Genomic DNA, 54795 nt, shown 5'->3' on the forward strand with positions numbered 1-54795 from the left:
CAGCGCCGGGCGAGGCCGCTAGAATGTCGCCACGAACGAATTTCCTTTCACCGGGGCGGCGGTTCGCCGCTCCGCTGCGAATGCCAAGAGGTCTAACGTGATCATCAAGCCCAAGGTCCGCGGTTTCATCTGCACCACCACCCACCCCGTCGGCTGCGAGCAGAACGTGCTCGAGCAGATCGAGGCGACTCGCGCCCGCAACCTGGACAAGAGCGTCGGACCGAAGAAGGTGCTGGTGATCGGCGCTTCCAGCGGCTACGGCCTCTCCGCGCGCATCACCGCCGCCTTCGGCTACGGCGCCGACACCCTGGGCGTGTTCTTCGAGAAGCCGGGCACCGAGAAGAAGCCGGGCACCGCCGGCTGGTACAACGCCGCGGCCTTCGACAAGTTCGCCAAGCAGGAAGGGCTGTACAGCAAGTCCATCAACGGCGACGCCTTCTCCCACGAGGCCCGCGAGAAGGCCATCGAGCTGATCAAGCAGGACATGGGCCAGGTCGATCTGGTGGTCTACTCGCTGGCCTCGCCGGTGCGCAAGCTGCCGGACAGCGGTGAAGTGAAGCGCTCCAGCCTCAAGCCGATCGGCGACACCTACCGTGCCACCGCCATCGACACCAACAAGGACGCCATCATCGAGGCCGAGGTGGAGCCGGCGACCCAGCAGGAGATCGACGACACCATCGCGGTGATGGGCGGCGAGGACTGGGAGCTGTGGATCGACGCCCTGGACAAGGCCGGCGTGCTGGCGGAAGGCGCCAAGTCCGTGGCCTTCAGCTACATCGGCACCGAGATCACCTGGCCGATCTACTGGCACGGCGCCCTGGGCAAGGCCAAGGAAGACCTCGATCGCGCCGCCGGCGAGATCGACCAGCGCCTGGCCCAGCAGGGCGGCAGCGCCAACGTGGCGGTGCTGAAGTCCGTGGTCACCCAGGCCAGCGCGGCCATCCCGGTCATGCCGCTCTACATCGCCATGGTCTACAAGGTGATGAAGGAGCAGGGCCTGCACGAGGGTACCATCGACCAGCTCAACCGTCTGTTCGGCGAGCGGCTGTACCTTGGTGAAGGTCAGGGCCGCGCCGAGACCGACGAGGCCGGCCGCCTGCGCCTCGACGACTGGGAGCTGCGCGACGACGTCCAGCAGGCCTGCAAGGACCTGTGGCCGCAGGTGACCACCGACAACCTGTTCGACATCACCGACTACGCCGGCTACAAGCACGAGTTCCTGAAGCTGTTCGGCTTCGAGCGCGACGACGTCGACTACGACGCCGACGTGGCCACCGAGCGCGACTTCGATGTCGTGAGCCTGTAACCCGGCGCGTCGTCGCCGAGGCCGCACCAGCGACGCCGGGCACATGCCCGGCGTCGTCGTGTCCGGACGCTGTTACGCTCGCCGCCTTCGGCCTAGAATGGGGCTTTTCCCGCCCGCGAGAGAGCCCCATGCCCGACGTTCCACCCGTGACATCCGCCGTGCCGCTGTCCCGGCACGTGGGCGTGGTGGTGCTGCCCGGCTTCTCGCTGCTGGCCCAGGCCTGTGCCACCGAGCCGCTGGTGGTGGCCAACCGCCTGGCGGAGCGCAGCCTCTATCGGCTCTCCACCTATGCGATCGACGAGCGCCCGGTGGCCAGCGCCGCCGGCCAGGCGCTGGTGCCCGAGGCGTCGGCCGGCGAGCCGGACCAGGGCCTCGACATGCTGCTGGTCTGCGCTCCCGGGCCGCTCTCCGGCAGCGTGCCCGAGGCGCTGCTCGAGTGGCTGCGTCGCCTGGCCGCCGCCCGGGTGGTGCTGGGCGGCATCGGCGGCGGCACCGAGGTGCTGGCCCGGGCCGGGGTGCTCGAAGGCTACCGGGCGACCCTGCCCTGGACGCGCTTCGAGGCCTTCGCCCGCGACTACCCGCGGGTGCGGCTCTCCCAGCAGCTGTTCGAGATCGACCGCGACCGCCTGACCTGCGGCGGCGGCACCGCGGCCATGGACATGATGATGACGCTGATCGGCAGCCAGCACGGCGCCGAGCTGGCCGAGCGCATCTCCGAACACTTCGTGCTCGAGCGCATCCGCATGGGCGACGAGCCGCAGCAGGTGCCGCTGCGCACCCGGCTGGGCAACGCCCCGCAGAGCCTGATCGACGCCGTGGCGCTGATGGAGTCCAACATCGAGGAACCGCTGACCACTCACGAGCTGGCCGAGCACCTCGGCATCTCGCGGCGCCAGCTGGAGCGACTGTTCAAGAAGCACCTGCAGGCGGTGCCCAGTCGCTACTACCTCAACCTGCGCCTGCAGCAGGCTCGCAAGCAGCTGCGCGAGAGCGACCGCCCGGCCGGCGAGATCGCGCTGCAGACCGGCTTCTCCTCGGCGGCACACTTCTCCACCGCCTATCGCAACCACTTCGGCATCACGCCCCGGGAAGAGCGCCTGGGCTGAGGGTTGCTCGGCGGCGGATCGATGATGGCCGGAAGTGTCCGCCCCGCGTCCGGTGGCGGCCGTTCGGGTCGCCTCTTCCGGCGCTATGGTGGTCTCTCCACATCGCATGAGAGACTCGACCCATGACCACCGCCCTGCTGCTGATCGACGTCCAGGCTTCCTTCCCCGCCCGTGATTACTGGGACGAGACCCTGGCCGGCCCCTGGCGCGAGCGCCAGCGCGAACTGCTGGACCTCGCCGCCGAGGCCGGCATTCCGCTGGTGCGCATCTACCACGAAGCGCCGAACAGCGGCACGCCCTTCGATCCCGAGCATGGCCTGATCCGTCCGCTCGATGGCTTCGAGGATGCCGCCGCGGCGACCTTCCACAAGCGCGCCCACAACGCCTTCACCGACACCGGCCTCGAGGCCTGGCTGCGCGAGAGAGGCATCGCGCGGCTCGTGATCAGCGGCATCCGCACCGAGCAGTGCTGCGAGACCACCGCGCGGGTCGCGTCCGATTTGGGGTTCGCGGTGGACTTCGTCGGCGAGGCGACCCTGACCTTCCCCATGACCCGCCTCGGGCGTATCTGGAGCGCCGAGGAGATCCGCGCGCGCACCGAGCTGGTGCTGGAGGGGCGCTTCGCGCGCATCGCCGACGTGGCGACCCTGCGAGAGGAGTGGTGCGGTGCCGTCGCCTGAGGGCGCACGCCTGACGGTCGGGGTGCTGATGCTCCCCGGCCAGGTGCCGCTGGACCTGGTCGGGCCGCTGCAGGTGCTGCACGCCGCCCAGAAGCAGCAGGACGGCATCGCGATCCGCTATTTCGGGCCTCGGGCGACGCTGGACTGGCTGGGGCCGCTGACCCTCGGCGGCATCGAGCCGTTGCCGGAGGCGCTCGAACCGCTGGATATGCTGCTGGTGCCCGGACAGTACCGCTGCGGCATCGACCCCGACCTTCAGCCGGGCTGCGTCGAGTGGCTGCGCCGCCAGGCCGGGCAGGCCACGACCCTGATGGGCATCTGCTCGGGCTCGCTGCTGATGGCCGAGGCGGGGCTGCTGAACGGGCGGCGCTGCACCACCCATCATACCCTGCTGGAGCGGCTCAGGACGCTGGCACCCGCGGCCCGGGTGCAGGGCGACTGCATCTTCATCGAGGACGGGCCCTGCCTGACCAGCGCCGGCATCTCCACCGGCATCGACACCATGCTGCACTGGCTGACCCGGCGGCTCGGGCATCGCCTGGCGCTGGCCGTGGCCCGAGAGATGGTGCTCTACCTGCGCCGCAGCGGCCACGAGCCCCAGCTGGCCGGCTGGCTCGCGGGACGCAATCACGTCGACGAGCGCATCCATCGCCTGCAGGATGCGCTCTGTGCCGGCCTCAAGGCGCGCTGGACTCTGGGGGAAATGGCGGACGCCGCGGCGCTGAGCGAACGCCAGCTGCGTCGCCGCTTCGTCGCCGTGGCGGGGATGTCGCCCGGCGATTACCTGACGCGGCTACGCCTTCAGCTGGCGCGACAGCTGATGGAGGAGACGCCCTGGACCCTGGCGCGTATCGCCGAGGAGGTCGGGCTGGGCGACGACCGCCAGCTGCGCCGCGCCTGGAAGCGCCTCGAGGCGGGCTCGCCCCAGGCGTGGCGGCGACGGCTCGCGGCGTCGGGCTGAGCTCGGGAATATTGTCAGGCGCCCTTGCGCGCCAGCAGGGCGCGGAACAAGGAGCCCATCATCACCGGCCGGTCGGCCTCGATGACGAAGCCGGCGTCTTCCAGCAGCGGCCGCGCCTGGCGGGTGATATCGGTGGCGATGGCCGTGGTGAGAAGGTTCAGCGCCCGGCGGCCGAGCCCGGCCGGGCGCGCATCGGCCTGGAACTTGTCCATCACGCACAGCTGGCCGTCGTCGGCCATTACGCGATGGGCCTCGGCGAGGCCGCGAGCCGGGTCGGGCATCACCGCCAGGATCAGGTGCATCACCACCACGTCGAAGTGGCCGTCGGGGAAAGTGAGCGCCTCGGCATCCATCACCTCGGCCTCGACGTCGCGATGCAGCACCTCGGCGCGCCGCCCGAGGCGCCGCACCATGGCCGGACTGAGGTCGGTGGCGTGCAGCTCGATGTCCCGCGGCAGCCAGGGCAGGTCGAGGCCGGTGCCGGCGCCCACCAGCAGCACGCGCAGGCCGGGGCGCCAGTGCACCTGCTTGAGCGCCGCCTGCCGGGCGCGGCGGAAGGCGCGCTCGGCCACGGCGTCGTAGATCGGAGCGTAGGCGTCGTAGCGCAGCCGGTTCCAGCCGGTGGTGTTGAACATGCCGCGTTTCTCCTCGCAGTCGCCGTCTCGTTGACGCTTCCTACCTTAGCCGATCGTGCCGGTGCGGCGTTCCTGCCTTTTTCACAAATCGCCGTCCCATTGCTGAAAGACCCTCGGCAGGGGGCTCCCTATACTCGAATGATCCCCGATTCATCCTGAACGAGTTCGACTCGAGACAACGGAGAACGACATGACCCACACCCCGACCCGCAGTGATTTCGACCAGTACATGGTGCCCAACTACTCGCCGCAGAAGGCCATTCCGGTGCGCGGCGAGGGCAGCCGACTGTGGGATCAGGAGGGCCGTGAGTACATCGACTTCGCCGGCGGTATCGCGGTGAACTCGCTGGGCCACTGCCATCCGGTGCTGGTGAATGCGCTCAAGGACCAGGCCGACAGGCTGTGGCACCTCTCCAACGTCTACACCAACGAGCCGGCGCTCGAGCTGGCGCGCTCGCTGGTCGAACGCACCTTCGCCGACAAGGTCTACCTCTGCTCTTCCGGCGGCGAGGCCAACGAGGCGGCGCTGAAGCTGGCGCGTCGCTGGGCCTACAACACCCACGGCGAGCAGAAGGACAAGATCATCTCCTTCCGCCAGTCGTTCCACGGTCGCACCTTCTTCACCGTCAGCGTCGGTGGCCAGCCCAAGTACTCCCAGGGCTTCGGTCCGGTGCCGGGCGGCATCGTCCACACCGAGTTCAACGACCTCGAGGCGGTACGCGAGCTGATGGGCGACGACACCTGCGCGGTGATGGTCGAGCCGATGCAGGGTGAGGGCGGCATCCTGCCCGCCAAGCCCGAGTTCCTGAAGGGCCTGCGCGCGCTGTGCGACGAGCATGACGCGCTGCTGATCTTCGACGAGGTGCAGACCGGCGTCGGCCGTACCGGTTCCCTCTACGCCTACATGGAGTACGGCGTGACCCCGGACATCCTGACCAGCGCCAAGTCGCTGGGCGGCGGCTTCCCGGTGGGCGCCATGCTGACCACCGATCGCATCGCCCCGGCCATGGCCATCGGCACCCACGGCTCCACCTACGGCGGCAACGCCCTGGCCTCTGCCGTGGCCCTGGCCGCCGTGGAGCATATCGACACCCCCGAGGTGCTCGAAGGCGTGAAGCGCCGCCACGAGCTGTTCCGCGAGCATCTCGAGACCATCAACCGCCAGCACGGCGTGTTCAAGGACATTCGCGGCATGGGCCTGCTGATCGGCGCCGAGATGAGCGACGCCTACGAGGGTCGCGCCAAGGACATCCTGCCGCTGGCCATCGAGGAGGGCCTGATGGCGCTGGTGGCCGGTCCCAACGTGCTGCGCATGGCGCCGTCGCTGGTGATCCCCGAGGCCGACATCGCCGAGGGCATGGCGCGCCTGGAGCGGGCCATCGCCCGCCTGGTGGCGTCCGAGTGAGCCGCGGCCACGCCATGGAAACGTCGGAATCATCCTCGGGAGGCCAAGCCATGCTGGTCGTACGTCCCACCCGGCCGGCGGATCTGCCGGCCCTGGAGCGGCTGGCGGGCAACGCCACGCCGCGCCTGACCAACCTGCCGGCCCATCGGGACCGCCTCGAGGAGCGCATCGCGCGCTCCCAGCGGGCCTTCGAGGCCGAGGTGGAGTTCCCCGGCGACGAGCACTACACCTTCGTGCTCGAGGACCTGGAGCGCGGCGAGGTGGTGGGCACCGCCACCGTGCGCGCCCAGGCCGGCGCCCGGGAAGCCTACTACACCTATCGCCAGGAAACCCTGATTCACGCCTCGCAGCAGCTCGACGTGCGCCGCGAGGTGCCGACCCTGTCGCTGTCCCACGAGGTCTCCGAGGCCAGCCTGCTGTGCGCCTATTCGCTGGACCCGCGCTATCGCGGCACCAGCGCCGAGAGCCTGTTGCGCCGGGCGCGGCTGATGTTCATCGCCCAGTACCCGGAGCGCTTCGCCGAGATCCTGGCCATGGCCTTCCCCGGCTTCCTGGACGACGACCAGCAGTCGCCGTTCTGGAACAGCGTGGGGCGCCACTTCTTCCAGCGCGACTACCAGGACATCAACTACGTGGCCGGGGTGCGTTCGAAGAGCTTCATCGCCGAGGTGATGCCGCAGTTCCCGCTCTACCTGGCGCTGCTCACGCCTCAGGCGCGGGCCGCCATCGGTCGCGAACACCCGGACCATGAGGCGGCGCTGGAGGAGATGCTGGGCGAGGGCTTCCTGCGTTCGCGCCACGTCGACATCTTCGACGCCGGTCCGGTGATCAAGGCCGAGCGCGAACGGCTCGAGAGCTTTCGCCGCGCCGCCTGGCACCCGGTGCGCATTCGTCCGGCGCACTCGCTGCCGGACGCCGAGCCGGCGATGGTCGCCAATCAGCGCCTCGGCGACTTCCGCTGCGTGGTGGCACGCTATGCGCTGTCGCCCACCGGCCAGCTGATGCTGTCGCCGGAGCACGCCGAACGGCTCGGCGTGGAGGAGGGGCGCGCCGTGCTGGCCGCGCCGCTGGCGCTGTCGGGCGACGCCCACGACCCGGGCTACGACGAGGGAGAGCTGTGATGCGCATTCGACCGATCGCCCCGTCCGATCTGGACGAGCTGCAGGCGGTGGCCCGGGAGACTGGGGTGGGCTTCACCTCGCTGCCCGACAACCGCGACTTCCTGGCCGCCAAGATCGACACCGCGGTCAGCGCCTTCGCCCAGCAGACGCCGGTGGACCAGCGGCTCTACTTCTTCGTGCTCGAGGACGAGGCCAGCGGCAAGCTGGCCGGCTGCTGCGCCATCGAGGGCCAGGTGGGCCGCGAGGTGCCGTTCTACCACTATCGGCTGGGCACCCTGGCGCACTCCTCGGTGCAGCTCGACCTGCACCGCACTATCGACACCCTGTTCCTGAGCTCGGACCACACCGGCGACGCCGAAGTGGCCTCGCTGTTCCTGCGTCCCGAGTATCGCGGTGGCGAGCATCGCCTCGAGCGCAACGGTGCGCTGCTGTCGATGGTGCGCTGGCTGTTCATGGCCGAGTTCCGCGACAGCTTCCCCGACAAGGTGCTGGCCGAGATGCGCGGCAAGTTCGACGCCGAGGGCAAGAGCCCGTTCTGGGAGTGCCTGGGCAGCAACTTCTTCCCCATGGACTTCAATGAAGCGGACAGACTCACTGGATTAGGCCAAAAGAGCTTTATCGGCGAGCTGATGCCCAAGTTCCCGATCTACACCCCCTTCCTCTCCGAGGAGGCCCGGGCCTGCATCGGCGAGGTCCACGAGCACACCCGCCCGGCGCTGGCGATGCTCAAGAAGCAGGGCCTGCGCTGGGAAGGGTTCATCGACATCTTCGATGGTGGCCCCACCGTGGAGGCCTATATCGACGACGTGCGCGGGGTGCGCCTGTCGCGGACCTGCCGCGTGGAGATCAAGGCCGGCGAGCTCGAACAGGCCGAGCGGCCGCGCTGGCTGGCCGCGACCACGTCCATGGCCGGGTTCCGCGCGGCCTGGCTGGGCCGCGGGCCCGATGACGACGGCGTGGTGACGCTGAGCGAGGCCGAAGCGGCACGCCTCGAGGTCGGCGCCGGCGACACCCTGCGCATTCTGGATAGCGACGAGGAGGCATGATGAAGGCGACGCGACAGCTGCTGATCGGCGGTGAGTGGCAGGACGGCGAGGCCGAGGGCTTCGCCAAGCAGGACCCGGTCTCGGGCGAGACGCTGTGGCGGGGCCACGCCGCCTCCGAGGCCCAGGTGGGCGCCGCCGTCGAGACCGCCCGCGCCGCCTTCCCGGCCTGGGCGCGGCAGACGTTCGAGGCGCGCCAGGCGCTGGTCGAGCGCTTCCGCGAGGTGCTCGAGAGCCACCGCGAGGACCTGGCCACGGCGATCGCCGGTGAGACCGGCAAGCCGCTGTGGGAGGCGCGCACCGAGGTCGGCGCGATGATCGGCAAGGTGGCGATCTCGATCCGTGCCTACCAGGAGCGCACCGGCGAGCGCGAGCGCGACCTGGGCGAGGCCCGGGCGGTGCTGCGCCACCGGCCCCACGGCGTGATGGCGGTGTTCGGCCCCTACAACTTCCCCGGCCACCTGCCCAACGGCCACATGGTGCCGGCGCTGCTGGCCGGCAACACCGTGGTCTTCAAGCCCAGCGAGCAGACCCCGCTGACCGCCGACCTGACGCTGCAGTGCTGGCGCGAGGCCGGCCTGCCCGAGGGCGTGATCAATCTGGTGCAGGGCGCGGCCCCGGTGGGCCAGGCGCTGTCCTCCCACACCGGCATCGACGGCCTGCTGTTCACCGGCAGCGCCAAGGTCGGCGGCCTGCTGCATCGGCAGTTCGCCGGCCAGATGGACAAGATCCTGGCCCTCGAGCTCGGCGGCAACAACCCGCTGGTGATCAAGGACGTGCCCGACCAGGACGCCGCCGTGCTGACCATCCTGCAGTCGGCGTTTCTGTCCGGCGGCCAGCGCTGTACCTGTGCGCGCCGGCTGATCGTGCCGGAAGGGCAGGTGGGCGATCACCTGCTGGACGCCCTGTCTGATGCCATCTCGCGGCTCCACGTGGCCGGCCAGTTCAGCGAGCAGGCGCCGTTCTACGGCGGCCTTGTCAGCGTGGCCGCCGCCGATGGCCTGCTGGCGGCCCAGGACGACCTCGAGGCCCGCGGCGGCAGCGTGCTCGCGCGCATGCAGCGCCTGGAAGAGAACACCAGCCTGCTGTCGCCGGCGCTGATCGACGTCACCGGCCTGGAGGTGCCCGACGAGGAGCACTTCGGCCCGCTGCTCAAGGTCCATCGCTACCGCGACTGGGACGAGGCGATGGCACTGGCCAACGACACCCGCTACGGCCTCTCCGCCGGGCTGATCGGCGGCGAGCGCGAGGACTGGGACGACTTCCTGCTGCGCATCCGCGCCGGCATCGTCAACTGGAACCGCCAGACCACCGGCGCCTCCGGCGACGCGCCCTTCGGCGGCGTGGGCGATAGCGGCAACCATCGCCCCAGTGCCTATTACGCGGCCGACTACTGCGCCTATCCGGTAGCCTCTATGGAAAGCGAGGCGCTGAGCCTGCCCGACAAGCTGCCGCCGGGGGTGACGCTGTGAGCCGGGAACCCGACATGAGCGTTCGCGAGGTCAACTTCGACGGCCTGGTGGGCCCGACCCACAACTACTCGGGCCTGGCCCACGGCAACGTGGCCTCGATGAGCCACGAGGGGCTGGTGGCCAATCCCCGCGAGGCCGCGCTGCAGGGCCTCGAGAAGATGAAGTCGCTGATGGACGCCGGCTACGCCCAGGGCGTGCTGCCGCCCCAGCAGCGCCCGGACCTGGGCGCGCTGCGCGATCTCGGCTTCGCCGGCAGCGATGCCGAGGTGCTGGCCCGGGCCGCCGACGAGGCGCCTCAGGTGCTGCGCGCGGTGTGCTCGGCCTCCAGCATGTGGACCGCCAACGCCGCCACGGTGACGCCGAGCGTCGACGCGCCGGACGGACGGGTGCACTTCACCCCGGCCAACCTGCAGTCGAGCTTCCACCGCTACCTGGAGCCGGCCACCACCGGCCGGGTGCTGGCGTCGATCTTCGCCGACGAGGCCCGCTTCGCCCACCATCCGGTGCTGCCGGCGACGCCGGCCTTCTCCGACGAGGGCGCGGCCAACCACACCCGGCTGGCCGGCGACCACGGGGAGCCGGGCGTGCACCTCTACGTCTATGGCCGCCAGGCGTTCGGCGGCGACGGCATCGCGCCGCGGCGCTATCCGGCCCGCCAGACGCTGGAGGCCAGTCAGGCGGTGGCCCGCCAGCACGGCCTCGGCGATGCCCAGACGGTGTTCGCCCAGCAGCATCCCGAGGCCATCGACGCCGGCGTCTTCCACAACGACGTCATCGCGGTGGGCAACGGCCCGGTGCTGCTCTACCACGAGTACGCCTTCCGCGACGAGCAGGGCACCCTGGACGCGCTGCGCGAACGCGTGGCCTCGCCGCTGATTCCGGTGCGGGTGCCGGTGGAGGCGGTGAGCCTGGACGACGCCGTGGCCTCGTACCTGTTCAACTCTCAGCTGCTCACGAATGCGGACGGCACCATGACCCTGGTGGTGCCCGGCGAGTGCCAGGAGCGCGAGGCGGTATGGCGCTGCCTGCAGGATCACCTGCTGGCGGGCCACAACCCCATCGCCGAGGTGGTGGTGAAGGACGTCAAGCAGTCGATGCGCAATGGCGGCGGCCCCGCCTGCCTGCGGCTGCGGGTGGCGCTCTCCGAGGCCGAGCGCGCCGCGCTCTCCGGCCGGGTGCTGCTCGACGACGCCCTGCACGGCGAGCTGACCGCCTGGGTGAAGCGCCACTACCGCGACCGCCTGGCCCCGGCCGATCTGGCCGACCCGGCGCTCGCCAGCGAGACCCTCGCCGCTCTGGACGAGCTCACCGGCATCCTCCAGCTGGGCAGCGTCTACCCCTTCCAGCGCTGAGCCATCGGCGCTGCCTCGTGCGGCCCTGCCGCCGAGGCGTCTCCGGCCCCGCCGATCGGCGGGGGCGGATCTCGTTCTGCGCCCTGCCGGGCGTCAGCGGTTGACGTCGACCACCAGCCGGCCGCGCACCTTGCCGGCCAGCAGTTCATCGGCCGCGTCGATCGCTTCCGAGAGGCCGATCTCCCGTGTCATCTGCTCGAGCCTGTCGCGGTCGATCTCCTCGGCCAGGCGGCGCCAGGCCTCGTCGCGCTCCGCCGCCGGGCGGGTGACGCTGTTGATGCCGAGCAGGGTCACGCCGCGCAGGATGAAGGGTGCCACGGTGGCCGGGAAGTCCATGCCCTGGGCCAGGCCGCAGGCCGCGACCCAGCCGTCTTCCTGGGTCTGGGCGCAGGCGTTGGCCAGGGTGTGGCTGCCTACGGAATCGATGACCGCGGCCCAGCGCGCCTTGCCGAGCGGCTTGCCGGGAGACGACAGCTCATCGCGGGGCAGGATCTCCGCGGCGCCGAGGGCCTTCAGGTAGTCCGCCTCCTCGGGGCGGCCGGTGGCGGCGATGACACGATAGCCGCGCCGTGCCAGCAGCATCACGGCGACGCTGCCCACGCCCCCGCTGGCGCCGGTGACCAGCACGTCGCCGTGGGCCGGGGTGAGGCCGTGACGCTCCAGGGCGATGAGGCTCAGCATGGCCGTATAGCCCGCGGTGCCGATCGACATCGCCTGTCGAGGGCTCAGATCGTCGGGCAGGCGCGTCAGCCACTCGGCCCGCACCCGAGCCCGCTGTGCCAGGCCGCCCCAATGGCCCTCGCCTATCCCCCAGCCGTTGACCAGCACCCGGTCGCCCGGGCGCCAGTCGTCATGTTCGCTGTGTTCCACCACGCCGGCCAGGTCGATGCCTGGCACCAGCGGGAAGCGCCGGATCACCGGGCCTTGGCCGGTGATGCCGAGGGCATCCTTGTAGTTGAGCGTGCTCCACTCGACCCGCACCCGGACGTCGCCCTGGGGAAGGTCGCTCGTCTCGAGTCGGGTGAGGGCCGCGGTGTTCCTCTGGTCTTCGGTCTGGCTCACCAGGATGGCATTGAACATGGGATCTCCTTTTTAGACCGGTCGTCTATCAATGGGCCTGAAAAAGCCCGATGCGAACCAGGCGTCGGCTGAGCGACGGCTGTGGGGCCCGCCGAGGCGGCGGGCATGGAACCTTATCTCGGCAGTCGGGCCAGATACTCCTCGCCGAAGAGCGTCAGCGGGGTGTCGTCCTGAACGATGCGCGCGCGCTGGACGGCGCCTTCCCAGCCGATCCAGAACAGCGCGGCCAGGCGCTCGCAGTCGGCGTCCGGCGCGAGGTCGCCGTCCTCCACGGCGAGCCGCAGGCAGCGTGCCAGGCGCCGCTCCCAGTCCTCCAGGATCGCCGTCAGGCGCTCGCGGTAACGGGCGGGCAGAATGGTGATCTCCTGACACAGGTTGCCCACCAGGCAGCCGCGTCGATAATCGTGACGCGCCATGCCCATCCTGGCGTCGTCTATGAAGCGGCCGATCCGCTCGAGCGGCGGTACCTCGGGATCGAGCAGCCAGCGGTCGAGCTTGCCGGCGAAGTAGGCGGCGTAGCGATCCATTACCGCCTCGCCGAAGGCTTCCTTGCTGTCGAAGTAGTGGTAGAAGGAGCCCTTGGGCACGCCGACCTGCTTGAGCACGCCGTCGATGCCGGTGGAGACGAACCCCTGTTCGGTGAGAATCTCCACGCCGCAGCGGATCAGGGCGTCTCGGGTGTCGGGGTTGTCGCGCGGGGTCCTGGGCGGACGGCCGCGGCGTTTGGTCGTCGTGGTGTTCATGCGCAAAATTTAGACCGGTCGTCTATGAAAATGCAAATCGAAAAAAATCCATCAGGCCGCCGGTCGTCCCGTGTTCTGACGGCGTATGCTGATGCAACGCATCCATTCCACGCGCAAGGAGGCCGACGTGGCCGCAAGCAGTCTGCTGACCCTGATCGACGACATCGCCACGCTGCTCGATGACGTCTCGCTGATGACCAAGGTGGCGGCCAAGAAGACCGCCGGCATGCTCAGCGACGACCTGGCGTTGAACGCCCAGCAGGTCACCGGGGTGAAGGCCGACCGGGAGCTGCCGGTGGTGTGGGCGGTGGCCAAGGGCTCGCTGCGCAACAAGGCGATCCTGATTCCCGCCGCGCTCTTGATCAGCGCCTTCGTGCCGGTGCTGGTCACGGTGCTGCTGATGCTGGGCGGCACCTATCTGTGCTATGAGGGCGCCGAGAAGCTGGCGCACAAGTTCCTGCACGGCAAGGACGACGAGACCGAGCACGCCGAGCGCGTGAAGGCCCTGGCCGACCAGGGCGTCGACATGCGCGAGTTCGAGCGCAAGCGCATCAAGGGCGCGATTCGCACCGACTTCATCCTCTCCGCCGAGATCATCGTCATCACCCTGGGCACGGTGACCGGCGTTGCCCTCGGCCAGCAGGTGCTGGTGCTGATCGGCATCGGGCTCTTGATGACCGTGGGCGTCTACGGCCTGGTGGCCGGCATCGTCAAGCTGGACGATCTGGGGCTCTACCTCAGTCGCCGCGAGGGCGCTCTGGCGGGGCTGGGGCGCGGCCTGGTCGCCGCCGCGCCCAAGCTGATGAAGCTGCTGTCGGTGGTCGGCACTGCGGCCATGTTCCTGGTCGGCGGCGGTATCCTCTCTCACGGCGTGCCCGTGCTGCATCATCTGACCCGGGACGTGGCCGAGGCGGATCTGGCCGTGCCGAGCCTCGAGGCCGTGGTCCACGGCCTCGGCCCGATGCTCATCAACCTCGGCATAGGACTGGTGGTCGGCGCCGTGGTGCTCGGCGCGGTGACGCTGTTCCAGCGCCTGCGCGGGGCCTGAGGCGTCCGGCGGAGAGCGTCGGGCGCCGTGCTCATCGGATGGGAGACCGCAGGCCGCTGCTATGCTGGTGGCGAACGGGCAAGGGAGGTGCAAGGTGGCGCAATGGGTCTACTGGCTGGACATGGCGGGGGTGATCGTCTTCGCGCTCTCCGGGGTGATTCTCGCCTGCCGCTCGCGCATGGACCCCTTCGGCATGCTGGTGCTGGCCGCGATGACCGGCATCGGCGGCGGCACCCTGCGTGACCTGGTGCTCGGCGTGCGTCCGGTGTTCTGGGTCGGTGACCCCGCCTACCTGTGGGTGATCCTGGCCACGGTGGGCCTGTCGATCCTCGGCTTCCACTATATCCACCGCCTGTCGCGGATCTTCCTGCCGGTGGCCGATGCCTTCGGCCTGGCACTGTTCACCGTGATCGGCACCCACAAGGCCCTGAGCCTGGAGGCGCCCGGCGTGGTGGCGGTACTGATGGGGCTCTTGACCGGGGTGGCCGGCGGCATGATGCGCGACGTGCTGGCGCGTCGCGTGCCCATGGTGCTGCGGCAGGAAATCTATGCCACCGCGGCCATTGCCGGTGGCGTGGTGCTGGTCGTTCTCGAGGCGCTCGGCGCACCGCTGCCGCTGAGCGTGGCGGCATCGCTGGTGACGACCCTGGGGCTGCGGCTGTCGGCCATCCACTGGGGGCTGGCGCTGCCGGTCTTCGCCTGGGTGACGATACCACCGCCCGCTCCGCCGCCTGGCGAGACGAATGACGCCGCGTCACCGCCCGGGCCGCCGCGGCGCCCCAAGGCGCGCGTCAAGCTGATTCCCCCGGAGCGGTCGCGTCGCCGCAGGAGGTCATCATGAATCGTCACGCGCCATGGCGCTGGCTGGTCGGCTGGGGGCTGGCGCTGCTGCTGGCCGGCTGCGCCCTCGAACCCGCCACCCCGGCGCTCGACGACGAGGCGGTGGCGGCCGAGATTCGCGCCACCTACGAGCGTTCCCTGCCGAGCCTGTCGGCGGGCAAGCAGCGCCACTATGCCCAGCGGCTTTACCGCATCACCGGCGAGGCGCGCTGGCTGCCGCTCAATCGCGACTATGGCGAGCGGCTGGTGGCCTCGCTGCGCGAGGAGATCGCCCGGCTGGACGAGCCCGGCTACGCGGCGCGTCGCAGCCGCGAGGGTGTCGAGGGCTATTCCGTGCGCACCGCCAAGCAGCGCCGTCGCAAGCGCATGCTCGCCGACTGGGGCGAGATCCATTTCGCCAAGGGGCTGGCCTTCGATCTGACCCAGGCCCACTACCACGGCCTGCTCAACGAGCGGGACCTTCCCGGCTATCGGCGGGCGCTGGACTATCTGTCGGGCGTCGACTTCCTGGCCTTCGTGACCGACCCTGAGGTGCTCGACGTCTACGCCGCCCAGGTCGCCAATCTGGTCTACTACCTGCACGACCTCGGCGTGGCGGACCTGCGCGGCGAGGCCATCGCCGCCTTCCGGCAGCGCTTCCCGCCATCGCGGAACGCGACGCTGAGTCAGGCGCTCTTCCGCAACAAGATCTACGGCATGACTCACTTCGTGATCGCCGCCAGCGACTACTACCAGCATCCGGTCTCGGCAGACGAGTTCGGCTGGGTGCTGGACGGCTTCTCCGGCGCGCTGGGGCGGATCCTGGCCGACACCAAGGAAGATATCTACACCGAGGTGGGCATCAGCTTCCTGCTGGCCGGCAGGGAAGCGGCGCCCGCCGTGACGCGCCTGCGCGAGGCATTGGTCGACGCCTTCGATCCGGTGGCCGGGATGGTGCCCTCGGAGTCGGGCGGCACCGACCTCGAGCGCGGCGAGCACCGCAACGTGCTGGCGATCATGCTGCTGGACTGGCCCGAGCGGCTCTACCCGGGGCCGATCCTGTCGACGATCCGTCAGGAAAGGGAGTCGGTCGCCTGTCGTGACGTCGAGCCGGACATCTGCGCCGCCAGCGTGCGCTTGATATCCAGGTAGAGCGGCATCAGATCGGCATGCATTTCCTGCTCGGCCTGTCGCTGGTCGATATAGAAGGCGCTGCGGCTGCCATGGAAGTCGATCAGTCGGCCGACCGGGGTGAACAGGAAGCCCGACATCGACAGCAGCCGCGGCAGCCGCGGTTCCATCATGGCGAAGACGTGCCGAAGGCCGTTGAGACCGACCAGAGCATAAGTGGTCAAGAAAAGGCCGATCACGATCAGCGGAAAGGTCTCGCGCTGCCGGGGCGTGAAGGCCTGATGAGCGTGCAGCAGGCCTTCAATCTCCTCCTGCGTCGAGCGTCGGCGAAACAGCGGCGAGATCGCCAGCCGCGACACCTCGCAAACTGCATCGTGAGCGAAGCGCTGCGGATGAATCGTCGGGTGATCCAGGCTGTCGCTGGCGTAGTCCTCGAGCGGAAGGCGTTGAATCCCGCTGCTGTCACTCTTTTCCGGCAGCACCAGTCGCATGCAGCCCGCCGCGAGACCGGTATCGCGATGCTCGATCAGGCACAGGATGGCGCGCTCGTCGTGGGCATCGAACTCCAGGTGGTGCAGCGGGTCTGCCGGGTCCTCGAAGCCCAGCTCCTCGCAGTAGACATCGTGACGAAGCCGGAAAATGCGGCGTCGCGTCTCGTCATCGACGGCTAGTCGGAAGTCGAACGTCTCGCGGAAGCGTTCGAAGAGCTGGGGAGACATCCGAGACCGTCGATGCGTCTCCTTCGCGGTGGTCGAGGACATGGCTGAGAATCCCTGTGTCGTGGTGCACGGCTTGCCCCGGATCATGTCCCGGGTGTGAAGAGAACGTCCAGTGGCTGTGGCCGACCGAGATGATAGCCCTGTCCATAGGCGATGCCATATTCGCAAAGCAGGGGAATCAGGGCTTCCTGGTCGACGAACTCTGCAATGGCCTGCTTGCCGAAGCCGGCGGCCAGGTCGGCGATGGCTCGGACGATGACGCGGCTGTCGGGGTTGTCGGTCAGATGGCGGATGAAGGAGCCGTCGATCTTGATGTAGTCCACCGGCAGCTGCCCGAGATAGTGGAAGCTGCTGAAGCCGACGCCGAAGTCGTCCAGCGCGGTGCGACAGCCCAGGTCCCGCATCGACTGTAGCACGCCGCGGGCCGTGGAAAAGTCGGTGACCGCCGCGGTCTCGGTGACCTCGAGAATCAGATGATGCGGATCGGCGCCGCTGCTGGCCAGCTCCTCGGCGAGAAACTGCTCGAGCCCCTTGTCGTGCAGCGACTGGCCGGAGAGGTTGACGGCCAGGCTGATGCCGCGCTCCTGGAGGCGCTTAAGGGTCTTCAGGCTGTGGCGCAGCACCCAGCGATCCAGCTGGGCGATCATGCCGCTGCGCTCGGCGACCGGGATGAAGTGGGCGGGCGAGACCAGGCTGCCGTCCTCCTCGCGCATGCGGATCAGCACCTCGTAGTGTTTCACGTCGCGATCGGCGAGGCGCATGATGGGCTGCGCCATCAGCACGAAGTCGTCCTCCGCCAGGGCCTTGCGCAGGCGTTCGACCCAGTAGACCCGCTCCTTCAGCTCGCTCTTGGCGCTCTCCAGGCTGGAGAGCAGATGCCAGCGCTGATGGCCGTGTTCCTTGGCCTTGTACATGGCCACATCGGCGCTCGCGAGCAGGTCGGCGGGGGTGTCGCCGTGGGTGGGATACTGGACGATGCCGATGCTGGCGATGGCGCGGTGGCGTCGGCCGCCGGCCCGGAAATGCATGCCCTCGAGCAGCTGGTTGCACTGCTGCGCCACGCCGATGGCCTGGTCGGCATCGGCGCCCTCCAGCAGCAGCGCGAACTCGTCGCCCCCCAGCCGCGCAATGCCGGCGCGATGGCCGAGATGGAACTGCAGCACGTCGGCGACCTCGCGCAGCAGCTTGTCGCCGGCGTGATGGCCGCTCAGCTCGTTGACCTCCTTGAACTGATCCAGATCGAGCAGCAGCAGCGCCCCCCGCTCGCCGCGCTTCAGGGCGGCCTTCACGCTCTCCTGGAAATGGCGGCGGTTGTAGAGCTCGGTCAGCGGGTCGCGTTCGGCCAGCCAGGTCAGGCGACCCTCCGCGGCCTTGCGCTCGGTGATGTCGATGCCCACCGAGAGGCGCTCCGGCCCGCTTTGGGCGCTGCCGCCCAAGGGCGCGTGATACCAGACGATGGTATGCACCTGGCCGTCGACGGTGATCAGGGTGCGCTCCTCTTCCTCGGCGCGGCTGGACTCGGCGATCGGTGAGTGCCCGCGTCGGGAAAAGATGTCGTCGAAGCGGCGGCCGATCAGCGCCGCCTCGTCGACCTGGAGGAGTGCCAGGGCGTGGGCATTGACCAGACTGATACGTTCCGCGGCGTCCTGGGCGATGATGAACACCCGGGCGGTGTCGAGCAGGCCGCTGACGAAGTCTCGCTCCCTGGCCAGCTCGTCGACCCGCTCGGCGAGCTGTTCGCCGCGGGCCTGGACCTCGCTCTCGAGCCGCTCCAGCTGGCGGGAAAGATCGACGGTGGTGCCCTCCAGCACATCGATTTCGTCGGGCCAGCGCCTCGGCGTGGTGGGGATGATGCGTCGGACCTCGGCGAAGCCGCCGCGGGCCAGGGTCGGCAGCACGCCGGCCACGCGGCGCAGCCGCGCCATGGGGCCGAGCAGGATGATCAGCAGCAGGAATTCGGCGGCGAGCCAGCCGGCGACGCCGGCGCCGAGCAGTGTGCGGGTATCATGGCTGATGGCCTGCACCTGGGCGGTGATGTCAGAGATCAGCAGGAAGTAGCCGGCACTATCGCTCCCGCGGCCGCTCTCGACCGGAACCGCCGTCAGCTCCTCCAGGCGGTCCCCGTGCGGCAGCTGCAGGGGGCCACTGGCCAGCGAGTCCAGCGAGACGCGCGCAGAGGCCTGGCGGAGCAGAGAAAGGCCGGGCTCCTGCTGGGTCAGGGCCAGCAGGTTGCCGTCCCAGGCGGGCAGGCGACGTTCCGGCGCGGCGGGCTCGTTTGCCGATGACGCGGTCACCAGCAGCGCTACCTCGCTCTCCGCGACCGACTTGATCTGGAGAATCACGTCGGCCAGCGAGCGTGACAGGATGACCAGGCCGACGCTCTCGCCTTCGATCAGGACCGGCACGGTGGCGTACTGACGGCAGCTCGTCGTGCAACGCAGGGTCGTCAGCGGCATCTCGGTGGTCAGCACCCGAGTGACCCATTGCCGGATCGGCCAGGGGCGCGTCTGGCCGCCTCCCCAGGTCGCCATCGTCTCGCCTTGCGCATCGAAGATCTGCACCGCGTCGACGCCCGCATCCAGCTGCAGGGTCGGCCACTGGGAGGCGAGCGAGGCGTGGACGCTCTCGCGATCGCCCGTCTCCAGCGCCGCGCCGAGCCCCGGCGAGGCCGCGGCCAGGCCGGCGAGCTGGCGCAGGCCCTCGGCGGAGCGCTGCAGGGCCAGGCGCACCTCGCGCTTCTGCAGGGCATGTTGCTGAAGGCGGCCTTCCTGAAACTGGCGGCTCAGGGTGGTATGACCCAGCCAGGTGAACAGCGAGACCAGCACCAGCAGCAGCAGGCTGCTGAGCGTGATGACGCGCCAGGTCAGGCTCAGCGATCGGCGTTGGCGAAACAGCGGGGGCAGGGGCATCGGGAACTCGGCGCGGGCCTAGAAACGGAACGCTACCTGGAACAGCAGCATGTTCCAGTAACGATCGGTCTCCGACGGATCGGGGTTGTCCTGAACCGGCAGCCAGCCGGTGCCGTCGATATAGTGGTACTCGCCGGCAAGCATCACTCGCGGCGTCGGTGTCCATTGCAGGCCGAAGGTCCAGTCGCGAGCGAACTGAGAATGGTCGGGGCCTGCACCGCTGGCAGCATAGTCGTCGCCCGTGGGGTCGTCGCGATTGGCGGTCAGGCTGTCGTAGCGCACCAGCCACTGCCAGTCGTCGAGGAAGCGACGCTGGTACTGCAGATACCAGCTCTCGCCGGTGACGTCGAAGTTGAAGCGAGGATCGTTGAAGCCTTTCAGTCCGGATCGCCGCAGCGCGTACTCGGCGGTCAGGCTCCACAGCTCGGCGTTGTACTGCATTGACAGTACCCAGGGGCGGAAGAAGAAGTCGCCGTCGCTGAGGCCGTCCTGCTGGGAGTCGAAGTGTGCCTTGGCATAGGCATGGCTTAGGGCTGTGACGATGCGGCCGCCATCATATTCGTAGCGCAGCTGGGCAATCGCGGAGTTGTCTGGATCGAGATCGCCGTCGACGCGATCCAGACGCAGGGTCTCGCGCAGATCGTCGCCGGCCTGAACGCGTCCGACCCCGACCTGGGCGCGCAGCGTTCCCTGTGGGAGACGTTCTTCGAGATAGGTCGATACCCCGTCCCCCGACAGCGCCAGCGATCGCGTGCGATCGAAGTAGATCGACTGTGGCAGCAGGATGCCGGGGCGGGTGAAGGCCACGTCCCGGGTCTGGTTGTAGAAGCCGAAGGGATTCTTGAAGCGCCCCAGCTGCACGCCGATGGTGCGCTGCTGGTTGGACTGCAGCTGATAGTCGATCAGGCCGTAGTCCAGCTTCGGCCTGGCGTCGCTGCTGTCGCCGCCGGCGCGCCGGCTGAGCACCTGGGCCGCGATCAGCACGTCCTCGTGGGGGCGCAGCGAGACGTTGGCCCCGAGCTCGGTGAACTTCAGGCTGCCGCCGCCATCGCTGCTGGGGCCGAAGAAGTCGTTGTCGTCGGTGATCACCAGGGCCTGGCTGAGGAAGCCATGCAGCTGCAGGGTGTCCAGCACCTCGTCCTCCTCGGCCTGGGCCGGGGCGACGCTGACCATCAGCGCCGCCCCTAGGCCCAGGGCGAGGCGTGGCTTATTCGATGCTGATGACTTGGACGCGGTCATCCAGGTACTCCCTTTCCAGATAGCCCAGTGCGCCTGGGGTGTCGGCGATGCGTTCGAGCATTTCGTCCTGGCTGTCGACCCGTTCCGGCGCCTGCCCGGTGCCCGAGAAGACGGCACGGTCCCAGGCCAGCTGCAGCTGATGGGGGTAGACCGACAGCCGCTGCTTGACGAAGCGAGCATGCACGGGGTGTCGATTGGGCAACACGAAGATGCGGGCGGCCTGGCCATCCGGCCAGGTGCGCTGGCGCATGGCGAACAGTGCCCGGGTGGTGTCGCGGGTCAGGCGATGGATCGTGACGCTGGGATTGGCGACCAGCAGTACCGAGGCGTCGTCCTCGTCCTGTTGCGCCGCCCCCCAGGAGGGAAAGCCGATCAGCAGTGCGAGGCCGAGGGCCTGCAGCAGCCGCCGATGCCTGCGCGGCTTTTCCCGCGCGATGCCGGGCTCGGGGGAGCGCCCCGCGGGCGCGCCGAGGCCCGGCATGCTCCCCCGGCCCTCCGGCAGTGCCGGGAGCGGCCGCAGGGTAAACCTGGCGCCGAGGGCATGAAGGATCGGGGCGATGGTGCTATCTCCCTGTCGACTCGTCGGATCTTGTCGTTATCGTGTTCTCGAAGCGCCCCGGTCTGGGCGTGTTGCCGCTGAACGTTTGGGCACAGCTTACCTTTATTCAGTGCATGACGAAAAGATAATGCACTTCAGTGGCAAGCACCTCCTGAATAGCGCCCGGCGGCATGCGGCCGGGCCTGGCGGTCAGTTGTAGAGAGCGAAGCTGCCGGCGTTGAGCCACAGGTGCGTGGCTACGCTGGCGGCATAGCCCAGGGCGATCACCGGCGACCAGCGCAGATGCCCGAGGAAGGTGTAGCTGCCGCGGGCCTGGCCCATCAGTGCGACGCCGGCCGCCGAGCCTACCGACAGCAGGCTGCCGCCGACGCCGGCGGTCAACGTGATCAGAAGCCAGTGGCCGTGGGACATGTCCGGTTCCATGGTCAGCACCGCGAACATCACCGGGATGTTGTCGATCACCGCCGAGATGACCCCCAGGGCGATATTGGCGCCCGTGGCGTGCCACTCGGTATAGAGGGCATCGGAGAGCAGCGAGAGATAGCCCATGAAGCCCAGCCCGCCCACGCACATCACCACGCCATAGAAGAACAGCAGGGTATCCCACTCGGCCCGGGCCACCCGGCTGAAGACGTCGAAGGGCACCACGCTGCCCAGCTGCTCGAGCATCTTCCAGTCGCCGCGCTGGGTATAGAGGGTGCGCTTGCGCTCCAGCGAACGCGGCAGCGTCTGGCGCAGGTAGTAGCCGAAGAACTGCAGATAGCCGAGCCCGGTCATCATGCCCAGCACCGGCGGCAGGTGCAGCACGGTGTGACAGGCCACCGCGGTGGCCACGGTCAGCAGGAACAGCACGATGATGCGGCGGGCACCGCGCTTGAGTTCGAAGTCCTCCTCCAGGGCCGCCGGCTTGCGGTTCTTGATGAAGGCGTTCATCACCACGGCGGGAATCAGGAAGTTCACCAGCGAGGGCACCAGCAGTTCGAAGAACTCGTGGAACTTGACGATGCCGGCCTGCCACACCAGCAGGGTGGTGATGTCGCCGAAGGGGCTGAAGGCGCCGCCGGCATTGGCGGCCACCACGATATTGATGCAGGCCAGGTTGATGAAGCGCTTGTCGCCCTCGGCCACCTTGGTCACCACCGCGCACATCAGCAGCGCCGTGGTCATGTTGTCGGCCACCGGCGAGATCACGAAGGCCAGCAGGCCGGTGATCCAGAACAGCGAGCGGAAGCTGAAGCCCTTGTGCACCATCCAGCCGCGCAGGGCGTCGAAGACCTTTCGCTCGTCCATGGCGTTGATGTAGGTCATCGCCACCAGCAGGAACAGCATCAGCTCGGTGAACTCCAGCAGGGTGCTGCGGAAGGCATGCTCCGAGGCATCCGACATGCCCGACTGCACGTAGACCCAGCCGATCAGGCCCCAGATGATGCCGGCCGCCACCAGCACCGGCTTTGACTTGCGCATGTGGATCTTTTCCTCGGCCATGACCAGCGAATAGGCCAGGGCGAAGATCAGCACCGCGAAGCCGCCGACGAAGGAGTGCGTGAGGTCGAGCTCGCCGGTGGCGGCAGCGGCGGGCGTGGCGCTGAGGGCCAGCGGGGCGAGGGGCAGCCAGCGGGCGGCCGGGGAGCGAGCTGCGGTGCGGCGGAGTATCTGCATGGCGACGATCATCCTGTGGCTGGGCGTGGGAGGCGCGTTTGGATAAGCGATGCGTCAACTACCAGCGTACTGAGATGGCGCGTCGTCGGGTCTGCCCCTTTGGTAGGGGATAGCGGTGAAAATCAACGCTCCGGCCAACAACCAGGTCGGGATGGGCGCCCGAAGAGGGAAATTTTGTGGCATTATCTGGCCCTCTCCGGGCATGGCCCGGAATCGCATCGCCAACGACTTCAGGGCAGGCTCTCGACGCATGTTTCTCGATGATTACCATTCGCGCACGGACTCGCGGTTCTGCATCACGGCAGAGCAGGCGAGCCGTTTCGCCAAGCGCGTCGCCGGTGACTTCAACCCGATTCACAACCCGGACGCGCGGCGCTTCTGCGTGCCCGGCGACCTGCTCTTCGCCCTGGTGCTGGCGCGGTTCGGCCTGTCTCAGCGCATGACCTTCCGCTTCCTGAGCATGGTCGGCGCCGAGGTGCCGCTGACCTTCGACGAGGACGACGACGGCCGGATCCGGGTGCGCGACGACAGCGGCAAGTGCTACCTCGAGGTGGAGCGCAGCGGCGACATCACCCGCGACGAGGCCGTGGTCGAGGCCTTCACGCGCTGCTACGTGGCCTTCTCCGGCAAGAACTTCCCGCACTACCTCAAGCCGCTGATGGAAGACCGCGGCGTGATGTTCAATCCCAAGCGCCCGCTGGTGATCTACGACAGCATGGGCTTCTCGCTGGAGCGCCTGAACGGCATCGATCCCGGCCTGGAGCTGGTCGACGCCTCGCTGGAGGTGGTCGGCAAGCGCGGTGACGCGCTGCTCGAATTCCGCATTCTGGCCGGCGGCGAGGAGGTCGGCACCGGCTCCAAGAAGCTGGTGGTCAGCGGCCTGTGCGACTATGACGCCGGCACCATGGATGCCATCGTCGAGGAGTTCTATCGCCTCAAGGCGGCGCACGACGCCGAGGCCTGATGCCACCGGCGTGCCCGGCGCTTGCTTCCGCCGGGCCTGTCGCGGACTAGGCAAGCCGGGCGGCGATGGCGCAAGATGCCGGCAGTATCCCGTCAAAGGATGACTCGATGATACGCACACTGCTGGTGGAACCGGGCGCGGGCGAGATCCGCGGCGGCGAGGAGCTGATCGCGCGCTGGCGCGAACGCGACGACAGCCATCTGTGGATCGACCTGCAGGGCGAGCCCATGGCGGACGAGCGGGTCATGCTGGAAGGCTTCGGCTTTCACCCGCTGGCCATCGACGACGTCCATCGCGAGCGCCATCCGCCCAAGATCGAGGAGTTCGAGGACCACACCCTGATCCTCTATCGCGGCATCTCCTCCTTCGACGCCGAGCTCAGCTACGAGCCCCAGCGGATCGCCTTTTTGCTCGGCGAGCGCTTTCTGATCAGCCTGCATCCGGGCCTGGCGATGAGCATCGACCGGCTGATGAGCCAGGACGCCGGTGCCCTGCTGGCGCGCTCCCCCGAGTTCGTGGCGCTACGCATCATGTACGCCTCCGCCGGCTACTACCTGGACAGCCTGTTGGCCTTCGAGACCGAGCTGAGCGACCTCGAGGACGCCCTGGTCGAGGATGGCAACGATGCGCTGATGCGCCGCATGATCGGCTATCGCTCGCGGTTGGTGAAGATGCGCCGGGTGTTCAACTACCACCTGGGCATCACCCAGGAGCTGACCGCCTACGACTACGCCCATCTGCCGCGCGACGACGAGGAGACCCTGCACGCCATCAACGACGTGCACGAGCGCTTCGAGCGGCTCTACAGCCTGACCCAGATGTACTACGACATCTGCGGCGACCTGATCGACGGTCACCTGTCGCTGTCCTCGCACCGGCTCAACGAGACCATGCGCGTGCTGACGGTGATCACCGCGATCTTCGTGCCGCTGACTTTCATCGCCGGCATCTACGGCATGAATTTCAGCCATATGCCCGAGCTGACCTACCGCTACGGCTACTTCATCGTCATGGGCGTGATGCTGGCGATCGGCGCCGGCCTGCTGTGGTGGTTCCGGCGCGTCAAATGGCTATGAGCGAGGCCGGTGGGGCATAGTGCCGCAGCGTGAGCGGCTTCCCCGCGGCCGCCGCGGCCCGTAGTCTCGAGGGTTCCCTCTTCTGACGCGGTCTCGACCATGCATCCACAGCGCGAACAACTCCATAACGAGCTGCATGCCCGGCCCTCGATCTACTTTTCCGAGCCGGCACACCTTCATCACTACGCCTTTCTCGACACCGACGGCGTCTGCGACGGCATCGTCCGGCGACTGTACGAGCTGACCGGTACCCGACCGGCGCCCGATGCCGTGCAGGGCATCCTCACCCTCGACGGCGATCGGGTGCTGAAGTGGGAGCGCCATACCGAGTTCTTCACCCTCACCCTGATGGTGCCGATCGTCGACGATACGCCGCTGTGGCCGGCGCCGCCGCCGCGGCTGGCCGAGATCGCCGAGGCGCATCAGCAGGCGCTGATCAGCGCCACCCTGATCCGGGTCGAGAACGAGGCCGACTGGGCCGGCGATACCGCCCACTACGGCTTCGTCGACCCGGCCGGCTCGCGGGTCGCCGGGGGCGACGCCACCGTGTGGAGCGACTTCCGCCTCGACGAGGCCGGCGTCAACCGCCTGCTGGTGGTCAACCGCGGCCTCAACGACTTCCGCCTCGGCCGCATCGGCCGCCGCCTGCTGGAGATCGAGACCTATCGCATGATGGCGTCGCTGGCGCTGCCCCTGGCCAAGTCGCTGGGTGCCGAACTGGCGGGCTTCGAGGCCGAGCTCGGTGAGCTCTCCGACCGCAACGCCGAGGATCTCCCCGGAGGACCGCGTCAGCTGCTGGGGGCGATCGCCTCGCTGTCGGCGCGGCTAGAGCGCTGCGGCGCGCAGAGCCGCCATCGCTTCGCAGCCACCGAGGCCTATGCGCGCATCGTCTTCGATCGGGTCGAACGACTGCGCGAGACGCGGGTGGCGGACTGCCAGCGGCTGGGGCTGTTCCTGATGCGCCGCTTCCAGCCCACGGTGCGCTACTGCGCGGCGGTGGACCGCCGTCAGGAGCGGCTGGCCGAGAATGTGGCGCGCCTCAACGACCTGCTGCGAACCCGCGCCCAGGTGGAGATCGAGGAACAGAACGTCGAGATCCTCAAGAGCCTCGATGCGCGCTCCAGCAGCCAGCTGAAGATCCAGAAGGCGGTCGAGGGGCTGTCGATCATCGTCATCAGCTACTACGTCTTCAGCCTGATCAAGCTGGCCCTGGACAGCCTGGAGGCGCTGGGCATGCCGGTCGCTCCGTGGCGGGCGGTCGCCGTTTTCGGGCCCCTGGCGCTGCTGGTGCTGGTGTTGCTGGGGTGGCGGATATGGCGGGTCAAGAACCATTGAGGAGGGGAGGTCGGGCGCCGGCGGCGGCCGGCGCCCGGGCGCTGTCACTTCAGGTAGACCTGGCCCTGATCGTAGAGCGAGCGGCAGTCGTTGGCGTCGTGGTAGCGGTCCTCGTCGACATTGAGCGAGTGCACGCCCGGCCCGGCGAAGCGCGGGTCGTCGCATTCGCCGTCGTTGGCCCAGCGGCTGGTGTTGTCGCCCCACTCGATGCCGTGGCTGGAGCCGCCGCCTGAGGCGGTGCCGGCGCCGTTGCTCCAGGCGGGCTCGGCCTCGGAGATGTAGACGCTGGCATCCGGCAGGCCGCCGGACTCGTAGGTGCCGACCCAGATGTTGTAGTTGCCGGAGGGCGGATCGCTCCAGGTGATGCCGGGGTTGGTGCCGGCGGCGGTGGAGAAGTCATCGTTGCAGTGCCAGTTGCCCGCGGCATCGTAGACCACCAGGGTGACGTCTTCCTGGGATTCGGCGTAGATGCTCAGGGTGTACTGGCCGGCCTCGTAGTTGAGGTCCAGGTCCGGCTCGCCGCTGATATAGCCGCTGCAGTTGGGGCCGGCCTCGCTGGCGGCCTGGTTGCCGCCGGCGGTGAGCGAGGTGACGTGCGGATCGGGCTGGAAGCCTGAGTTGAGGTTGACGGTGCCGTAGGTGGGGCTGGCCTGCCAGTCCAGGGCCTGGGCACAGCCGCTGAGGAGCAGCATGGGCAGGGCCGCGAGCGCGGTCTTGCGATGAGTCGACGACAGCATGGTCTTGTTCCCTTGCGATTTAAGTCCTTGAGAAAGCGAGAATATTGCGCCGCTCGCAATATCCGTTCGCGATTTTCATGTGCGTTGCGCACCGAAGTAATATGAACAAGCGCCCGGGGAAAGTCACGCCGGGGCGTGGTCCCGGCGCAGCCGCTCCAGCCGGGCGTAGAGGTGTTCGGTGAAGAAGCCATGCATCAGGAAGCGCTGGCTGAGGTTCCAGGGCCCGACCAGGTAGTGCGGGTACTTGTTGTAGGCCAGCTCGGCCAGGCTCGGGTCGCCGATCATCCGTCCGATGCGCAGCGCGATCGACTGGTCGAGGTTGAAGCCGTTGATGGCGTCGCGGTACTCCTCGCGGGTCAGCAGCAGGCAGAACAGGCACATGAACAGCACGTGGGCGCTCTCGAAGTCGAGCACCTGGGTGCACCGGCGCTCGACCGTGAAGTCGGCCATGTCCAGCGGCCGCCAGTGGTCCCAGCGCAGCGCCTCGGGCGGCCGCGAGGCGGTGTCCTGGCCGCCTTCGCCGAGCTCGGCGAAGGCCCGGAACAGCTCCTGGTCGTGGTCGACGAAGCTCGCCGTGAGCATGTCCTCGATGCGTCGCGGATACAGCGCCAGCGGCTCGACCCGGCCAGCGGCGCCGTTGTCGATCAGGAAGTTGATGACGTTCGACTCGGTGGCGTAGTGGCGCAGGATCAGCAGGTTGGCCTCGGGGCTGACCACGTGGCGGCAGAACCAGCAGATCAGCCGCTGCAGCAGACCATGGGCGCGGAACTGGGGCAGCGGCAGCCGCTTGAGGAACCAGGTCAGGTGCAGCAGCGCGCCCAGCACCAGCTGCAGCAGCGGGCGCAGCGACCAGCGCGTGGGGCGCTCCATGTCGTCGAGCCAGAGCCGCAGCGCCTCGTGCTCGATGGGCAGGGTGTCGTCGGCCTCCAGGGCACGCAGGAAGGGGCTACGCCGGCTCATGGTCGATCTCCTCGAGCTGCAGGGCATAGAGCCGCGCCACCACCCGGGCGGTGCGCAGGATGGCGCGGCGCTCGGCCTCGCCGCGGCACACCCGGTCGAGCAGCGCGTAGAGCTTGTCCAGGTGGGCGTCGTCGTTGGCGCCGTGATAGCGCATGAAGCGCGTGGCGTCGCCGTCGCCGCCGAGGGCAGCATCGATGCGCCGGGCCCAGTCGTCGGCCATCTTGTGGCCGAGCCCTTCGATGATCCACATGGCGCCGATCAGGTCGACCGGATTGGGCTGGCCGGCGCGATGCATCATGAAGGCGTGCAGCGCCTCGCTGCCGGCGTTGCGCTCGGCGTGAACGATCGTCTGGCGCTCGCCCCCGGCTGCCACGTAATCGGCCTCCAGCATCTCGTAGTCGCGGTGTTCCTCCCGGGCGTGCTCGATGACCATCGAGCGCACGTCGGCGAAGTCGCGTTCGAAGCTCGAGGCACCGCGGGTGATCCAGCGTGCGCCCTCGATCACCTGCTGGCGCAGGTGGCACAGCAGCCGGCGGTAGTCCTCGTCGGTGAAGCGGTCGCGCTCCAGGCGTTGAAGGATCGGCACCCGGCTCAGCTGGCGCTCGAAGTCGAACCAGACGCGCATCAGGCCCTGCAGGCAGGCCTGGCCCTCGGAGGTGGTGACCTTGTCGCTCATGAGGTGGCCTCCTTGACCACGGTGAGGTGCATGTAGACGTTGTTGAAGCGCCCGCTCTCGGGCACGAAGCACAGCAGGGTCTCGCCCTCGGCGAGCTCGCGGGTGCGGCGGAACTCGTCGAGCATGATGAACAGCGAGGCGCAGCCGGTGTTACCGCGGGTGTAGAGGTTGGTGTACCACTTCTCCTCGGGAATGGCGGCGCCGGCCTGGGTCAGCATGTCGTGGATCTGGCCGCGGAAGTGATGCGACGAGTAGTGGCACAGCAGGTGGTCGACCTCGTCGACCCTCACCCGGCCCTCGTCGATCAGCCCCAGCAGGCCGTCGACGCCGAGCTTCACCAGATGATCGAGCAGCCGCACGTCCTGGCGGATCAGCAGCGCGCCGTCGGCCTCGGCCTCGGCGTAGGTGGGGTAGTCCTGCCAGCTCGGGTGGCGCCCCTGGCCGTTCGGCCGGCCCACGCTCATGCACACCGGGAAGGCGTCGGCGTGGGATACGCCGCGGATCCAGTCGATGCGCAGGCTCAGCCCGCGCGGGCGATTCTCCAGCAGCAGGGCGCCGGCGCCGTCGGAGAGCATCCAGCGCAGGAACTCGGCGTCGAAGTCCGGCGTGGCGCCGGCGGCCTCGAAGCGGCTGGCCTTGAACAGCCGCGAGGCCAGCTCGCTGGCGACCACCAGGGCATTGCCGTGCTCGCCGGCGCGGATCGCCGTGTAGGCCGCTTTCAGCGCCATCATGCTGCTCGAGCAGATGCCGTGGCTGGTATGCAGCTCCAGGCTCGGCAGGCCCAGCTCGGCCTGCACCATGCTGCCGAAGCCCGGCAGCACCAGGTCGCCCTGGCTGGTGGCCACGCTGAGCATGTCGAGGCGGGCATCGGGCAGGTAGCCCCGATCCAGGCAGTCGCGGCCGGCCAGGGCGGCCATCTCGCCGTTGCTGACGGTGGTGCGATGCTCGGCGTCGATGGCGTAATGGCGCGTGCGGATGCCGTTGGATTGCAGGATGCGCCGCTTGAGCCGGCTGGGCTTGCCGTGGACAAGGCCCAGCACTTCCTCGATGCGGTCGTTGTCGACCGGCTCGCCGGGCAGGTGGTGGCCGGTGCTGGTGATGTAGACGCTCATGCCGACCTCCGGCGTTTCAGGGCGAACACCAGGCAGCGCAGGTTCTCCTCCGCGTAGGGGAAGATCGCCAGCACCGCCATGAAGGCCAGATAGCCGGGCAGGTAACCGTCGCCGCCGTGGGGCGTGGTCAGTGGCACCAGCGCCAGCTGGCCGGCCCAGTCCAGGGTCAGCAGGTCGACCACCGTCGGGCCGTTGATCACCGCGATCAGCGCCAGCATGTAGAGCGGCAGGCTGGCCAGATAGTTGTGGGCATGCATCTCCCAGATGCTGATGTGCCGGCGCGGGGCGGCGTAGTGCACGTCCCAGTGGGCGACCAGCTCGTGCAGCACCCAGGCCGCCAGGCAGATCAGCAGCACCAGCACGTTGACTTCAAAGAGCAGGCACAGAAGGATCGGAATGCCGACCTGGAGGCCCATCAGCGAATGGACCAGCGACTCCTTGATCCCCGAGGTGGCCTCGATGCGGGTGGCGCGATGGCAGCACCAGTCGACGAAGCCGGCGATGCCCCAGAGCGGCAGGAAGACGTAGAGCAGGACCTGGACCAGCAGCGCATCGGTGGTCATGACGTGACCTCGCGGCGATGGCGGAAGACGGTGAGTGACACTGTGAGATCTCCTTTCCATGGAGGTTGTGAAACACTGTTCGAAAACAAGCCTAGCCGGTCTCCGGCGAAATGCAAACGGTCGTTTTAATCTCGGGTGTCGGCCGACCATGCCCCGCCGCCGAGACGACAGGGGCCAGGGGCAATGCAGGGAAATATAAGCCATGACGAATCAAAAGGCTCTCGCGTTTCGACCGCTCGAGCTGTCACAGCTGGCCTCGCTGCAGGGCTGTCGCTATCCGGTCGCCGAGTTCATGCAGCCTGGCCCTTCGGGATAGGCCCGGCGAGCGCCCGGGGAGGACGCTATGCTGGTGACGAGACCTCGGGTCTCGTTCCTTTCCTCGCTTCGTTGGGAGATATCGCACCATGAACACGACGCTACTCACCGCCCGGCTGGGCCGCTGTCTGCTGCTGGCGCTGCCGCTGGTGGTCGGCTCGGCGCTCGCCGCGGACGGTCAGGACCTGACTTTCCAGGGCGATGCCAGTTTCCAGGGGCCTCACGGCGGTCAGGCCATCCAGGCGGCGCTGATCGACACGGCCCGCAACGAGACCATCGCGATCAAGACCGGCAAGGTCTCCGCCGATGACGATCCGAGCTTCTCCTTCACCTTTCCCGGGGCCCTGATGGAGGGAGGCCAGTACGCCGTGAACTACTGGATCGACGCCAACTTCGGCGGCGGCACGCCGGGCAACTGCGATTCCATGCAGCACGACCACCAGTGGCACGTGGCCCTCGAGCCCGGCAGCGGCCCGGTGACCCATACCGAGCACCACGATCCCTCGGCGCAGACCTCCGTCTGCGACACCTTCCGCTGAGCGCGCCTCGGCTCACTCTCCCGGGGAGGGGATCTGTGGCCGATCGTCGTCTCTGACCCGGTCGCGGCCGTCGTGCTTGGCACGATACAGCGCACGGTCGGCCCGGGTGACCAGGCCGTCGATGGCGGTATCATCCGGCCTCACCAGCGCCACCCCGATGCTCACCGTCAGCGGCCTGGTCAAGCCCTCGACCGCCAGCGCGGCCACCTCGCGACGCAGACGATCGGCGGCCTCCAGGGCGGCGTCGCGAGTCGACACCTTGAACAGTCCGATGAATTCCTCGCCGCCGAAGCGGGCGATGACGTCGCCCTGACGCCGCGTGCGCAGCAGCAGTGCGGCGACGGCGCACAGGGCCCGGTCGCCCTGGTCGTGTCCCAGGCGGTCGTTGATGGCCTTGAAGTCGTCCAGATCGGCCAGGATCACCGCGAAGCCCTCGCCGTAGCGCTGCCAGTGCTCGAGGTAGCGAGGCGCGGCCTCGAAGAAGGCGCGGCGATTGTCCAGGCCGGTGAGCGGATCGCTGTAGGCCTGGCGCTTCATGGCCTGCACGGTCCGTTCCAGTTCGAGCGTGCGCTCGCGAATCCGTGCTTCCTGGTGCCGGTTGGTCTCCTCCAGGGCCAGTTTGGCCGCGTGCAGCTCCTCGACGCGGGAGCCCAGCCGGTGCATCAGCTTCAGGGTGGTCGCCTCGAGGGTGCGGATCTCGTCGTCGTGGCGGTGGTGGGGCCGGGGGGGGCGGTCGGTGGCGAAGTCGCGCTCGCCGGCCTCGACCAGGAACCGCGACAGGCGGGTGATCGGCCGAATGGTCAGCGCGTGGAAGGCGGCGAACAGCACCAGCGCCAGCGCCAGGGCGCGCAGGGTACCGGCGAGCAGCGTCACCAGCATTCGGGTCGCGAAGTCATTGATGGCGTTCGCCGGGCTGATCTCCAGTACCAATGCGCCCACGGGCTGCTGCCCCTGGTGGCGCAGGGGCAGCTCGAGCCGTCGTTCGCCGCCGAACAGCCCGGCGCTGAACGGCAGCCAGGCGGCGACCTGTGGCTTGCGTGAATCGCCCAGCACGATATCGCCGGGCAACCGCAGGCGGCAGCCATGAATGGCCGGATGGGCGATCAGGCCCTCGCACATCACCCGCGCCAGGTGGCCGTCCAGCTGCCAGGCGGCGGAGGCGGCGGTGCTCAGGGTGCTGGTGACCAGCTGATCCAGGCTCTCTTGCTGGGACTGCCGATCGTTGCGGTAGTCGATCGCGATCTGCACGCCGGACAGCAGCCAGCCCAGCGCCAGGGCCACGACCAGCACCAGCCGCACCTGGCGACGGGCCAGGCGGCTGGCGAAGGCCGCCCGCAGGCCGCAGAGAGAACGGGCCGTCATTCCGGTGCCTCCAGGGGGCGTAGAGCGGACTGCAGGGCGGTGAGCGAGAAGTCGTAGCGATCCCGCCCGGGGTGGAGGTATCGACTGAAGCGTCGGAAGTCGATGCGTGACCAGGCCTTCTCGGTCAGGACGTCTCGCAAGGCGGGTGGGATCGGGGCCCTCAGGGCGGCCATGGGAAAGCGCAGATGAGGCGTCTCGGCGGTGACATCGATGCCGTGATAGAGATCGTAGAGGAGTACCATCGCCCAGGCGCCGGCCAGGAAGTGGCCGCCGTGGGTCAAGGTCATCTCACCGTTCCGGACGCTCGCCAGGGCGGGGGAAGACCAGTTCATGCCGACCACCGCATAGTCCTGACCCGCCGCCAGTCCATGCCGCCTGGCCGCCGCCATGGCGCCCAGCGCGATAGGGTCGTTGGCCGCCCAGATCGCATCGAAGCGTCGGCCGGTGCTCAGCCAGGTGTCGATGCGTCGGTAGGCCTCATCATAGGACCAGTCGACCATCAGACGGCGCAGCTCGTCGACGTCCGGGGCGGCCGCGAGCGCTCGATCCAGGCCGGCCAGTCGCGCCTGCGAGGCCGGGGTGGCGAAGTCGCCGGCCAGGGTCATCAGTGCGATCCGCTGACGCCGCGGGTGGAGGCGGTGGGCGGCGTCGAACAGTGCCGTGGCCATCTCGTGGCCGGCGCGCTCGTTGTCCGGGGTGAGACTGCCCAGCCAGTACGGCAGTTCGCGTCCCGCCCGCCCGACGCGGGCGACCTGTCGCTCGGTCAGGTCGTTGAGCAGCAGCAGGGTCGGAATGCCACGGTCATTGGCGTCGCGCACCAGATCGGCGGCCTGCCCGTGCTCGTTGACCAGGATCAGGTAGTCGGGGGGTGAGGGAGAGGCGATGGCCGCCTCGGCGTTCTGGCGCATGCGTGGCCATTCCCGCTCGCCATAGCTGATCTCCAGCGAGATGCCTAGCTGCTCGGCGGCGGCGCTCATGGTGTCGCTGACGGAGCGCCAGAAGCCCCCGGAGGCGAAACCGGGATTCACGAACCGGATCTGGAGCGGGGCCGAGGCGTCCGCGACGGACGGCATCGGCAGGCCGAGGCTGGCGAGGCAGGCAAGCACAAGCAGGAAGACTCTCACGTGGCTCGCCTCGCTCTCGATGGGACAGGAAATGGCGCGCGCTCCGGCGGTATCCGACCGGGATGCCGTGCGTCGGCCGGGGACATTGTCCTATCGGTTATGCATGATATTCAACAAAGTGAATTCACGATCCGCACAGCCCCGGACTGTTGGCAAATGGCAGTCACCGGGTGTCCCCACCGTGCCCCGCGTGACGAGACCTGCAAGGCCTACCACGGCGAGGCTCGCGCGCGTGTCGCGTGATTCGAGGCGCGGGTGCGGGAGGAAACCGGTTTGAAGCGCCGGTGGGCCCGGTCTCAGGGGCGGACCTTGCCGCGCAGCGCCTTGGTCTGGCCCTTCTTGACCTTCCTGTCGACCCGGCGGCGCTGCGAGCCCTTGGTGGGCTTGGTCGGCTTGCGCGCCTTGCGCTGTTTGGTGGCCTGGCGGATCAGCTCGCGCAGCCGATTCAGCGCGTCTTCCTTGTTCAGCTCCAGGGTGCGATGTTCCTGGGCCTTGATGACCACCACCCCGTCCTTGCTGATGCGCTGGTCGGACAGCGCCAGCAGGCGTTCCTTGTAGAACTCTGGCAGGCTGGAGGCGGGAATGTCGAAGCGCAGGTGCACTGCCGAGGCGACCTTGTTGACGTTCTGCCCGCCCGCGCCCTGGGCGCGGATCTGGTGAATCTCGATCTCGTGGTCGGGCACTTCCACGGTGTTGGAGATACGCAGCATGGGGTCCTCGCGGCGGGGAAAATGGATGGGAGACGGGAGTGGGGATGGGCGTGCAGCGCGGCCGTTCAGCCGCGCCGACGCAGCGGCTCGAGCAGCTCGTTGAGACCGTTGTGGTCGATCTCGTGCATCAGCTGCAGCAGCTGGCCGATCTGCCCCTCGGGGAAGCCCTTGCGGGCGAACCAGGCGAGATAGGGGCCGGGCAGGTCGGCGATCAGGGTGCCTTCGTACTTGCCGAAGGGCATGCGCTGGGTGACCAGTCGTTGCAGGTCCTCGGATTGCAAGGCGCCGCTCCTCTCGGGTGAATGAAAACCGGGGAATGAAAACCGGAAAAACGAGGCCGAAGGGTACGCCACCCGGCCTCGGGCGGCCAGTCGCGAGGCGGGTTTCCCGAGCGGGCCTTGAATCCTGCCGGCCCGGCCCGCATTGATGGCGTACATTCCCGGCAGATGAGGCAACTCCCATGACCACACTGGTGATCGGCGCCAACGGCCAGATCGGCCGCCTGTTCTGCGAGCTGGCCCAGCAGGCCGGCGAGCCCGTGAGGGCGATGCTGCGCAACGACGATCAGCGCGCCTGGTTCGAGGCGCGGGGCATCGACACCGTGATCGCCGACCTGGAAGGCGAGCTGCGCCATGCCTTCGAGGGCTGCGACCAGGTGGTGTTCACCGCCGGCTCCGGGCCGCACACCGGCCTCGACAAGACCCTGATGATCGACCTCAACGGCGCCATGCGCGCGGTGGACCTGGCCGCCGAGCTCGGCCTCGAGCGCTTCGTGATGGTCAGCGCCCTGCGCGTCGACGACCCGCTGGCCGGGCCGGAAAAGCTGCGCCCCTACCTCGCCGCCAAGCGCGCCGCCGATGCCCACCTCAAGGCCGCCCAGGTGCCCTGGGCAATCCTCAAGCCGGGCCGTCTCACCGATGAGCCGGCCACCCGGCGCGTCGCCGCCTCGTTGGAGGAAACCGGCGGCAATAACGACGTCTCCCGGGCCAACGTGGCCCACGCGCTGCTGCACCTGGTGCAGGGCAAGGCGCCGAACGGCCGAGAATATCCGCTGCTGGACGGCGAACGCGAGATCGCCGAGGTGGTGGCCTAGGCGCCGCAGGCGTCGAGCACCCGGTTGCGGCCGGCCTGCTTGGCGCGATAGAGGGCGCGGTCGGCGCGTTCCAGCAGCGTGCGGCTGGCCTCGCCCGGGGCCAGCATCGCGGTGCCGGCCGACAGAGTCACCCCGACCCCGGCCTGCCCCAGCGTCGCGTGCGCGACCAGCGCCCGCAGGCGCTCGAGCCCCTGGTGGGCCTCATCGAGGGTGACGTCGGGCAGGATCAGCAGAAACTCTTCGCCGCCCATGCGCGCCAGGATGTCGTAGCGTCGCAGGTTGCCCTGCATCAGCTCGGTGACGCCCGCCAGCACGTCGTCGCCGGTGGCATGGCCGTATCGGTCGTTGATCAGCTTGAACTGGTCGAGATCGGCGATGGCCACGCACAGCGACGTGCCCTGGCGATGGCTGCGCGCGATCTCCTCCTCCAGCCGGGCCATGCCGGCGCGGCGGTTGAGCAGCCCCGTCAGGTCGTCGTGGCGGGCCAGGAAATCCAGGCGCTGCTCCATGGCCTTGCGCTCGGTGATGTCGGTGATGAAGGTCACGCGCTTGGGCCGGCCGGCGTCGTCTTCCAGGCGCGACGACTCGGCGATGACGCTGCGCCGCTCGCCGCTGCGGCAGATCACTTCCCATTCCCGGCGCTCGTCGTGCTCCTCATCGCCCTGCATGAAATGCCGATGCTGGGCGATCAGCGCCTCGCGGTCGGCCTCCGGCATCAGCAGGGTGAAGGGCCGGCCCAGCAGCTCCGCCTCGGCGTAGCCGGAGAACGCGCAGTAGGCCGGATTGGCCATCTCGAACAGGCCGTCCTCGTCGGTGATGCAGATGCCGATGGGCGCCGCGTGGATCAGCCGCGGCACGTTGTCGGAGCGGGTCAGGGTCAGCGGCATGCATTCATCCTCGATCCTGCGGACGGGGAAACAGCGCGGCGATGCGCGGGGCCGGGTCCTCGGCCAGGGCATCGAGGGCCGGGCGTGCGAAGTAGTAGCCCTGCTGCAGTGGAATGCCGACCTCGAACAGCCAGCGCGCCTCCTCGGCGGTCTCCACGCCTTCGGCGATCAGCGTGACCCCGAGCGGGCCGGCCATGGCGGCCAGTGCCCGCACCATCGCCTGGCGTCGCGGATCCCGGTGGCAGTCTGTGACCAGCTGGCGATCGATCTTGAGCTTATCCGGATACAGTTCGGTGAGCACGTCAAGATTGGCGTGGCCGGTGCCGAAGTCGTCCAGCGCTACTCGAAAGCCCGCCCGCCGGTAGGCCTTGATGATCGCCGCCAGATGATCGCGGTCGACCACGCGCTCGGTCTCGACGATCTCGAAGATCAACCGCTCCAGCGGCCAGCCGACCCGACGCGAGACTTCCAGGGTGGCGCTCAGGCAGGCCTGTGGCTCGTAGACCGCGTTGGGCAGGAAGTTGATCGACAGCGGCACGTCCATGCCGAGCCGGCTGGCCTGCTCGATGGCCTTGACCCGGCAGGCCTGGTCGAAGCGATACATCAGCCGGTCGTCGACCTGTTCGAGTACCGAGTAGGCGGACTCGCCTTCGGGGCCGCGCACCAGCGCCTCGTAGGCGTGGATCTCGCGGCGGCCCACGTCGACGATCGGCTGAAAGGCCATGGTGAAGTCGAACGGCAGCTCGGCCTCGCAGCGGTTGCAGTGGTGGGCGACCCTGGCGCAGTGTCCCATGGCGATTCCTGTCGTCTGGCGTGGTGCACTACTCCATGGCAGGGCGATGGGGCAGAGCGATAAGGATTATTTATACTGATTATTCATCATGTATCGGTATTGTACAATTAGATGCGTCAACGCCTCGACGCGCCGCTTGCCTGACGGCATCATCCCGGTCCCCTGATTCACGAGGAACGACGCCATGAGCGATGCCGATGCCGCGCTGCCGGCCCGCGCCCGACACCTGCTCGAGTCGGCCCCCGAGGCCGCGCTGCCGCTGACCTACCAGCGGCTGGCCGAGGCGCTTGAACTCACTCCGCCGCGCACCATCCGCCGCGTGGCGCTGGCCCTGGAACAGCTGATGCGGGAGGACGCCGCTGCCGGCCGCCCCTTCATCGCCGCGCTGGTGGTCAGCCGCCAGGGAGAAGGCCTGCCGCGGGCGGGCTTCTTCGAGCTGGCCGTCGCCCTTGGGCGCTTCCCGCAGGATCCGGCGCTACAGGCCGAGGCCTGGCGCAAGGAGTTCCAGTGCGCCTTGACGCAGCGAGAGGGTCTGCACAACGCCTAGAAACGACGGCGCCCGCCAGTAAGGCGGGCGCCGGGGCTCGGGCGAGGGGAAGCGTGTATAGAGCGAGCCCTGGGGCGTCAGTCGTGGCGCCAGCGACTGACCAGCAGTGTCGGCACGATGATGATCACCAGGCTGATCACCAGCCACCAGAAGCCGTCCTGATAGGCGAGGATCGAGGCCCAGACCCCGGGCGATACCTCGTCGCTCGGCGCGCCGGTGACGGCGATCTGCTGGCCGTGCAGGGCGGTCTGGCGCTCGAGCAGGATCACCAGCCCGGCGGTGCCCAGGGCGCCGCCCAGCTGCATCACGAAGTTGAGCATGCCCGAGCCGTAACCGGTCAGTCGTGCCGGCAGCGCGGCGATGGCGTTGGCCAGTGTCGGCGGCGGGAAGGCGGCCATGCCGATCGCCATGATGCCCATGATCCCGGCCAGGGCGGCGAAGCCGGTGCCGGCGTCCATCTGCGCCATCTGCCACACCGCATACACCGTGCTGGCCAGCCCCGGCAGCGTCAGCCACAGCGGCGGATGGCGATCGCTGAGCCAGCCGACCAGCGGCACCAGCACGCCGAGCACCGCCGTGGAGGGCAGGTAGATCATGCCGGTGGCGATCGGGCTGAAGTGCAGCACCGACTGCACGAACTGCGGCAACAGATACATCACGCTGTAGAAGGTGCCGCCGAACAGCAGCATCGCCAGGGTGCCGACCACGAACAGCCGATAGCGGAAGATCGACAGGTCCATCAGCGGCTGTGCACAGCGCCGCTGCCAGGCCACGAAGGCCACGCCGGCGAGCAGCGCGAACAGTGCCAGCCCGGCGATTCGCGGATCGCTCCAGCCCCAGCGCTGGCCGCTGGAAAGGGCCGTCAGCAGGGCGAAGACCGCGGCGAACAGCAGCCCGGCGCCGGCCCAGTCGAACGGCGGCAGCGGCCCGCCGCGCTCCCTGGGCGGCAGGAAGAACCCGCCCATCACCACCGCCGCCACGCAGATCGGCAGCGGCACGAAGAACACGTAGTGCCACGACAGGTGCTCGACCAGCCAGCCGCCGATCACCGTGGCCAGGGTCAGCGGCAGTCCCAGGCACATGCCATACATGGCCACCGCCATGCCGCGCCCCTCGGCGGGATAGACGTCGAACAGCACCTGCATCGCCAGCGGCCGGATCAGCCCGGTCATGGCGCCCTGGATCACCCGCGCGGCGACCAGCATCGCCATGCCGTTACCCAGCCCGCCGAGGATCGAGGCGCCGATGAACACCAGCAGCAGCCCCATGTAGGTGGCACGCTGGCCGACGGCGTGCACCAGCCAGGGAGCCACCAGCAGCGATACCGTGGTCGAAGCCAGGAAGCCGGTGGAGAGCCACTGCACCTCGGCGTCGCTCAGTCCGAAGTCGTCGCTGATGAAGGGAATCGCCACGTTGACGATGGTGATCGACATGCCGAGCGCCACCAGGCCCAGCATCACCGTGAGCGTGACCCACAGCCGGTAGCGGGGGCCGTAGCGCCGGTAAAGGCGTTCGACCTGGGTCATGAACGATGCCCCGCGCTGGTCGAGGGCGAGAAGCGGACGGACGGGCGATGCGGGATCGGGCGATGCTGAGTCGGGCGATGAGAGGTGTCATCCGGCACGGGAATTCTCCTTCATGCGATCGGGGGAAGGGACGATGTCGGCGGCCACGGCGGGGATCGCCACCACCATGGCACGCGAAAAGAGGCCGGCCCCCAAGGAGGAAGCCGGCCCTAAATCGAAGGAAACAGCAAACCATGCGCCGGTGCTAGCCAGATCATAGTTCGCTACCTAATTATTCTATCGCGTTGGAGCCGGCTTGGCTAGAGGAGACGCGTTCGCGTCGGGGAGGCGGCGTTCCGGCATCCCAGTGGGGCGAGCGCTGACCGGCGGCGCGGCGTGCTAGCCTGACGCGATGCCTGAGGACACGCGGTAAAGGAAGACACGCATGGAAGAAATCGGACTGAGTGGGGTGGTGACGAGGGAGTGGCTGGGGCAGGGCGTCAGCCTGGTGGCGCTGGCGCTGTGCGTGGCCGGTTTCGCCAGCCGGCGCGACGATCGGCTGTTCGTGCTGCTGCTGTTCGCCAACGTGGCCTTCGCCGCCCAGTTCGCGCTGTTCCAGAGCTGGGTGGCGGCGGGCATCTCGGCGCTGATCGTGCTGCGCATCGCCCTGGTGCGTCGCTACCCGGGCAATGTGGCGGTGATGGTCGGGGTGCTCGTCGCGACCCTGGCAGTCGCCCTGCTGACCTGGAGCGGCCCGCGCGACGTGCCGGCGCTGCTGGCCGGCCTGCTCGGCAGCTGGGGCATGTTCATGCTGCGCGGCGTCGCCATGCGCGCGGTGCTGGCCGCGGCGGCCTTCTGCTGGGTGATCAGCAATCTGCTGGCCGGCTCCATCGGCGGCACCCTCGCCGAGACGCTGATTCTCGTCACCAACCTGATCACCATCTGGCGCCTGCGGCGTGCCGCCCGGCGCTATGGCCTGACCCCCTGAGCCCAATTGGCTGAGCTGAAGAGGCCGAGCGCCGATCCGGGCCGGCCCGAGCGGCTTACATCTGGGCGACGAGGTAGTTCTCGCGGCCGACCAGCTTGATCAGGCGCAGCTGCTGTTCCAGCCAGTGGGCGTGGTCTTCCTCGGTGTCGGCGAGCAGCGGCAGCAGGATGGCACGGGTGTTGAAGTCGCGCTCGCGCTCGCACAGGGCGATGGCGGCCTTCAGGGCATCGCCGACCTCGTACTCGAGCTGCAGATCGTAGCCGAGCATCTCTTCCACGTCCTTGCCGATGCGGACCTCGGTGCGGGTGTGGATGTCCGGCTTGCCCTCGAGCATCAGGATGCGCTCGATCAGCTTCTGGGCGTGGCCCTTCTCGTCGTGGAACTCGTGGTCGATGCGCTCGTGGAGCTTGGTCAGGCCCATGTCGGCGTACATCTCGGCGTGCACGAAGTACTGGTCCATGGCGGCGAGCTCGGCGGCGAGCAGGCCGTTCAGGGCGTCGATGATCTCTTGATTGCCTTGCATGAGCGCTTTTCCTTGTCGATGTGACGTATCAGTCGCGCATCCTAGTCTGGGGCGCGAGCTTGGTCAATTTTCCCGCTATTTCAATGGCTTGAGATTGTCTTCGCGTGCGATTCGCATTCGGTTCAGTCGCTCACGCCGAACACGCTCTTCAGATAGCGCACATAGGCCTCGTCGCGCGACAGCGTCTTGCCCGGTTCATCGGAAATCTTGGCCACCGGCTGGCCGTTGCAGGCCACCAGCTTGATCACGATGTTCATCGGCTTCACCTCCGGCAGGTCGCAGGTCAGGCTGGTGCCGATGCCGAAACTGGTGCGTATGCGCCCGTCCAGCGCGGTCTTGATGTCCATCGCCGAATCGAAGGTCAGCGCGTCGCTGAAGATCAGCGTCTTGCTGCGCGGATCGATGCCCAGCCGCTGGTAGTGGCGGATGCACTTCTCGGCGAACACCATGGGATCGCCGCTGTCGTGCCGCAGGCCGTCGAACAGCTTGGCGAAGTAGAGATCGAAGTCGGCCAGGAAGGCGTCGAGGTTGATGGTGTCGGTCAGCGCCACGCCCAGGTGCCCGCGATACTCCTGCACCCAGGCCTCCAGGGCGGCGCGCTGGCTGTCCACCAGCCGGCTGCCGAGCTGCTGGTGGGCCATCACCCATTCGTGGGCCATGGTGCCCATCGGGGCCAGGCCGTGGCGGCGGGCGATATCGACGTTGCTGGTGCCGACGAACTGGCCCGGAAACTCCTCGGTCAGTACCTCGACGATGGCCTCCTGCACCGGTTGGGAGAGCCGCCGCCGGGTGCCGAAGTCGGCCAGGCGGAAGTCGGCCAGCTGCTCGGGCGTGTAGTCGCGGCGCAGTCGGGCCATCTTCTCGCGCAGTTGCGCCACCGCCTGATCGACGCTGGCGCCGGGATTCAGGGTGTGATTGCGGACCTCACTGATGATGGCGAGGATCACGATCTCGAACAGGATGCTGTGCGTCCAGGGCCCGTCGATGACGATGCACAGCTCGCTGCCCTCCATGTGCAGGTCCACGTATTGGGGGCGGAAGCGGTACAGCTCCAGGAAGCGGATGAAGTCCGGCGACAGGTAGGCGAAGCCGCTCAGGTAGTCGGATTCCGCCTCGCTCAGCGACAGCGAGGCCAGGCCGTCGATCTGGGCGCGGATCTCGTCGAGATAGGGGCGCAGGTCCTCGGCATCGCGGCAGCGGAATTCCCAGGTTACGCTGGCATTGGGGTAGTTGTGGTGAACCCCCTGCATCATGGTGAGCTTGTACCAGTCGGTATCCAGCAGCGAGGTGATGATCTGACCCGGGGCGCGGTACGTGGCCGCCATGAAGGATGCTCCCTGTGAGTGATGGTGGGCCCGCCGGGGCGCGGGAGCATGATGGTAGCGTGTTCACGATTCGGTGACGAATCGGCCCCGACGTCGCCTCAGGCCGAAAGGCGCGCCGCCAGATCCTCGAGGAAGGTCTGGATACGGGCCGCATTGGTGCCCAGATCGCTTCGTCCGAGGCGCGAGGCCGAACGCATGTCCACCCTCGTGCCCGCCGCGCTCGGCGTCAGGCGGATCACGATATCGTCCTCGAAGCCGAACCAGCGGGTGGTGGCCACCGCCTCGAGCCGGCGCTCGCTCACGACCGCGATCGACCAGCCGCGCGCCCGGGCCAGGGCCGCGGCGGCATCGCGCACCTCCGGCAGCGGCCGGGCGATCGTGAGCGGCCCGAGGTTCGGGTAGCCGGAACGCTGCGCCTCGGCGAAGGCGCGGGGATAGTCGAGCGCGTTGGGCGCCGCCCGGCGGGCCTCGGCCAGCGCCACGAAGGCCGGCGGGTCGGCGAGGTCGGTGGTGATGTCGTGGATCGGCGGCACGCTGCGGGCCAGCTCGCGCATCTGCAGCGGCGGCGCGACGATCGCCACCGCCGCGGCGATCACCAGCAGGCTCGCCAGGGCCGGCTTGCCGCGCCGACAGGCGCCTGCGATCAGCAGAGCCACGACGGCGACGAACGCCGCGCCCACGGCCAGCAGCGCGCCGCGATGCAGCAGCGAGAACGACTGACCGAGCGATAGCCACTCCAGGCGATAGGCCGGCCCCGCGCCACCCATCAGCAGCGCCGAGATCACCAGCAGCAGCACGGCGAGCCAGGCCAGGGCGACCGGCCAGCGGCCACCGCGCGGTCGGGGCTTGAAGGTCAGCGACATCGCGTCAGGTGCCTCCTGTGGTTAGGTTGCGTCCCCCTAATGTAGTGCCCTTGGTGGCGCCTGCCGATCCTGCCGGCACGCGCGGGTCGCCGATAGCCCGACGTTATGGCGCCGATATTGGTAAATCGTGAGCATGTTAAGTATCTTGTGCGGGTCTTGGCAGGGCCGTTGAATCAACCGATCCTGACCCCCCGAACGTGAATACCGCGAGGCTCCATGAATCCGACCATCGAACTGCTGAAGTCCCACCGCTCGGTGCGCAAGTTTACCGACCAGAAGATCCCGCACGAGCTGCTGCGGGAGCTGGTCAGCGCCGGCCAGGCCGCCGCGTCGTCCAACCACGTGCAGGCCTACAGCGTCATCCACGTGACCACCCCGGCCAAGCGCGAGCAGATCGCCGAGCTGGCCGGCGGCCAGGGCTACGTCGCCAGCGCCTCCGACTTCCTGGTGTTCTGCGCCGACATGAAGCGGCCCACCGAGGCCTCCGAGCGCACCGGCGCCAATGTCGTGCGCGGCATGACCGAGCAGCTGCTGGTCGCCAGCGTCGACACCGCGCTGATGGCGCAGAACGTGGCTGTGGCCGCCGAATCCGAGGGCCTCGGCATCTGCTACATCGGCGGCATCCGCAACAATCCGCAGGCGATCAGCGAGCTGCTCGAGCTGCCGGAGCACGTCTATCCGGTGTTCGGCATGTGCATTGGCTATCCGGCCCACGAGCCGGACGTGAAGCCGCGCCTGCCGGTGGAGGCGATCCTCAAGGAAGACCGCTACACCGACGACCGCGAGCAGGTCGACGCCTACGACGACGAGATGCACCGCTACTACGGCGAGCGCACCGGCGGCACCAAGGACACCAATTGGTCGAAGAGCCTCGAGCCGCTGTTCGACACCAAGCTGCGCCCCCATATGCGCGATTTCCTGGTCAAGCGCGGCTTCGAGATGAAGTAAGCGTGCGGCTTCCAGCCGTCGGCGCCGCCGACGGCTGGCGTCCTTTCTTGCTGATTCCCCCCTTCCCCTTGCTTTGCTCCTTCTTCGTTTCTTCCATGCGGGCCTGCCACGCGCTTCCGGCCCCGGCCTCGAACGCTTCCCTTCATGGCCCACGGCCCCTCTTGCCGCGGCGCGGACTTGTGGCTATGTGTTAAACAGACGGGCCGGCGGCGGGAGCGACCTGTTGTGCCAGGAAGGCATTCGATAACAACGAGTTAGGTAGTTCATGCCGGATCGGGCAGGGCCGTTGGCCTTGCCCGGCCGGGAGATGTCCCGCCTTGCATGAATCGCTCGCCGGGAGGCTTCACCCTGACGGAGTCCTCTCCTCTTGCGTTCATGCGCCTCTATGCCAACGAGGGGGATGTCATGAACAGGCAGGTCGTATCGATGTTGTCAGGGACGATGCTGTCGCTCGCCGTGATGCCGGTGCTGGCCGATCAGGTATCCATCGGGCAGGCGGAGTATGAGTCCAGCTGTGCCAGCTGCCATGGGGTGGATGCCAAGGGCCAGGGCCCCTTCGCGGAGCTGCTGTCGCTGACCGGAAGCCCGCCCGACCTGACGCGCCTGCAGGCCAACAACGACGGGGTGTTTCCCTTCGAGCGGGTCTACCGGGTCATCGACGGACGGGAAGAGGTCAAGTTTCACGGTCCGCGGGAAATGCCCATCTGGGGCAAGCGCTACAGCGACGATGCCCTGGACATGGGCATGGTCGGCGAGATGATGATCGGGCGCGAGGCCTATACCCGCTCCCGCATCCTGGCGCTGATCTCCTACCTGTCCACCTTGCAGGAATGAGTGTGGTGCCCGGCCGGGCGTTCCCAGGGTGGGAACACCCGGCCGGGCACCGCCGAGCCGTGAGGAGAACGCGATCAAGTACCTCTGGGCCGTGGTGTTCGTCGTCGTGCTGGTATGGTCGGGCATCCGGCCCGCGGATCGCCTCACCTGGTGGCTCGAGGTGCTGCCGGCGCTGGTCGGCGCCGTCGTGCTGCTCGGCACCTATCGCCGCTTCCGGCTGACGCCGCTGGTGTACGGGCTGGTCCTGCTGCACTGCCTCGTGCTGATGGTCGGCGGCCACTACACCTATGCCGAGGTGCCGTTCTTCGACGGCTGGTTCGGGTTCGAGCGCAACAACTACGACAAGGTCAGCCACTTCTTCCAGGGCTTCGTGCCGGCGCTGATCGCCAGGGAGATCCTGATCCGGCGGCGCGCGGTCAACGGGCGAGGGTGGCTCGCGCTCTTCGTGATCTCTGTAGCGCTCGCCATCAGCGCCTGCTACGAGCTGATCGAGTGGTGGGTGGCGCTGCTGTCCCGTCAGGCAGCCGAGGCCTTTCTGGGCACCCAGGGCTATGTCTGGGACACGCAGTCGGACATGGCGCTGGCGCTGCTGGGGGCGATCTGTGCCGTGGCGCTGCTCTCGCGGGTGCAGGATCGCCAGATCCGCCGGCTGACCGACGGAGGCGGATGAGGCCCCGATGGCGCGGCGTCTCGATGGCGCGAGGCCTCGAGCGGTCGTGGCCGGGGCGCCTTTTCGGGACGCCGCCGATCTATACTGGCTCAGCAGGGACGGTGGATCACAACGGCGTCGGCATGGCCCCTCGCCCGAGGACAGGGCGAGGGGGATGTCACAAGGCGGGTCACCGGGCGCTCGCCTGGCCATGCTCAGAGAGTCCCGAGCAGTGACCCCCAGGGGGAGCGGAGGGCATGACGATGAACGCGGCGGAACACCTGAGGACCTATGCGGACGGCTGGACCCACGGCGATGCCGACAGGATCCTCAAGGCCACGGCGGAGGACTACACCTTCGACGACCCCGACTTCGGCGTCGTGACGAGGAAGGCGTTTCCGGATTACCTCACGGGCCTGAAGGAGAGCATCGCCGCGCAATGCGGTGGGCAACTCCCGGATCCCCTGATGGAGCTGTCCGAGGTGCTGAGCCACGAGGAAGACGGCGTCCTCACGGCGTCGTGCTGGTGGTCCTTTCCGGGCACCCAGATCAAGGGAGCCGGCCTGATCAAGGCCGACGCGGCCGGGGTGCGCTCCGAGGTGATCACCTATTACACCAGGCTTAGCGTCTGACGCTGCCCCCGCCGAGGAGATACCGACCGTCCCGAGCACGATGGCCAACCCCTGGCGATGACTCGCCGCGGGCTGGCGCGGTCATGTCGCGGTGCTCGTGCTGGCCCTCGGGCCACGAGGGGCGACCTCGGCTCAACTGATCCCCTTTTTTCACCGCATTCTGAGTCTGTTATGCCCTCGGCGCATCTGTCATCTTGGCCGCGCATGCCCGCGATGGCGGGCCGATTTCCAGGGTGTTGAGGGGTGTCATGATGATCTACGTCGCGTTCTTTCTGATCTTCGTCGGTGTGACCTTCGCGCTGCATCAGGTCTACAGCGTGCACTACGCGATCAACTTCGAGGACGAGGAGGAGCGCCCGGAGCGGGTCAACCAGGCACTGAAGACGCTGGCCGACGAGGCCAAGGACTGCCGCGACGGCGAGCCCTCGGAAGGCTTCAAGCAGGCGGCGGCGCGGATCGTCGGTGGCGGCATCGACCCGCGCCTGGTGCTGGCGGCGATGGCGCCCGGCCGGCAGAAGGCCTTCGCCGAGCCGCTGCTGCGCCGCCGCGGGCGCATCGACACCCGCGGCACGCTGAGCGTCGCCCACCTGCCGGGTTGGAAGACGCACCCGCCGCGTCGCTATCGGCGCGGGCCGGTGCTGGTGCTGGTCATGGTCTTCAGCCTGCTGGCGCTGTTCTGGGGCGGGATGAGCATCTTCACGCTGTCCTATCCGCTGGACGCGCCGGGGATGGCCTGGGCCAACGACCTGTGGGTGCTGACCGGGCTGGTCTACGCCTCGGCGCTGTTGGCCGTGGCGGCCTCTAAGCTCGACCTCTACCTGCACGATCTCCAGCAGATCGGCCGGCTGGAGCGGCGCCTGAACGAGGCGGAATAGAACGCGGCTCAGAAGGTCTCGATCAGCTCGCCCAGGGTCTCCATGGCCGCCTCGCTGCGCGGCGTCCAGGGATGGCCGTAGCTCAGGCGCAGGCAGTGGCGGAAGCCCTGGGTGGCGGAGAAGATCGGCCCCGGCGCCAGGCTGATGCCGCGCTCCCGGGCCAGATGGAATAGCCGCAGCGAGTCCACCCGCTCGGGCAGCTCGAACCACAGGAAGTAGCCGCCGGCCGGGTGCGTGGCCCGGGTCTCGGCCGGAAAGTGCTGCGCCGCCGCGGCCAGCATCCGGCCCTGCTGGGTCTCCAGCGCATGGCGCAGCTGGCGCAGGTGGCGGTCGTAGCCGCCGTGCTGCAGGTAGTCGGCGATGGCCATCTGGGCCGGCACCGAGGGCGAGATGGTCGTCATCAGCTTGAGCCGCGAGATCGCCTCCGCGACGCGCCCGGCGGCCACCCAGCCGACCCGATACCCCGGCGCCAGGCTCTTCGAGAACGAGCCGCAGTGGATGACCAGGCCCGCGTCGTCGAACTGTTTCACCGGCTTCGGCGGCGTGGTGCCGAAGTGCAGCTCCGCGTAGGCGTCGTCCTCGATCAGCGGCACCCGGTGGCGCTTGATCAGCGCGTAGAGCGCGCGCTTCCTGTCGTCATCGAGGCTCGCGCCCAGCGGGTTCTGCAGATGGCTCATGAACCAGCAGGCCTTGATCGGCAGCCGCGCCAGGCTGTCCGCCAGCACGTCCAGGTCGACGCCCTCGCGCGGATGCACGGGAATCTCCACCGCCCTGAGCTTCAGGCGCTCGAGGATCTGCAGGCTGGCGTAGAAGGCCGGCGACTCGATGGCGACCAGGTCGCCGGGCTCGGTCACGCACTGCAGGCCCAGGTTCAGCGCCTCCATGGCGCCGCTGGTGATCACCAGCTCCTCGGGCGGCAGCGGCATTCCCTTCAGCGTGTAGCGCAGCACGATCTGACGGCGCAGGTCGGCGTCGCCCGCCGTCATGTCCTTGAGCACCTCATTGCCGCTCATCTCGCGCAGGCCCTTGGTCATGCTGCGGGCCAGCCGGGCGAGCGGAAACAGCTCGGGGCTGGGAAAGGCCGAGCCGAACGGCACGGTGTCGGGGTCCTGCAGCGAGTCGAGCACCGAGAACACCAGCTCGCTGACCGCCACGTCGGCGCTCTCCTGCCGGCTCGGCGTCATGCGCGGCTCGTGCAGCACCCGCCGGGCCTGCTCGCGCACGTAATAGCCGGAGCGCGACCTGGCCACGATCAGCCCGCGATCCTCCAGCAGGTAGTAGGCCTGGAACACGGTGGAGTGGCTGATGCCGTACTGACGGCTGGCCTGGCGCACCGAGGGCACCCGCTCGCCCGGGGCCAGCACGCCCTCGCGGATCAGCTCGGCGATCTGGTCGGCGAATGTCTCGTAGCGTTTCATGGGCGGCCCGCGGTTCCCGGCTCCGTCATCGTGGTATGAGGAAAGAACAGTATTCCACCACGGCCGGCCCGGCGGCGGAAGGTCGGCAGGGGGCGATACGAAAACGCCCCGGCCAGGAAGGGCCGGGGCGAGGGGCTAGCCGGGGGAGGCGCGGCGCATCACTTGAAGCGTGAGCGGGCCTTCTCGAGGGAATCGCTCAGCGAGCCCCAGGCACGTTCCGCGCCGGCCTTGATGTCGTCCCAGGCGTCGTCGCCGGCGTCGCGCAGCTCGTCGAGCTTCTGGCGCATCTCGTCGCGCTTGGCCTCGAGCTCGTCGACTTCCTTCTCGTGCTCGATGCGCTGGTCGGCCTCGGCGTCCTTGGCGCGGGCCTTCAGCTTGTCCACCTCGGCCTGCATCTCGTCCAGCTTGGCGCGCAGCTTCTGTTCGTAGGCATTCCGGTCGCTCATGGGAAGACTCCTTTCCGTCGGCGGGTGAATCACACCTTGGTCGTGCCCGTCGCGGGGCAACACGGTGTGGTCGTTACAGGGTGGCATATCGCCCCGGGTAGCTGGCAAGGTCGCGTATATCGGTATATGTCTTGTCGGTGCCTCGCGGCGTCGACGACTATTCCACTGTCCATCAGCCCGGCGAGCCTGGCGGAGGTGTCATGAAGTCTCTTTCGAGTACGGGATTCGCGATTCTCGGCGCGGCGCTGGTCGCGATCAGCTACGGTCTCGCGCGCTTCGCCTTCGGCCTGTTCGTGCCGCAGATCCGCGACGCGCTGGAACTCACGCCCTACGCCATCGGCATTATCGGCGCGCTGCCGCTGATCAGCTTCCTGCTCTCCACGGTGGTCGCGCCCTTCATCACCGATCACCTCGGCGCCCGCAACACGGGGGTGCTGTCCGGCCTGTTCGGCGTCGGCGGCCTGGGGCTGATCAGCCAGGCCTCCGATGCGCTGATGCTGGGCGCCGGCGTGTTCGCCTGCGGCATCTGCACCGGCCTGATGATGCCGGCCCTCACGGCCGCCATGCAGGCGATGGTGAGGCGCTCGCTGCACGGGCGCGTCAGCTCGGTGATGAACGCCGGCACCAGCATCGGCGTTATCGTTGCCGTGCCCACGGTGCTGTTCATGGTCGGCGCCTGGCGGCTGGCCTATCTCTCGTTCGCGATCTGCACCGCCGTCGGCGTGGTCGCCGCCTGGTGGTTCCTGCCCTCGGTGTCGCGGATCGTGCCCTCGAACGCCGCGCCGCCGCCGCCGCTCCCCGAGCTGCCCTGGTCGCGCCTCGTGCGGCTGTCGCTGTTCGCCTTCGTGATGGGCTTCGTCTCGTCCGCCTACTGGATCTTCGCGCCCGACCTGGTCGTCACCCTCGGCGGCCTGTCGCCGGCCTCCACCGGCTGGCTGTGGCTGGCGGTGGGCATCGCCGGCCTCGGCGGCGCCGTGGTGGCCGATCTGGCCGACCGCAACAACCCGCCGATCACACATGCGCTGATGCTGATGATGCTGGCCGCCAGCCTGGCGCTGCTCGCGGCCAGTCCCGCCCAGACGCCGCTGGCGGCGTTCTCGGCACTGGTCTTCGGCCTGGCCTACATGAGCCTGACGGGGCTCTATCTGATGACCGGCATCCGCCTGCTGCCGGGCCGGCTGTCGGTGGGGCCGGTGCTGCCCTTCATGGCGGTCTCGGTGGGGCAGGCCACCGGCTCGCCGGTGGTCGGTGGGCTGGTCAATGCCTTCGGCTATGCGACGGCGTTCTCCATGTTCGCCGCGCTCGGCATCCTGGTGGCGATCCTCTCGCCGTTCTATCCCGGTCATATCGAGCACGGCGACGACGAGGAAGAACAGGCCGCCGAGGAAGACACCGGCCTGCAGGCGGCCTATGATCACCAGCTCCAGAACGAGGAAGGCGAGCCGCTGGAAGACCCGGAGGAGCTGGAAGAGCAGGAAGCGCTTGCCGAGGTCTCCGCCGACGCCGAGGCCTCCGCCGACGCCTCTTCCGAAGAAGACGAGGCGGATAAGTCCAGAAACAGCTCCCGGTCATCGTGACGGGGAGCGCCGCGGCGACAGGCCCTGCCACCTGGGTGCTAGGCTGAGGTCCAGATAACGATAAGACATCGCCAGCTCGCGGGGCGCCATCGGGGTAGTCGAGGTATCGGCCCCTGATGGCGCTTTTCTTCCATCGGAGACGCGAGAGGATTCAGATGAGCCAAGCATCCGTGATGGACATCAGGCTGGCAGCCGAGCGGGACCTGCCGAGGATCGTCGAGATCTACAACGCCGCGATCCCCAGCCGGCGCTCGACGGCGGATACCGAGCCGGTGACGGCGGACGCCCGTCGCGAGTGGTTTCACCGGCACCAGCCGCAGCGGCGCCCCTTGCTGGTCGGCGAGGAGGCAGGCGATGTCGTCTCCTGGATGAGCTTCGAGGACTTCTACGGCCGCCCGGCCTATGGCCACACGGCCGAGCTCAGCATCTACGTGGCGCCGGATTACCAGGGGAAAACGGTGGGGAAGACGCTGCTGCTGCGAGCGGAATCGCTGGCCCCCAGCCTGGATATCCACACCCTCGTCGGTTACGTGTTCGCCCACAACACGCCGAGCCTGCGCCTGCTGGCCACCTGTGGTTACCAGGAGTGGGGCCGGCTGCCGGATATCGCCCGCATGGACGGCCGCGACTACAGCCTGTGCATCATGGGCAAGCGCCTCGAGAGCGCCCCGGCGCCGCTGGAGGCGCCGGCCTGATCCCGGCCAGCCACGGCGCCCGCCGGCGTCGGCCTCAGTCGTACTTGTGCTGCCAGCCCTTCACCGCGATCTGTTCCTTGAGCAGATCCAGCATGTCCACCAGCACCTGCTCGGTGATCTGTTCGGTGTGCGAGTCGGTGCGCAGCCAGGCGTCGAAGCCGCTCTCCGCGAGCTGTTCCACCAGAGTGGAGAACTCCGCCGACTTCAGCCCCGCCAGCGCCTCGTCGACCAGCCGGCAGGCGAGGTCGGAGAGCGAGGCCTCGAGCCCGCGGGTCAGCTGGCCGCCCAGCGGCAGTCGCCCGAGGCGGCGGACCTCCGGGCTCTCCGCCAGGGTGCGGCCCACCAGCCCGCGCACGTAGCGCAGGGTGTCGTCGCGGTGGTGGGTGTAGGCGTCGCCGGCCATGGCCTCCAGCCGCTGGCCGATCTCGTGGATCAGCGCCTGCTTGCGCGGCTGCACCACCCGCTCCATCACCGGCGTCGTGAGCCCGTCGCTCGAGCGGATCTCCTGCTGCACGTTGTCGAGCATGCGGATGGCGATGCGGTCGGTGAGCTCCTCCATCAGGATGTCGTAGTACTTGGCGAACACGCTGTAGACGTACCAGCGGCGCACGTCGATCAGGCCCATGCGCTGCAGGCGGTGCAGTAGCGAGATCACGCGCAGCACACGCAGCAGCCGGAAGCCGCCCAGCGGGATGCAGCCGAGCACGTCGTACCAGTGCACGAAGGGGTAGAAGAACCAGCGGTGGTAGTGGCGCTCGGCGATGGCCACCGCCCAGCCCAGTAGTACGTCGAACAGGAATACCGCCACAAACGCCAGGTCGATGGTGAGGAAGTTGGCGTGGATGTGCTGCTCGTAGGCGCCGTGCAGGCCGGGCGCCACGGCCTCGAAGGCGGCGTTCAGCGGCGGCAGCAGGAACAGGCTGTCGAACAGCAGCAGCGCCAGGTTGGCGATCACCAGCGCGATGATGAACAGGTCCCACACCAGGTGGGCGCGTTCCAGGGCGGGCGAGGTCGTGCGCGTGGCAGGCATGGCGCCTCCTTGAGCTCGATGCCGAAGGGTCGCCTCTCATCCTAAAGCCTCGATCCATCCTCGACACCCCGGGCGTGTCCAACGACGATGGCGCCGCCGCCTTGCCGTCAGGCGCCGTCTCGCCACTCCTGAAGCAGCCGGCTCACCAGCTCGCCGGCGGGGAGCTCGCGCGCCAGCGGCGCGCCCTGTCCGGCCCAGTGGGCCGCGAAGTCATGATCACCGCGCTCGGCCGCCGCCGCGTTGAGCCGCTTGGCCGCATCGTACGCCAGCGGATAGGCGGGCGGCCTGACCTTGAGCGTTGCCCTGGTCGTCGCATCGGGAGCGGACTCGGCATGGCGCATCAGGCGATTGAGGATGCCGCGCGCCGGGCGCCCGGACAGCGCCGTGGTCATGCGGGTCGTCTCGGCACGCTCGCTCCTGATGGCCGCGCGATAGCCCTCGTTGGCCGCCGATTCCGGGCACAGCAGGAAGGCCGTCCCCAGCTGGGCGGCGCAGGCGCCCAGCGCCAGGGCCGAGCGGATGCCCTGGCCGTCCATGATGCCGCCGGCCGCGACGATCGGCAGGTCCATCTCCCTGACCAGCCGGCGGACGAGCACGGAGGTGCTCAGCCGCTCATCGTCCGCCGCCGGATCGAAGCAGCCGCGGTGCCCGCCCGCCTCATCGCCCTGGGCCACGATGGCGTCGACGCCCCGCGCCTGGATCCCTCTCGCCTCCTGCAGGCTGGTCGCCGTCGCCAGCGTGTAGATGCCGGCGTCGCGCAGCGCGCGTATCCGTGCCTCGGGCAGCAAGCCGAAGTGAAAGCTGACCACGGCGGGACGCGTCTCGAGCAGCATCTCGAAGGCCGCCTCGTCCTCCACGAAGCTGCGGTAGATCTCGTCGAGCCCGGCCGGCGGCTCGCGGCCAAATTCCCGGAACAGCGGCGCCAGGTGAGAAAGCCAGGCCGCCTCCCGGGCCGGGTCGCGCACCGCGGGGGCGTGGCAGAAGACGTTGACGTTGAACGGGCGGGTTGTCAGCGCCCGGGTGCGCTCGATCATCGCCCGGGCCTTATCGACGCCGCTGGCGCCGATGCCCAGCGAGCCCAGGCCGCCGGCATTCGACACGGCCGCCGCCAGCTCTGGGGTGGCCACGCCGGCCATGGGCGCCTGGATGAGGGGCTGGATGCCCAGCCGGTCGGTCAGGGGATTCGACGATGTCATGGGAACGGCCTCCAGGAGCGGGGAAACGATGGCTTTCTTTTGTTCTCATTTTGAGAATAAAATAGATTAATGGATTTCAAAAGGCGAATAATATGGATCTGGAAACCCTGAGAATCTTCGAGGCCGTCGCCGCCGAGCTGAGCATGACGCGCGCCGCCGCGCGGCTCGGGCGCGCGCCCTCAAACGTCACCACGCGCATCCAGCAGCTGGAGGCGGAGCTGGACGCGGAGCTGTTCGTTCGCCTCGGCAAGCGCATCACGCTGTCGACGGCGGGGCAGCGCTTCCTGGCCTACGCGCAGCGCCTGCTGGCGCTGGAGGACGAGGCGCGGCAGGCCGTGGGCGGCGGCGATGGCGGCAGCCTGCGCATCGGCAGCATGGAGAGCACGGCGGCCAGCCGGCTGCCGGCGCCGCTGGCGGCCTTCAACCGCGCCCATCCGGCGACCCGGCTCGAGGTCAGCACCGGCCCCTCGGGGCCGCTGGTGGATGGGGTGCGCGACGGGCGGCTGGACTGCGCCTTCGTGGCCCTGCCCGCCGAGCTCGAGAACGATAAAGCCCTGGCCGAGATGGGGCTGCAGAGCGCCCCGGTGTGGGAGGAATCGCTGCTGCTGCTGCTGCCGCCCGTCGATGCCAAGGCCACCGCGCCGGCGGAGCTGCGCACCCGCACCCTGGCGGCCTTCCAGCCGGGCTGCACCTACCGCGCCATGGCGGAGCAGCGGCTCGGCATCGTCGCCGGGAGCGAGTGGCGCGTTCAGGAGCTCGGCTCCTACCACGCCATGGTGGCGGCCGTTTCGGCGGGCGCCTGCGTTACCCTGCTGCCGCGCAGCGTGCTGGCACTGTGCCGCGTGCCGGACGACCTGGCCACGCTGGAGATGGGCAGCGTCAGCACGCGCCTGCTGTGGCGCCGCGGCTACGAGACGCCCGCGTTCCAGGCGTTCGCGGGGGAGTTCCTGGCAGGCGCATGACGCCCTGGGCAATAGGGAAATAGGGAATAGGGGAGTGTTCGATGAACGTCGAGAGTGTGGAAAAGGAAGACTATCGTGAACTGCTGGAGGTCTGGGAGGCCTCGGTCAGGGCAACGCACGATTTCCTGCGTGAAGACGACCTGCTGGAGCTGAAGCCGCTCATCTACGAGCAGTATTTCGGTGCGGTCGATCTCACGTGCGTCAAAGGCGTGAGCGGTGACATCCTGGGCTTCTGTGGCGTGCTCGACGGCAAGATCGAGATGCTGTTCATTGCGCCGCGGGCGCGCGGAGTCGGCATCGGCTCGTTGCTGCTGGATGACGCGGTGGCCGCCCAGGACGCCACCCGGGTGGACGTCAACGAACAGAACCCACAGGCGCAGGGCTTCTACCGGCACAAGGGGTTTTCCGTCACCGACCGCTCAGCGCTCGACGGCTTGGGAAAGCCCTATCCTCTGCTGCACATGGCGCTGGTGCGCACGCCGTGACGCGCCGCGCCCATGGCCTCGTCGGTGGCGCTTCAGCGCGGCAATAAGCCCTCGCCGAGCGCCT

Annotated in this window: 56 protein-coding genes (1 of these 56 cut by a window edge); 28 read left to right on the forward strand and 28 right to left on the reverse strand. The window is 68.6% G+C overall.

Going from position 1 to position 54795, the window contains the following annotated elements:
* Positions 1-97: 97 nt before the first annotated feature.
* From fabV to MYL53_RS08540, 4 genes are all read left to right on the forward strand, one after another.
* A complete protein-coding gene (fabV, locus tag MYL53_RS08525) occupies positions 98-1306 on the forward strand; it encodes an enoyl-ACP reductase FabV (RefSeq protein ID WP_247853238.1) in 1209 nt (402 codons plus the stop codon).
* 128 nt (positions 1307-1434) lie between these two features.
* Positions 1435-2412, forward strand: coding sequence for a GlxA family transcriptional regulator (locus tag MYL53_RS08530; protein WP_247853239.1), 978 nt, complete (start codon positions 1435-1437; stop codon positions 2410-2412).
* Positions 2413-2534: 122 nt separating this feature from the next.
* Positions 2535-3092, forward strand: a complete 558-nt coding sequence (locus MYL53_RS08535; protein WP_247853240.1) for an isochorismatase family protein — start codon at positions 2535-2537, stop codon at positions 3090-3092.
* Entirely contained in the window at positions 3079-4053 is a 975-nt protein-coding gene (locus tag MYL53_RS08540) for a GlxA family transcriptional regulator (RefSeq protein ID WP_247853242.1), read from the forward strand. Before MYL53_RS08535 ends, MYL53_RS08540 begins: the two co-directional genes overlap by 14 nt.
* Before the next feature lie 14 nt (positions 4054-4067).
* On the opposite strand, the gene MYL53_RS08545 is transcribed toward MYL53_RS08540, so the two are convergent.
* Positions 4068-4688 carry a class I SAM-dependent methyltransferase gene (locus MYL53_RS08545; RefSeq protein ID WP_247853244.1) on the reverse strand — a complete coding sequence of 207 codons (621 nt, stop codon included), beginning with the start codon at positions 4686-4688 and terminating at the stop codon, positions 4068-4070.
* Positions 4689-4878: 190 nt separating this feature from the next.
* Here MYL53_RS08545 and MYL53_RS08550 point away from each other — a divergent pair, with 190 nt between their 5' ends.
* The 5 genes from MYL53_RS08550 to astB are packed head-to-tail and all read left to right on the forward strand — an operon-like array spanning position 4879 to position 11081.
* Complete coding sequence (locus tag MYL53_RS08550; protein ID WP_247853246.1) at positions 4879-6093, forward strand: aspartate aminotransferase family protein; 1215 nt, start codon at positions 4879-4881, stop codon at positions 6091-6093.
* 50 nt (positions 6094-6143) lie between these two features.
* Positions 6144-7214, forward strand: a complete 1071-nt coding sequence (locus MYL53_RS08555; RefSeq protein ID WP_247853248.1) for an arginine N-succinyltransferase — start codon at positions 6144-6146, stop codon at positions 7212-7214.
* Positions 7214-8260 carry an arginine N-succinyltransferase gene (gene astA / locus MYL53_RS08560; RefSeq protein ID WP_247853250.1) on the forward strand — a complete coding sequence of 349 codons (1047 nt, stop codon included), beginning with the start codon at positions 7214-7216 and terminating at the stop codon, positions 8258-8260. The genes MYL53_RS08555 and astA overlap by 1 nt, the downstream gene beginning before the upstream one ends.
* Entirely contained in the window at positions 8260-9729 is a 1470-nt protein-coding gene (gene astD, locus MYL53_RS08565; protein WP_247853251.1) for a succinylglutamate-semialdehyde dehydrogenase, read from the forward strand. The genes astA and astD overlap by 1 nt, the downstream gene beginning before the upstream one ends.
* A gap of 14 nt (positions 9730-9743) precedes the next feature.
* Positions 9744-11081: an N-succinylarginine dihydrolase gene (gene astB / locus MYL53_RS08570; RefSeq protein ID WP_247853252.1), complete on the forward strand. Its 1338-nt coding sequence runs from the start codon at positions 9744-9746 to the stop codon at positions 11079-11081.
* 93 nt (positions 11082-11174) lie between these two features.
* Here astB and acuI read toward each other — a convergent pair whose 3' ends face one another.
* Positions 11175-12161 carry an acrylyl-CoA reductase (NADPH) gene (acuI, locus tag MYL53_RS08575; protein ID WP_247853253.1) on the reverse strand — a complete coding sequence of 329 codons (987 nt, stop codon included), beginning with the start codon at positions 12159-12161 and terminating at the stop codon, positions 11175-11177.
* 113 nt (positions 12162-12274) lie between these two features.
* Positions 12275-12904: an acrylate utilization transcriptional regulator AcuR gene (gene acuR / locus MYL53_RS08580; RefSeq protein ID WP_247853254.1), complete on the reverse strand. Its 630-nt coding sequence runs from the start codon at positions 12902-12904 to the stop codon at positions 12275-12277.
* A 127-nt stretch (positions 12905-13031) separates the two neighbouring features.
* Between acuR and MYL53_RS08585 the strand changes: the two genes are divergently transcribed.
* From MYL53_RS08585 to MYL53_RS08595, 3 genes are all read left to right on the forward strand, one after another.
* Entirely contained in the window at positions 13032-13952 is a 921-nt protein-coding gene (locus MYL53_RS08585) for a DUF808 domain-containing protein (protein ID WP_247853255.1), read from the forward strand.
* Between the two features lie 94 nt (positions 13953-14046).
* Complete coding sequence (locus tag MYL53_RS08590; RefSeq protein ID WP_247853256.1) at positions 14047-14793, forward strand: trimeric intracellular cation channel family protein; 747 nt, start codon at positions 14047-14049, stop codon at positions 14791-14793.
* The gene (locus MYL53_RS08595; RefSeq protein ID WP_247853257.1) at positions 14790-15923 is read left to right on the forward strand and encodes a DUF3541 domain-containing protein; all 1134 of its coding nucleotides are present in this window, start codon (positions 14790-14792) and stop codon (positions 15921-15923) included. Before MYL53_RS08590 ends, MYL53_RS08595 begins: the two co-directional genes overlap by 4 nt.
* Here the strand turns inward: MYL53_RS08595 and MYL53_RS08600 are convergent.
* The 5 genes from MYL53_RS08600 to nhaD all read right to left on the reverse strand — a co-directional run bounded on the left by MYL53_RS08600 (position 15845) and on the right by nhaD (position 22987).
* Positions 15845-16621, reverse strand: a complete 777-nt coding sequence (locus MYL53_RS08600) for a PEP-CTERM/exosortase system-associated acyltransferase (RefSeq protein WP_247853259.1) — start codon at positions 16619-16621, stop codon at positions 15845-15847. The two genes, MYL53_RS08595 and MYL53_RS08600, sit on opposite strands and share 79 nt — an antisense overlap.
* An 83-nt stretch (positions 16622-16704) precedes the next feature.
* Positions 16705-19530, reverse strand: a complete 2826-nt coding sequence (locus MYL53_RS08605) for a bifunctional diguanylate cyclase/phosphodiesterase (protein ID WP_247853260.1) — start codon at positions 19528-19530, stop codon at positions 16705-16707.
* An 18-nt stretch (positions 19531-19548) separates the two neighbouring features.
* Positions 19549-20769 carry a hypothetical protein gene (locus MYL53_RS08610; RefSeq protein WP_345740364.1) on the reverse strand — a complete coding sequence of 407 codons (1221 nt, stop codon included), beginning with the start codon at positions 20767-20769 and terminating at the stop codon, positions 19549-19551.
* The gene (locus MYL53_RS08615) at positions 20738-21250 is read right to left on the reverse strand and encodes a hypothetical protein (RefSeq protein ID WP_247853261.1); all 513 of its coding nucleotides are present in this window, start codon (positions 21248-21250) and stop codon (positions 20738-20740) included. The genes MYL53_RS08610 and MYL53_RS08615 overlap by 32 nt, the downstream gene beginning before the upstream one ends.
* 267 nt (positions 21251-21517) lie before the next feature.
* Positions 21518-22987, reverse strand: coding sequence for a sodium:proton antiporter NhaD (nhaD, locus tag MYL53_RS08620; RefSeq protein ID WP_247853262.1), 1470 nt, complete (start codon positions 22985-22987; stop codon positions 21518-21520).
* A gap of 250 nt (positions 22988-23237) precedes the next feature.
* On the opposite strand from nhaD, the gene MYL53_RS08625 reads away from it, so the two are divergent.
* From MYL53_RS08625 to MYL53_RS08635, 3 genes are all read left to right on the forward strand, one after another.
* Complete coding sequence (locus MYL53_RS08625) at positions 23238-23951, forward strand: DUF3581 domain-containing protein (protein WP_247853263.1); 714 nt, start codon at positions 23238-23240, stop codon at positions 23949-23951.
* Positions 23952-24058: 107 nt separating this feature from the next.
* The gene (locus MYL53_RS08630; protein WP_247853265.1) at positions 24059-25027 is read left to right on the forward strand and encodes a magnesium transporter CorA family protein; all 969 of its coding nucleotides are present in this window, start codon (positions 24059-24061) and stop codon (positions 25025-25027) included.
* A gap of 99 nt (positions 25028-25126) precedes the next feature.
* The gene (locus tag MYL53_RS08635; protein WP_247853266.1) at positions 25127-26362 is read left to right on the forward strand and encodes a DUF3422 domain-containing protein; all 1236 of its coding nucleotides are present in this window, start codon (positions 25127-25129) and stop codon (positions 26360-26362) included.
* A 44-nt stretch (positions 26363-26406) separates the two neighbouring features.
* Here the strand turns inward: MYL53_RS08635 and MYL53_RS08640 are convergent, their stop codons facing one another.
* From MYL53_RS08640 to MYL53_RS08660, 5 genes are all read right to left on the reverse strand, one after another.
* On the reverse strand, positions 26407-27099 hold the full coding sequence (locus MYL53_RS08640; RefSeq protein WP_247853268.1) for a hypothetical protein: 693 nt from the start codon (positions 27097-27099) through the stop codon (positions 26407-26409).
* A 123-nt stretch (positions 27100-27222) separates the two neighbouring features.
* A complete protein-coding gene (locus MYL53_RS08645) occupies positions 27223-28059 on the reverse strand; it encodes a DUF6999 family protein (RefSeq protein WP_247853270.1) in 837 nt (278 codons plus the stop codon).
* On the reverse strand, positions 28046-28735 hold the full coding sequence (locus tag MYL53_RS08650) for a hypothetical protein (RefSeq protein WP_247853271.1): 690 nt from the start codon (positions 28733-28735) through the stop codon (positions 28046-28048). Before MYL53_RS08650 ends, MYL53_RS08645 begins: the two co-directional genes overlap by 14 nt.
* Positions 28732-29847, reverse strand: coding sequence for a beta-ketoacyl-ACP synthase III (locus tag MYL53_RS08655; RefSeq protein ID WP_247853272.1), 1116 nt, complete (start codon positions 29845-29847; stop codon positions 28732-28734). The genes MYL53_RS08650 and MYL53_RS08655 overlap by 4 nt, the downstream gene beginning before the upstream one ends.
* The gene (locus tag MYL53_RS08660; RefSeq protein ID WP_247853273.1) at positions 29844-30410 is read right to left on the reverse strand and encodes a diguanylate cyclase; all 567 of its coding nucleotides are present in this window, start codon (positions 30408-30410) and stop codon (positions 29844-29846) included. Before MYL53_RS08660 ends, MYL53_RS08655 begins: the two co-directional genes overlap by 4 nt.
* Before the next feature lie 404 nt (positions 30411-30814).
* Here MYL53_RS08660 and MYL53_RS08665 point away from each other — a divergent pair, with 404 nt between their 5' ends.
* The gene (locus MYL53_RS08665) at positions 30815-31264 is read left to right on the forward strand and encodes a hypothetical protein (RefSeq protein ID WP_247853275.1); all 450 of its coding nucleotides are present in this window, start codon (positions 30815-30817) and stop codon (positions 31262-31264) included.
* 12 nt (positions 31265-31276) lie between these two features.
* On the opposite strand, the gene MYL53_RS08670 is transcribed toward MYL53_RS08665, so the two are convergent.
* From MYL53_RS08670 to MYL53_RS08685, 4 genes are all read right to left on the reverse strand, one after another.
* A complete protein-coding gene (locus MYL53_RS08670; RefSeq protein WP_247853276.1) occupies positions 31277-32626 on the reverse strand; it encodes a GGDEF domain-containing protein in 1350 nt (449 codons plus the stop codon).
* Positions 32623-33750 (reverse strand): ABC transporter substrate-binding protein, encoded by a 1128-nt coding sequence (locus tag MYL53_RS08675; RefSeq protein ID WP_247853278.1) that lies wholly within the window; start codon positions 33748-33750, stop codon positions 32623-32625. Before MYL53_RS08675 ends, MYL53_RS08670 begins: the two co-directional genes overlap by 4 nt.
* 296 nt (positions 33751-34046) lie before the next feature.
* Positions 34047-34460, reverse strand: coding sequence for an alternative ribosome rescue aminoacyl-tRNA hydrolase ArfB (gene arfB, locus MYL53_RS08680; RefSeq protein ID WP_247853280.1), 414 nt, complete (start codon positions 34458-34460; stop codon positions 34047-34049).
* Between the two features lie 65 nt (positions 34461-34525).
* A complete protein-coding gene (locus tag MYL53_RS08685; protein WP_247853281.1) occupies positions 34526-34741 on the reverse strand; it encodes a DUF3820 family protein in 216 nt (71 codons plus the stop codon).
* A gap of 179 nt (positions 34742-34920) precedes the next feature.
* Here MYL53_RS08685 and MYL53_RS08690 point away from each other — a divergent pair, with 179 nt between their 5' ends.
* Positions 34921-35553 (forward strand): SDR family oxidoreductase, encoded by a 633-nt coding sequence (locus tag MYL53_RS08690; RefSeq protein ID WP_247853283.1) that lies wholly within the window; start codon positions 34921-34923, stop codon positions 35551-35553.
* Here the strand turns inward: MYL53_RS08690 and MYL53_RS08695 are convergent.
* The gene (locus tag MYL53_RS08695) at positions 35550-36440 is read right to left on the reverse strand and encodes a GGDEF domain-containing protein (protein ID WP_247853284.1); all 891 of its coding nucleotides are present in this window, start codon (positions 36438-36440) and stop codon (positions 35550-35552) included. The genes MYL53_RS08690 and MYL53_RS08695 overlap by 4 nt on opposite strands.
* A 4-nt stretch (positions 36441-36444) precedes the next feature.
* A complete protein-coding gene (locus tag MYL53_RS08700; RefSeq protein WP_247853286.1) occupies positions 36445-37233 on the reverse strand; it encodes an EAL domain-containing protein in 789 nt (262 codons plus the stop codon).
* 184 nt (positions 37234-37417) lie between these two features.
* Between MYL53_RS08700 and MYL53_RS08705 the strand changes: the two genes are divergently transcribed.
* On the forward strand, positions 37418-37780 hold the full coding sequence (locus MYL53_RS08705) for a hypothetical protein (protein WP_247853287.1): 363 nt from the start codon (positions 37418-37420) through the stop codon (positions 37778-37780).
* A 77-nt stretch (positions 37781-37857) separates the two neighbouring features.
* On the opposite strand, the gene MYL53_RS08710 is transcribed toward MYL53_RS08705, so the two are convergent.
* On the reverse strand, positions 37858-39306 hold the full coding sequence (locus MYL53_RS08710; RefSeq protein WP_247853288.1) for a DHA2 family efflux MFS transporter permease subunit: 1449 nt from the start codon (positions 39304-39306) through the stop codon (positions 37858-37860).
* A 424-nt stretch (positions 39307-39730) separates the two neighbouring features.
* Between MYL53_RS08710 and MYL53_RS08715 the strand changes: the two genes are divergently transcribed.
* Entirely contained in the window at positions 39731-40273 is a 543-nt protein-coding gene (locus tag MYL53_RS08715; RefSeq protein WP_247853290.1) for a YgjV family protein, read from the forward strand.
* Positions 40274-40328: 55 nt separating this feature from the next.
* Here the strand turns inward: MYL53_RS08715 and bfr are convergent, their stop codons facing one another.
* From bfr to MYL53_RS08730, 3 genes are all read right to left on the reverse strand, one after another.
* The gene (bfr, locus tag MYL53_RS08720) at positions 40329-40796 is read right to left on the reverse strand and encodes a bacterioferritin (RefSeq protein ID WP_247853292.1); all 468 of its coding nucleotides are present in this window, start codon (positions 40794-40796) and stop codon (positions 40329-40331) included.
* A gap of 122 nt (positions 40797-40918) precedes the next feature.
* A complete protein-coding gene (gene pncB, locus MYL53_RS08725; protein ID WP_247853293.1) occupies positions 40919-42121 on the reverse strand; it encodes a nicotinate phosphoribosyltransferase in 1203 nt (400 codons plus the stop codon).
* 98 nt (positions 42122-42219) lie between these two features.
* Positions 42220-42984, reverse strand: a complete 765-nt coding sequence (locus tag MYL53_RS08730) for a DUF1499 domain-containing protein (RefSeq protein ID WP_247853295.1) — start codon at positions 42982-42984, stop codon at positions 42220-42222.
* Positions 42985-43200: 216 nt separating this feature from the next.
* Between MYL53_RS08730 and nfsA the strand changes: the two genes are divergently transcribed.
* From nfsA to MYL53_RS08755, 5 genes are all read left to right on the forward strand, one after another.
* Positions 43201-43932, forward strand: coding sequence for an oxygen-insensitive NADPH nitroreductase (gene nfsA / locus MYL53_RS08735; RefSeq protein WP_247853297.1), 732 nt, complete (start codon positions 43201-43203; stop codon positions 43930-43932).
* 426 nt (positions 43933-44358) lie between these two features.
* A complete protein-coding gene (locus tag MYL53_RS08740) occupies positions 44359-44766 on the forward strand; it encodes a c-type cytochrome (RefSeq protein WP_247853298.1) in 408 nt (135 codons plus the stop codon).
* Positions 44767-44794: 28 nt separating this feature from the next.
* Positions 44795-45436, forward strand: coding sequence for a DUF2238 domain-containing protein (locus MYL53_RS08745; protein ID WP_247853300.1), 642 nt, complete (start codon positions 44795-44797; stop codon positions 45434-45436).
* Between the two features lie 236 nt (positions 45437-45672).
* The gene (locus MYL53_RS08750; protein ID WP_247853301.1) at positions 45673-46047 is read left to right on the forward strand and encodes a nuclear transport factor 2 family protein; all 375 of its coding nucleotides are present in this window, start codon (positions 45673-45675) and stop codon (positions 46045-46047) included.
* A gap of 248 nt (positions 46048-46295) precedes the next feature.
* The gene (locus MYL53_RS08755; protein WP_247853303.1) at positions 46296-46922 is read left to right on the forward strand and encodes a hypothetical protein; all 627 of its coding nucleotides are present in this window, start codon (positions 46296-46298) and stop codon (positions 46920-46922) included.
* Between the two features lie 8 nt (positions 46923-46930).
* Here the strand turns inward: MYL53_RS08755 and mapR are convergent, their stop codons facing one another.
* On the reverse strand, positions 46931-48340 hold the full coding sequence (gene mapR / locus MYL53_RS08760; RefSeq protein WP_247853304.1) for a GntR family transcriptional regulator MpaR: 1410 nt from the start codon (positions 48338-48340) through the stop codon (positions 46931-46933).
* 158 nt (positions 48341-48498) lie between these two features.
* On the reverse strand, positions 48499-48786 hold the full coding sequence (locus MYL53_RS08765) for a sll1863 family stress response protein (RefSeq protein ID WP_247853305.1): 288 nt from the start codon (positions 48784-48786) through the stop codon (positions 48499-48501).
* A gap of 200 nt (positions 48787-48986) precedes the next feature.
* Between MYL53_RS08765 and MYL53_RS08770 the strand changes: the two genes are divergently transcribed.
* A complete protein-coding gene (locus MYL53_RS08770; protein WP_247853306.1) occupies positions 48987-50363 on the forward strand; it encodes an MFS transporter in 1377 nt (458 codons plus the stop codon).
* A gap of 155 nt (positions 50364-50518) precedes the next feature.
* Entirely contained in the window at positions 50519-51058 is a 540-nt protein-coding gene (locus MYL53_RS08775) for a GNAT family N-acetyltransferase (protein WP_247853307.1), read from the forward strand.
* Between the two features lie 34 nt (positions 51059-51092).
* On the opposite strand, the gene MYL53_RS08780 is transcribed toward MYL53_RS08775, so the two are convergent.
* Both MYL53_RS08780 and MYL53_RS08785 read right to left on the reverse strand, forming a co-directional pair.
* A complete protein-coding gene (locus MYL53_RS08780) occupies positions 51093-52088 on the reverse strand; it encodes an ion transporter (RefSeq protein WP_247853308.1) in 996 nt (331 codons plus the stop codon).
* A gap of 107 nt (positions 52089-52195) precedes the next feature.
* Entirely contained in the window at positions 52196-53284 is a 1089-nt protein-coding gene (locus MYL53_RS08785) for an NAD(P)H-dependent flavin oxidoreductase (protein ID WP_282103445.1), read from the reverse strand.
* A gap of 92 nt (positions 53285-53376) precedes the next feature.
* Between MYL53_RS08785 and MYL53_RS08790 the strand changes: the two genes are divergently transcribed.
* Both MYL53_RS08790 and MYL53_RS08795 read left to right on the forward strand, forming a co-directional pair.
* On the forward strand, positions 53377-54246 hold the full coding sequence (locus MYL53_RS08790; protein WP_247853310.1) for a LysR substrate-binding domain-containing protein: 870 nt from the start codon (positions 53377-53379) through the stop codon (positions 54244-54246).
* Positions 54247-54287: 41 nt separating this feature from the next.
* Positions 54288-54731: a GNAT family N-acetyltransferase gene (locus MYL53_RS08795; protein ID WP_247853311.1), complete on the forward strand. Its 444-nt coding sequence runs from the start codon at positions 54288-54290 to the stop codon at positions 54729-54731.
* A 32-nt stretch (positions 54732-54763) separates the two neighbouring features.
* On the opposite strand, the gene MYL53_RS08800 is transcribed toward MYL53_RS08795, so the two are convergent.
* A protein-coding gene (locus tag MYL53_RS08800; protein ID WP_247853313.1) for a 5'-methylthioadenosine/S-adenosylhomocysteine nucleosidase crosses the window boundary here: on the reverse strand, positions 54764-54795 show its 3' portion. The gene runs 634 nt beyond the window's last position; the window shows 32 of its 666 coding nt (coding positions 635-666); its start codon lies beyond the right edge, outside the window — the gene reads right to left on this strand; it ends in the stop codon at positions 54764-54766.

Origin of the sequence: Halomonas getboli (assembly GCF_023094245.1) — a bacterium.
Taxonomy (GTDB): Bacteria; Pseudomonadota; Gammaproteobacteria; order Pseudomonadales; family Halomonadaceae; genus Halomonas; species Halomonas getboli.

Bases quoted from the DNA above. Each gene is read 5' to 3' on its own strand.
- MYL53_RS08530 (WP_247853239.1), top strand. From the start codon at position 1,435: ATGCCCGACGTTCCACCCGTGACATCCGCCGTGCCGCTGTCCCGGCAC.
- MYL53_RS08535 (WP_247853240.1), top strand. From the start codon at position 2,535: ATGACCACCGCCCTGCTGCTGATCGACGTCCAGGCTTCCTTCCCCGCC.
- MYL53_RS08545 (WP_247853244.1), bottom strand. From the start codon at position 4,688: ATGTTCAACACCACCGGCTGGAACCGGCTGCGCTACGACGCCTACGCT.
- MYL53_RS08550 (WP_247853246.1), top strand. From the start codon at position 4,879: ATGACCCACACCCCGACCCGCAGTGATTTCGACCAGTACATGGTGCCC.
- MYL53_RS08555 (WP_247853248.1), top strand. From the start codon at position 6,144: ATGCTGGTCGTACGTCCCACCCGGCCGGCGGATCTGCCGGCCCTGGAG.
- astA (WP_247853250.1), top strand. From the start codon at position 7,214: ATGCGCATTCGACCGATCGCCCCGTCCGATCTGGACGAGCTGCAGGCG.
- astD (WP_247853251.1), top strand. From the start codon at position 8,260: ATGAAGGCGACGCGACAGCTGCTGATCGGCGGTGAGTGGCAGGACGGC.
- astB (WP_247853252.1), top strand. From the start codon at position 9,744: ATGAGCGTTCGCGAGGTCAACTTCGACGGCCTGGTGGGCCCGACCCAC.
- acuI (WP_247853253.1), bottom strand. From the start codon at position 12,161: ATGTTCAATGCCATCCTGGTGAGCCAGACCGAAGACCAGAGGAACACC.
- acuR (WP_247853254.1), bottom strand. From the start codon at position 12,904: ATGAACACCACGACGACCAAACGCCGCGGCCGTCCGCCCAGGACCCCG.
- MYL53_RS08595 (WP_247853257.1), top strand. From the start codon at position 14,790: ATGAATCGTCACGCGCCATGGCGCTGGCTGGTCGGCTGGGGGCTGGCG.
- MYL53_RS08600 (WP_247853259.1), bottom strand. From the start codon at position 16,621: ATGTCTCCCCAGCTCTTCGAACGCTTCCGCGAGACGTTCGACTTCCGA.
- MYL53_RS08605 (WP_247853260.1), bottom strand. From the start codon at position 19,530: ATGCCCCTGCCCCCGCTGTTTCGCCAACGCCGATCGCTGAGCCTGACC.
- MYL53_RS08610 (WP_345740364.1), bottom strand. From the start codon at position 20,769: ATGACCGCGTCCAAGTCATCAGCATCGAATAAGCCACGCCTCGCCCTG.
- MYL53_RS08615 (WP_247853261.1), bottom strand. From the start codon at position 21,250: ATGCCGGGCCTCGGCGCGCCCGCGGGGCGCTCCCCCGAGCCCGGCATC.
- nhaD (WP_247853262.1), bottom strand. From the start codon at position 22,987: ATGCAGATACTCCGCCGCACCGCAGCTCGCTCCCCGGCCGCCCGCTGG.
- MYL53_RS08625 (WP_247853263.1), top strand. From the start codon at position 23,238: ATGTTTCTCGATGATTACCATTCGCGCACGGACTCGCGGTTCTGCATC.
- MYL53_RS08630 (WP_247853265.1), top strand. From the start codon at position 24,059: ATGATACGCACACTGCTGGTGGAACCGGGCGCGGGCGAGATCCGCGGC.
- MYL53_RS08635 (WP_247853266.1), top strand. From the start codon at position 25,127: ATGCATCCACAGCGCGAACAACTCCATAACGAGCTGCATGCCCGGCCC.
- MYL53_RS08640 (WP_247853268.1), bottom strand. From the start codon at position 27,099: ATGCTGTCGTCGACTCATCGCAAGACCGCGCTCGCGGCCCTGCCCATG.
- MYL53_RS08645 (WP_247853270.1), bottom strand. From the start codon at position 28,059: ATGAGCCGGCGTAGCCCCTTCCTGCGTGCCCTGGAGGCCGACGACACC.
- MYL53_RS08650 (WP_247853271.1), bottom strand. From the start codon at position 28,735: ATGAGCGACAAGGTCACCACCTCCGAGGGCCAGGCCTGCCTGCAGGGC.
- MYL53_RS08655 (WP_247853272.1), bottom strand. From the start codon at position 29,847: ATGAGCGTCTACATCACCAGCACCGGCCACCACCTGCCCGGCGAGCCG.
- MYL53_RS08660 (WP_247853273.1), bottom strand. From the start codon at position 30,410: ATGACCACCGATGCGCTGCTGGTCCAGGTCCTGCTCTACGTCTTCCTG.
- MYL53_RS08665 (WP_247853275.1), top strand. From the start codon at position 30,815: ATGAACACGACGCTACTCACCGCCCGGCTGGGCCGCTGTCTGCTGCTG.
- MYL53_RS08670 (WP_247853276.1), bottom strand. From the start codon at position 32,626: ATGACGGCCCGTTCTCTCTGCGGCCTGCGGGCGGCCTTCGCCAGCCGC.
- arfB (WP_247853280.1), bottom strand. From the start codon at position 34,460: ATGCTGCGTATCTCCAACACCGTGGAAGTGCCCGACCACGAGATCGAG.
- MYL53_RS08690 (WP_247853283.1), top strand. From the start codon at position 34,921: ATGACCACACTGGTGATCGGCGCCAACGGCCAGATCGGCCGCCTGTTC.
- MYL53_RS08695 (WP_247853284.1), bottom strand. From the start codon at position 36,440: ATGCCGCTGACCCTGACCCGCTCCGACAACGTGCCGCGGCTGATCCAC.
- MYL53_RS08700 (WP_247853286.1), bottom strand. From the start codon at position 37,233: ATGGGACACTGCGCCAGGGTCGCCCACCACTGCAACCGCTGCGAGGCC.
- MYL53_RS08705 (WP_247853287.1), top strand. From the start codon at position 37,418: ATGAGCGATGCCGATGCCGCGCTGCCGGCCCGCGCCCGACACCTGCTC.
- MYL53_RS08710 (WP_247853288.1), bottom strand. From the start codon at position 39,306: ATGACCCAGGTCGAACGCCTTTACCGGCGCTACGGCCCCCGCTACCGG.
- MYL53_RS08715 (WP_247853290.1), top strand. From the start codon at position 39,731: ATGGAAGAAATCGGACTGAGTGGGGTGGTGACGAGGGAGTGGCTGGGG.
- bfr (WP_247853292.1), bottom strand. From the start codon at position 40,796: ATGCAAGGCAATCAAGAGATCATCGACGCCCTGAACGGCCTGCTCGCC.
- pncB (WP_247853293.1), bottom strand. From the start codon at position 42,121: ATGGCGGCCACGTACCGCGCCCCGGGTCAGATCATCACCTCGCTGCTG.
- MYL53_RS08730 (WP_247853295.1), bottom strand. From the start codon at position 42,984: ATGTCGCTGACCTTCAAGCCCCGACCGCGCGGTGGCCGCTGGCCGGTC.
- nfsA (WP_247853297.1), top strand. From the start codon at position 43,201: ATGAATCCGACCATCGAACTGCTGAAGTCCCACCGCTCGGTGCGCAAG.
- MYL53_RS08740 (WP_247853298.1), top strand. From the start codon at position 44,359: ATGTTGTCAGGGACGATGCTGTCGCTCGCCGTGATGCCGGTGCTGGCC.
- MYL53_RS08750 (WP_247853301.1), top strand. From the start codon at position 45,673: ATGACGATGAACGCGGCGGAACACCTGAGGACCTATGCGGACGGCTGG.
- MYL53_RS08755 (WP_247853303.1), top strand. From the start codon at position 46,296: ATGATGATCTACGTCGCGTTCTTTCTGATCTTCGTCGGTGTGACCTTC.
- mapR (WP_247853304.1), bottom strand. From the start codon at position 48,340: ATGAAACGCTACGAGACATTCGCCGACCAGATCGCCGAGCTGATCCGC.
- MYL53_RS08765 (WP_247853305.1), bottom strand. From the start codon at position 48,786: ATGAGCGACCGGAATGCCTACGAACAGAAGCTGCGCGCCAAGCTGGAC.
- MYL53_RS08770 (WP_247853306.1), top strand. From the start codon at position 48,987: ATGAAGTCTCTTTCGAGTACGGGATTCGCGATTCTCGGCGCGGCGCTG.
- MYL53_RS08775 (WP_247853307.1), top strand. From the start codon at position 50,519: ATGAGCCAAGCATCCGTGATGGACATCAGGCTGGCAGCCGAGCGGGAC.
- MYL53_RS08780 (WP_247853308.1), bottom strand. From the start codon at position 52,088: ATGCCTGCCACGCGCACGACCTCGCCCGCCCTGGAACGCGCCCACCTG.
- MYL53_RS08785 (WP_282103445.1), bottom strand. From the start codon at position 53,284: ATGACATCGTCGAATCCCCTGACCGACCGGCTGGGCATCCAGCCCCTC.
- MYL53_RS08790 (WP_247853310.1), top strand. From the start codon at position 53,377: ATGGATCTGGAAACCCTGAGAATCTTCGAGGCCGTCGCCGCCGAGCTG.
- MYL53_RS08795 (WP_247853311.1), top strand. From the start codon at position 54,288: ATGAACGTCGAGAGTGTGGAAAAGGAAGACTATCGTGAACTGCTGGAG.